Source organism: Roseovarius sp. MMSF_3281, from assembly GCF_030733685.1.
In the GTDB taxonomy this organism is placed as follows: Bacteria; Pseudomonadota; Alphaproteobacteria; order Rhodobacterales; family Rhodobacteraceae; genus Roseovarius.
The window spans coordinates 1-55947 of sequence record NZ_JASHIM010000024.1 but is presented as its reverse complement, the minus strand read 5'-3'; the positions used below and the strand labels follow the sequence as shown (position 1 = coordinate 55947).

Here is a 55947-nt window from a genome sequence, read left to right as displayed (position 1 = left end):
CCAGAAACCCATGGTCGCGCCGATGGGTGGGCCGGGCAGGCGGCCAGAGACCATATCCTGCATGAACTCCAGCCCCGAGCGGGACAAAAGATCAGCCATATCCGGCAATTGATCGAGTGTTTCGGCGATATTCATGCGTGCCCCCGGTGGTTATATCCGGAGGCAACGCTAGGCCAGCGTGACCGCGAGGGGAAGCCCTAGGCGACGTCGCGCAGTGCAACCTTCGGTGTTACGCCCAGCGCGTGGCAGACATCGCGCGTCAATTCGGGGCGGTTGAGCGTGTAGAAATGCAGGTCTTCGACCCCACCCTCGATCAACTCGCTGCACAGTTCGGTGGCCAGCGCGGTGGCCAGCAGGTCTTCGCGCCCGTCGCGCTTGGCCTTGGCAAAGGTATCGTCCAGCCACGCCGGGATCTGCGTGCCGCAGGCGGTTGCGAATTTGCGCACCCCGGTCCAGTTCTCGATCGGCAGGATACCGGGGATGATCGGCGCGTCGATTCCCGCCTTTTCGCAGGCATCGCGGAAGCGGAAGAAGGTTTCAGGTTCAAAGAAGAACTGGGTGATCGCCTCATCAGCACCGGCATCAATCTTGCGCTTGAGCCACTCGACATCGGCCTTTTGATCGGCGGCGTCGGGGTGTTTCTCGGGGTAGGCGCCGACGCGGATGGTGAATTTGCCGGTTTCGGCCAGCGCTTCAATCAGCTCGCAGGAACTGGCAAAGCCCTCGGGGTGCGGGGTAAAGCGGCCCGCGCCCTTGGGGGGATCGCCGCGCAGGGCGACGATTTCATTGACGCCTGCGGCGGCAAAGCTGTCTGCGATCTCAAGGGTTTCGGTGCGGGTCGCCTCGACGCAGGTCAGATGCGCGGCGACATTGAGGCCCGAGGAATTGTGCAGCGTGCCCACCGCCTCGCGCGTCAGTTCGCGGGTGGTGCCGCCCGCGCCATAGGTGACCGAGACGAACCGCGGGTCAAGCGGGGCCAGCGTTTGCACCGTGTCCCAAAGGCGAAAGGACGCCTCAAGCGATTTGGGGGGGAAGAACTCGAACGAAATGCGGGGCGTGGTCATCGTTTCAATCCTGCAAGAATCTTGTGTTGCTCCTCTTGTTGCAGATGCAGCATTGTGAGACAACTTCATAATATTCATGGTTTGAATGAGGTTCGTTCAAGAAATGCACATCGAGTTTCGCCATTTGCGCACCATCCGGGCGATCCATCAGGCGGGCGGATTGGCCCGCGCGGCAGAGCTTTTGCACATCACGCAATCGGCCTTGAGCCATCAGATCAAGGGCTTGGAGGATCAGGCCGGGATGGAGCTTTTCATCCGTCGCTCCAAGCCTCTGCGCCTGTCGGCGGCGGGGCTGCGTTTGTTGCGCGTGGCCGAGAAGGTGCTACCGGAAATCGAGGCGCTTGAGGCGGAGTTCGGCGGGTTGCGCGAGGGCAGCGCGGGGCGGATGCATATCGCCATCGAATGCCATGCCTGTTTCGAATGGCTGTTCCCGGTGTTGGAGCAGTTCCGCAAGAACTGGGGCGAGGTGGATGTGGATATCCGGCCCGGTCTGGCCTTCGATGCCTTGCCCGCGCTGCAAAAGGAAGAGGTCGATCTGGTGGTGTCGTCCGATCCCGAGACCCTTCCGGGGGTGATTTTCAAGCCGCTGTTCGATTACGAGCCGGTGTTCGTGGCCTCAAGTCAGCATCCCTTGGCGCAGAAATCCTATGTCGAGGCGGAGGATTTTCGCGGCGAAACCTTGATTACCTACCCGGTGGATCGCTCGCGCCTCGATGTTTTTACTGAACTTTTGACCCCTGCCAAAGTCGAGCCGCGCGCCATTCGACAGGTGGAGCTGACCGCCGTGACCCTGCTTTTGGTGGCCTCGAACCGAGGGGTTGCCGTGCTGCCGGACTGGGTGGTGCGCGAGGCGCGAACCAGCCGCGATTACGTCACCCGCCCGATCACGGAAACCGGCCTGACCAAGCGGCTTTATGCGGCGATTCGCGAGGATGACGCCGACAAGCCCTATGTCGCGCACCTTATTCGCTTGGCGCGGGAAATTCCCGTGCGATTGCAGCGGGGATTGGAGCCGGCCTAGCCTGAAACAGTCACCTCGGTGCCCCATCCGGCGCAGCGGTCCGACAGGGGTTGCGGCAAAGGCTGATCGGTAAAGAACCGGTCGATATCCTGAAGCGATCCGATGCGCACCGGCGCGTTGCGCTGGAATTTCGAGTGGTCCGCCACAAGGAACACGCCGCGCGAGCGTTTCAGAAGGGTTTGGCCAACCAGCACCTCCTGAATGTCGAAATCCAGAAGGTCGCCGTCTTCGTCCATGGCCGAACAGCCAAGGATCGCATAGTCGAATTTGAAATTCTCGATGGTGCGGGCGGTGATATTGCCGACCAGCCCGTTATCGGCCCGGCGCAGGGTGCCGCCCGCGACGACGATCTCGCAATCGGGGTTGGCCAGCAGGATGTTGGCCACGTTCATGTTGTTGGTCACGACCATAAGGTTGCTGTGATCAAGAAGGGCCTGTGCCACGGCCTCGGTCGTGGTGCCGATATCAAGAAAGACCGAGGCGCTGTCAGGGATTGCCGCGGCGCAGGCGCGGGCGATGGATTGCTTGGCATCGTCATTCAGGCGGCGGCGTTCTTCGTAGACGATGTTGGAAACGCCCGAAGGCAGGATCGCGCCGCCGTGGACGCGCTCAAGCTTCCCGGCATTGGCAAGTTCCGTCAGGTCGCGGCGTATGGTCTGGACCGTGACATCGAAGCGGTCGGCCAGATCTTCGACCATGACCTTGCCCTCGGTTCGGGCGATTTCCAGAATATCGGGCTGTCGGAATGTCTGTGACATGGGCCTCTCGTTACCGAGTTTTTTCGATTATGTTCGTTTTTGTGGGTAAATCAAGCCAAGTGATGGGCCTTGGCCTCATTCAGGCGATTCGTGGGCGGATTGGCGGGTCTTTTGTGATGCCGAAGCGACGCCATATGCATATTACGAAAGAAAATCGTAGTAAAAACAGGTTAGAAAGGCAAAAACGAAAATAAACGAACATTAAAGATTGACGGTTGTCGCGCGTTTGTGGTTCTTTTTGTCGCATACCCGAAGTGTGGGAGGAGCGCGCGTGGGCCACAAGGGCACATCAAGTGACACGGTTGACCTGTTCGTTATCGGCGGTGGGATCAATGGCTGTGGCATTGCGCGGGATGCCGCGGGGCGGGGCCTGACTGTTGCCTTGGCCGAAATGAACGACCTTGCTTCGGCCACTTCCTCGGCCTCGACCAAGCTGTTTCATGGCGGGTTGCGCTATCTTGAGTATTTCGAGGTGCGCCTTGTGCGCGAGGCGCTGATCGAGCGTGAAACCCTGCTGCGCGCCATGCCGCATATCAGTTGGCCGATGCGTTTCGTGCTGCCCTATCACAAGGACATGCGGTTCGAGGGCGAAACGCCGACATCGAAACTGCTCAATCTGGTGATGCCCTGGATGAAAGGCCGGCGGCCCGCGTGGCTGATTCGGCTGGGCTTGTTCCTGTATGATCACTTGGGCGGGCGGAAAATCCTGCCCGGAACCAAGACCCTGAACCTGACCCGGGCGCCCGAGGGCGCGCCGCTCAAGGATAAATTCCAGCGGGCGTTTGAATATTCCGACTGCTGGATCGAGGATAGCCGCCTTGTGGTGCTGAATGCCCGCGACGCCGAGGCGCGCGGCGCGCGCATCATGACCCGGACCAAGGTCATGACGGCCCAGCGCGAGGGCGACCTGTGGCTGGTCGAGGTGGAAAACACCGAGACCGGGCGGCGCAAGACCATTCGCGCCCGCGCCTTGGTCAATGCCGGTGGGCCTTGGGTCAAGGACGTGATCACCGGCGCCTTGCGCCAGAATGCAAGCGAAGGCGTGCGCCTTGTGCGCGGCAGCCATATCGTCACCCGCCGCCTTTTTGAGCACGACAAGTGTTATTTCTTTCAAGGTGCAGACGGGCGGATCATTTTCGCCATTCCCTATGAAGGTGATTTCACCCTGATCGGTACCACCGACGTGGAACACGAAGACCCCTCGGCCAAGCCTGAATGCACCGAGGCCGAGGCGCAATATCTGTGCGATTTCGCCTCGGAATATTTCAAAAAGCCGGTGACGCGCGACGATATCGTCTGGACCTATTCAGGTGTGCGGCCCTTGTATGACGACGGGGCAAAATCGGCCACGGCGGCGACACGGGATTACGTGTTGAAGCTGGATACCGAAGGTGGCGCGCCTGTGTTGAACGTCTTTGGCGGCAAGATCACCACGTATCGCAAACTGGCCGAGGCCGCGCTGGCCAGGATCACGCCGTTTTTCGATCAGGCCAAGGGCGATTGGACAGCGGGCGTTGCCCTGCCGGGGGGCGATTTCGCGGTGGACGGCGTGCAGCGTCTGGTTGATGATCTTAAGGGCGCCTACCCGTTTCTGGATAGCTATTGGGCCGGGCGTTTGGTGCGTGCCTATGGCACCGAGGCGGCGCAGGTTCTGGGCGATGCCGCGCGCATGGAAGATCTGGGCCCGCATTTCGGGGCCACGCTGACCGGGCGCGAGGTGGCATGGATGATGCGCCATGAATACGCCCGCCGGGCCGAAGATATCGTATGGCGCCGCACCCGTCTGGGCCTGCGGATGACCAAGGCGCAGATCAAGGCGCTTGATGACTGGATGACGTCAGGCGAGGCCATGGCCGCCGAATAAGGCAGGTCTGGCCGTGAAGGAGGAACGACGCGGATGACGCTGACACTGGAGAGTGTGACAAAGGTTGTGAACGGGCAGGTGCATATCCACCCCACCGACCTGACGTTGGAAAAGGGCACGATGAACGTGCTTCTGGGGCCGACCCTGTCGGGGAAAACCTCGCTTATGCGGCTGATGGCCGGGCTGGACGTGCCGAACGAGGGGCGCATCCTGTGGGACGGCAAGGATGTGACCGGCATGCGCGTGCAGGATCGTCAGGTGGCGATGGTCTATCAACAATTCATCAATTACCCGTCGATGAGCGTTTATGACAACATCGCCTCGCCCCTGCGCCTGATGGGCAAGAAGCCCGCCGAGATCGACACGGCGGTGAAGAAAACCGCCGACCTGATGAAGCTTACCCCGATGCTGGACCGCAAGCCGCTGGAACTGTCGGGCGGGCAGCAACAACGCTGTGCCTTGGCGCGGGCCTTGGTGAAAGACGCGGGGCTGGTCCTGTTGGATGAGCCTTTGGCGAACCTTGACTATAAACTGCGCGAGGAATTGCGCATCGAGATTCCCAAGATTTTCGAGGAATCCGGCGCGATCTTCGTTTACGCCACGACCGAACCGGAAGAGGCGCTGTTGCTGGGTGGCAATACCGCGACCCTGTGGGAAGGCCGTGTCACGCAATTCGGCCGCACGCCCGATGTCTATCGCCGCCCCGTCGATGCCACCACCGCGCGGGTCTTCAGCGATCCGCCGATGAACTTCCTGCAGGTGTCGAAAACCGGCTCCAAGCTGATGTTCGGCGATGGCCAAAGCGCGCCCGCGGTGGGAAAATTGGCCGAGTTGGCCGATGGTCGTTACACCGCCGGGTTCCGTCCCAATCACCTTGAGATCGGCAAACACACCGCCGATGCGATGCAGTTCACCGCGCAACTAAGCGTGACGGAACTCACCGGCTCGGAAACCTTCGTGCACCTTGACCACCACGGCGAACGCTGGGTGGGCCTCGTGCATGGTGTGCATGATCTGGAACTGGGGGCCGATCTGGATGTCTATCTCGACCCCAGTCATGTTTATGTCTTCGGCGAGGATGGCGCGCTTGTCGCACCCGCCGCCTATGCGCTTGCGGCTTGAGGGGGACGCGGAATGGCAAAGATCACATTGGATAACCTCGCACATTCCTACCTGCCCAATCCGAAGGGCGAGGATGACTTCGCATTGAAGGAGTTGAACCACGATTGGGACGATGGCGCGGCCTATGCGCTGTTGGGCTCGTCGGGTTGTGGCAAATCCACGCTCCTCAATATCATTTCCGGGCTTTTGCACCCAAGTCAGGGCCGTATCCTGTTCGACGGTCAGGATGTGACCAATGCCCCCACCGCACAGCGCAATATCGCGCAGGTGTTCCAGTTCCCCGTCGTTTACGACACCATGACCGTGCGCGATAACCTTGCCTTCCCGCTGCGCAACCGGGGCCGGGACGAGGCCTATGTCGCCGAACGGGTGCAGGACGTCGCCCGCATGATCGGCATGGAAGAAGACCTGTCGCGCAAGGCGCGGGGCCTCACGGCCGATGCCAAGCAGAAAATCAGCCTTGGCCGTGGCATGGTGCGCAAGGACGTGAACGCCCTGTTGTTCGATGAACCGCTCACGGTGATCGACCCGCATATGAAATGGGAACTGCGCACGCAGTTGAAGAAACTGCACCGCGATTTCGGCCACACGATGATCTACGTCACCCATGACCAGACCGAGGCCCTGACTTTCGCCGACAAGGTGGTGGTGATGTACGATGGCCGCGTTGTGCAGATCGGCACACCCGAGGAACTGTTCGAACGCCCCGAGCATACCTTCGTGGGCTATTTCATCGGCTCGCCGGGGATGAATGTTATCCCGGCCAAGGTCGAAGGCAAACAGGCTTATATCAACGGGTCTGCCCTTGATCTGGGCGCGGGTTATGGCGCGCTCGAGGGCAAGGTGGAAATCGGCGTGCGGCCCGAGTTTGCGCGGCTTTCCGACAGCGACGGTTTGCCCGTCAAGGTGCGCCGGGTCGAAGATGTGGGCCGCCACAAGATCGTCCGCGCCGAGTTCTTCGGCAACGATATCAACATCATCGCGGGCGAGGGCGAGGAGATCGGCGCCGACAAGACGCGCGTCACCTTCGATCCTGCGCATGTCAACGTCTACGCCAACGACTGGCGGGTCGCGCCGGAAGGCGCGCCTAAGGGACCAGTGGGGGAGGCCGCGTAATGCAGGAGAAAACGGTTAACCAAAAGGCATGGTTCCTTGTCTTGCCGGTTCTTGTGCTGGTGGCCTTTTCGGCCATCATCCCGCTTATGACCGTGGTCAATTACTCGGTGCAGGACACCTTCGGCGGCAATCAGTTCTTCTGGGCCGGGTTGGAGTGGTTCGACGATTTGCTGCATTCCGAACGGATGTGGAATGCACTGGGCCGCCAGATGGCCTTTTCGGCGATCATTCTGGCCATCGAAGTGCCGCTTGGCATCTTCGTGGCGCTTAACATGCCCAAAAGCGGCTTCTGGGCCAGCTTTTGCCTGGTGGTGATGTCGCTGCCGCTTTTGGTCCCTTGGAACGTGGTCGGCACCATCTGGCAGATATTTGGCCGGGTCGATATCGGCCTTCTGGGCTATACCCTTGATAAACTGGGCATTTCCTACAATTACACGCAGGATTTCTTTGCCGCTTGGGCCACCGTCATCGTGATGGATGTCTGGCACTGGACATCGCTTGTCGCGCTGCTGGCCTATGCCGGGCTGCAATCCATTCCCGACGCTTATTACCAAGCTGCCAAGATCGACCAGGCCAGCCGTTGGAAGGTGTTCCGCTATATCGAACTGCCGAAAATGGCTGGTGTTCTGATGATCGCCATTCTGCTGCGCTTCATGGACAGCTTCATGATCTATACCGAGCCTTTCGTTGTCACCGGCGGCGGGCCGGGCAATGCCACCACCTTCCTGTCGATCGACCTTGTGAAGATGGCGCTGGGGCAGTTTGACCTTGGACCGGCGGCGGCCTTCTCGATCATGTATTTCCTCGTGATCCTGTTGATCTCATGGGTGTTCTACACGGTGATGACCAACCTCGACAAAGCGGAGGGCAAGTAAATGGCCGATATGACCGCGAACCAAAGCGTCCGCCGTGGGATGGCCCTGCCGCGCATCAACAGCAGCGCGGTGGTGATGACCCTTTACCTCGTGTTCCTGATGCTGCCGATTTATTGGCTGGTGAACATGAGTCTGAAAACCAATGCCGAGATATTGGGGGAGTTTTCGCTCTGGCCGCGTGACCTGACCCTGCAGAACTATGTCACGATCCTGACCGACCCAAGCTGGTACATGGGCTATGTCAATTCGCTGATCTACGTGGTGATGAATACCGTGATCTCGGTCGCGGTGGCGCTTCCGGCGGCCTATGCCTTTAGCCGCTATCACTTCATGGGCGACAAGCACCTGTTCTTCTGGCTGCTGACCAACCGGATGGCCCCGCCCGCAGTTTTCGCGCTGCCGTTTTTCCAGCTTTATTCGTCGGTCGGCCTGTTTGACACGCATATCGCCGTGGCGCTGGCGCATTGTTTGTTCAACGTGCCGCTGGCGGTTTGGATCCTGGAAGGGTTCATGCGCGGCGTGCCCAAGGAAATCGACGAAACCGCCTATATCGACGGGTATAGTTTTGGCCGCTTTTTCGTGAAAATCTTCATGCCGCTGATTGCCTCGGGCATCGGCGTGGCGGCCTTTTTCTGCTTCATGTTCTCATGGGTTGAATTGCTGTTGTCGCGCACCCTGACCAGTGTAGATGCCAAGCCCATCGCCGCCACGATGACCCGCACGGTAGGGGCCTCGGGGATCGACTGGGGCGTGCTGGCCGCGGCCGGGGTGCTGACCCTCGTGCCCGGGGCCTTGGTGATCTACTTCGTGCGCAACTACATCGCCAAGGGCTTTGCCCTGGGGAGGGTGTGATGCGGCTGCGCGCTTTGATACTGGGCCTTGCGCTGGTGCCGATGGCCACATCGGCGCCCGCCTATTTCGCTGATTTCCATGAATGGGAAATGACCTGCGAGGCTGACAGCTATAGCCTGTCGTCGGTGCATCCAGTCTTGCGGCTTATTGAGAACGGGGCAGGAAGCCGGCTATCCAAAGGCCGGGAAACCTTGACGCTGGATCACGATTGCACCGCGCGCCATTCGGTTCTTGGGCAGGGAAAGTGGTGCTGGGCCAACGGTGGCTTTTTTGCCCGCTTCGAAGATCAATCCATCAATTTTGGAAGCCATCAGGAGTTGCTGTGCCCCGAGGGGGAAGACACTGGCTTCCTTGGCTGCAGATGCTAGGGAGATACTGAAATGGACTGGATGGCATGGACCCTGCCGACCGCCGCATTCTTTGGCGTCATCGCCGCGCTGCTGATCATCTTTTCAGTGCTGGCAATCAAGTTCCCCGAAACCCCGCGTACCGGGATTTTGCGGATCGAAACCACGCGCGGTGACCGTTTGTTCATCACGCTTCTCGGCTCGGCCTTTATCAATCTGGCTTGGCTGGGCCTTGTCGGCGCGCATCAACCCTACGCGCTGATCCTTTGCCTGATCTATGCCGCGGCGGTGTTTCGCTGGGTGTAGGGCGCACATGCGCCCGGGACCGGAGGAGACCGGGCGCAAACCATCAAGTTCCTCAACGACAAGATTGGTTCTAACTGGGAGGAAAGCCATGAACCTTAACCTCAAATCCACAACCGCGCTGGGCCTTGCCCTGTCGCTTCTGACCGGACCGGCCTTTGCCGGGATGGAGGAAGCACAGGAATTCCTCGATGCGGAAATCGGCGATATGTCGGCGCTGGATCGCGCCGCGCAAGAGGCCGAAATGCAATGGTTCATCGACGCGGCACAGCCCTTTGCGGGCATGGATATCCGCGTCGTGTCGGAAACCATCACCACCCATGAATACGAGGCCAAGGTTCTGGCCCCGGCGTTTTCGGCGATCACCGGGATCAATCTCACCCATGACCTGATCGGCGAGGGCGATGTTGTCGAAAAGCTGCAAACGCAGATGCAGTCGGGCCAGAACATTTACGATGCCTATGTCAACGATTCTGACCTGATCGGCACGCATTGGCGTTATCAGCAGGTGCGCAACCTCACCGACTGGATGGAAGGCGAAGGTGCGGATGTGACCAACCCGGGCCTCGATCTGGACGATTTCATCGGCACGCAGTTCACCACGGCACCCGATGGCAAGCTCTACCAGCTGCCCGACCAGCAATTCGCGAACCTCTACTGGTTCCGTTACGATTGGTTCAACGACGAAAAGAACAAGGCCGATTTCAAGGCGGAATACGGCTATGACCTGGGCGTACCGGTCAACTGGTCGGCCTATGAGGATATTGCCGAGTTCTTTACCGGTCGCGACCTGAGCCATATGGGCATCGACGACGAAATCTTTGGCAACATGGATTACGGCAAGAAAGACCCCAGCCTTGGCTGGCGTTATACCGATGCCTGGATGTCCATGGCCGGGATGGGCGACAAGGGCGAACCCAATGGCCTGCCGGTCGATGAATGGGGCATTCGCGTCAATGACGACAGTCAGCCGGTCGGCGCCTGCATGGCGCGCGGCGGTGCGGCCAACAGCCCGGCAGCGGTTTACGCGGTGGAAAAAGCCGTTGACTGGCTGCAGAATTACTCGCCGCCCTCGGCGATGGGGATGACCTTCTCCGAGGCCGGGCCGGTCCCGGGGCAGGGGAATATCGCGCAGCAGATGTTCCTTTACACGACCTTCGTTGCGCCGCTTGTCGACAGCCCCGCGGTGATGAACGAGGATGGCACCCCGAAATGGCGTCTCGCTCCCAGCCCCCACGGCGCCTATTGGGAAGACGGCATGAAGGTCGGCTACCAGGATGTGGGCAGCTGGACGCTGATGAAATCCACACCCACCGATCGCGCCAAGGCGGCGTGGCTCTATGCGCAGTTCGTGACGTCGAAAATCGTGGATGTGAAAAAGGCACATACCGGCCTGACCTTCATCCGCGAGTCGACGATCAACCACGACAGCTTTTCCGAGCGTGCACCGAAACTGGGCGGTCTGGTCGAATTCTACCGCAGCCCCGCCCGCACCCAGTGGTCGCCGACCGGCACCAACGTGCCCGACTACCCCAAGCTGGCACAGTTGTGGTGGCAGAACATCGGCGATGCCATGTCCGGCGCGAAAACTGCGCAAGAGTCCCTTGATAGCCTCTGCGGTGACATGGAAAGCGTGATGGAACGTCTGGAACGCGCCGGTATCCAGGGCGATATCGGGCCGGCCATGAACGACGAGCAGGGCGCCGAGCACTGGTTGTCACAGCCCGGATCGCCGAAGCCGAAACTGGACAACGAGGACGAAGAGCCGATCACCGTCAGCTATGACGAACTGGTCGCCAGCTGGCAGTAAGTCCTTTCGCCGGGGCCGCGTGACCTGCGCGGCCCCGGCCTTCCTCTCCCTGACGGGCCGATGGGTATCTCTTGCATGATCCCGCCGTCCGATTACCCTGCGTCCGCTGGGGCCACTGGCGGCCGCTTTTTCATGACCAACACGACGCGCGGGGGATACGAACATGACCCATATTCTGGCCATCGACCAAGGCACCACCTCAAGCCGGGCCATATTGTTCGACCAGAACATGAAACTGGTCGCCACCGCGCAAGAAGAATTCACACAGCATTACCCCGATTCCGGTTGGGTCGAACATGACCCCGGCGATTTGTGGTCAACCACCGCAGGCACCTGTCGCGCGGTGATCGAACGTGCGGGCCTGCGCGTGAAAGATGTCACCGCGATCGGCATAACCAACCAACGCGAAACCACCCTTGTCTGGGACAAACAGACAGGGGAACCGGTCTATAACGCCATCGTCTGGCAGGACCGACGCACCGCCGATCTGTGCCGCGGCCTTCGGGATGCAGGGCACGAGGCGATGGTCACGGACCGCACCGGCCTTTTGCTCGATCCGTATTTTTCCGGCACCAAGCTGAAGTGGATCCTGGATAACGTGGAAGGCGTCCGCGACCGGGCCGAGGCGGGCGAGTTGCTGTTCGGCACGGTCGATACCTTCCTGATCTGGAAGCTGACGGGCGGGGCGGTGCATGCCACCGATGCCACCAATGCCGCGCGCACCCTGCTGTATGACATCCGCAAGGGGCGGTGGAGTTCCACCATCTGCGAGTTGCTGGATATTCCGCAAAACATGCTGCCCGACGTGCGCGACAGCGCCGATGACTACGGCATGGTTCGCGATGACCTGTTCGGCCGCGAAATCCCCATTCGCGGTGTGGCGGGCGACCAACAGGCCGCCACCGTGGGGCAGGCCTGTTTCAGCCCCGGAATGCTCAAATCCACCTATGGCACGGGCTGTTTTGCCCTGCTGAACACCGGTGATACGCCCGTTGTGTCGCAAAACCGGCTGCTTACCACCATAGCCTATCAACTGGATGGCAAGCCCACCTATGCGCTGGAAGGGTCGATCTTTATCGCGGGCGCTGTGGTGCAATGGCTGCGCGATGGTCTCAAGATCATTCGCGAGGCCTCGGAAACCCAACCCCTGGCCGAAGGGGCCGACCCGGCGCAGAACGTGGTGCTGGTGCCGGCCTTTACCGGGCTTGGCGCGCCTTATTGGAATGCCGAATGCCGCGGCGCGGTCTTTGGCCTGACGCGCAATTCCCGGCCACAGGAATTTGCCCGCGCCGCTTTGGAAAGCGTGGGCTACCAAACCCGCGATCTGCTTGAGGCCATGCGCAGCGATTGGGCCAGCCATGGCGGCGCGGCCCTGCGCGACGGCGGGGCCGAAACCCTGCGCGTTGATGGCGGGATGAGCGCCAGCGATTGGGCCATGCAATTCCTGTCGGATATCATCGACGCGCCGGTGGACCGGCCCGAGGTACTGGAAACCACGGCGCTAGGTGCGGCGTGGTTGGCCGGTATGCAGGTAGGCCTTTACCCGGGGCTTGAGGATTTCGCCCAGACATGGGCGCTTGACCGTAAATTCACGCCCGACATGGATGAAGACACCCGCGCCCGCAAATACGACGCGTGGAAACGCGCGGTGAACGCGACGCTGAGTTTTTGAAGGCACCGCTGTGAGCCGCGACAGCGACGGGCCGCGGCGCGGCGACATGACTTCGGGCTATCGCGCTTTATCCCTGAAACTGGCGCGTGACGAGTACGCGATGCTCTAAAGCCAACCCAATCGCCGGGCCGTGGGGGCGGCCCGTCGATGGCGCGGCGGCCTCCGGCCTTGATTCCGCGCCTCTACGACGCCCCGCGCGGCATCGGCGTCTGGCCCTTGTTATAAGGCTTCCAATCGGCCACCTCGGGGTAATACATCTTGCGCCATCTGCGCACGCGCGGGTTCATCACCCGCCGCCAGATGGGCGGCACCATCGCCGCCATGGTCATGATCGGATAGCCATAAGGAAGCTGCGGCGCCTCGGCCTCGGTATAGTTCTGCAAAAGCGGGAACCGCCGGTCGGGCTTGTAATGGTGGTCTGAATGGCGTTGCAGGTTGATCAAAAGCCAGTTCGACGCCTTATGCGCCGCGTTCCAGCTATGACGCGGTTTGACATGTTCGTACTTGCCATCGCCCAGATGCTTGCGGGTCAACCCATAATGCTCGACGTAGTTGGTCAGCTCCAACTGCCAGATCGACACGAAGGCCTGCCAGAGAAACAGCAAAAGGCCAACCCAGCCGCCCAGCAGCACCGCCAGAACGATCATGTAAAGATCTAGCGCCCAGTATTTCCAGAAGGGGTTCGTGTGGTGCCACCACGGCAACCCCTTGCGCGCCAGCATCGCCTTTTCCGCCCGGAAGGCCGAAGTGTATGTCTCGCCCAGTACCCGGGCGAAATAGCGGTGGAAGCCTTCGTTATAGCGCGCGGTCACCGCGTCGCGCGGGGTGCCGACATATCGGTGATGGACCTGCAAATGTTCGGTATGGAAATGCGAATATAGCACCATTGCCAGCAACCCGTCGGCCAGCCAACGCTCGCCCTTATCCTTCTGGTGCATCAACTCGTGCGAATAGACGATCCCGACCGTCCCGGTGATTACCCCCACCCCGAAAAACAGCACGATCTTTTCCAATGCCGAAAGGTGCTCGGCCCCCGGTACATACCAGACCATCCAGAACAGAAGGCAAAACTGGATCGGGGCCCAAAGCAGGGTGATCGCCTTGTACCACTTTAACTGGTCCTCGCCGGTCTCAAGATCGGCGTTTTCAAGGTTGAGGCCCAGAAAGGCGTCGAGGATCGAAAACAGGTACCATGTCATCACCGGCAAAAGCACCACGGTCCAGCCGCCCTTGAGCGCGCCAAGGATGGCCACGGGGACCAGCAGAAGCGACATCCAGAACGGCACGGCATTGCGGAACTTGGCGACTTGGGCTGCGGCGATCATCGGGTTTTCTCCGGCGGGGATACTGGAAACTGGGCTTAACCTGCATCACCTTTTGCCAGCGCGCCTTGCGCAAGGTCAAATACCTTGCGCATGACGGTGGGTAAATCCGAGGGGCGGAAGGCGGATTTGGGCAGGAATTCACCGCGTGCGGGATGCGCCGCTTGCGGAACATGCGCCACCTGAACGCGCAGGCGCAGGTGAAAATGCGTGAAGGTGTGGCGGGCTTCCTCGCCTATATCCTGCCAATCGGCCTCAAGCGGCGGGGCCGGGTTCGGGGCCTCGTTCCACTCGCTTCCGGGCCAGCCCAGCATGCCGCCCAAAAGCCCCTTGTCGGGGCGGGTTTCCAAAAGAAGGGCGCCATCGGCGCGCTGTGCCACATAGGTGATGCCAAGCCGGGTAGGCTTGGGCTTTTTCGGGGTTTTATAGGGCAGTTCCGCTTGTACCCCGGCGGCACGGGCGGCGCAGGCCCCGATCCACGGGCAAATCCCACAGGCCGGGTTTTTCGGGGTGCAGACCGTCGCGCCCAGATCCATCACCGCCTGCGCGTAATCCCCGGCGCGCGCCGCTGGCGTCAAAGCCGCCGCTGCCTCGGTCAGTTCCGGCTTGGCGGCGGGCAGGGGGGTGCGAATGTCATGCAGCCGCGCCATCACGCGCTCAACATTCCCATCCACCACCACCTCGGGCGCGTCATAGGCGATGGCCGAGATCGCGGCGGCGGTATAAGGCCCGATGCCCGGCAGGGCCACAAGCCCCTCGCGCGTTGTCGGGAAAACCCCGCCGTGATCTTCGGCCACCACCCGCGCGCATTTCAACAGGTTGCGCGCCCGGGCGTAATATCCCAGCCCCGCCCATTCGCCCATGACCTGCGCATCGGGGGCGGCGGCCAAATCGCCAACGGTGGGCCAAAGCGTGGTGAAACGCTCGAAATAGCTTTTGACGGCGGCCACGGTGGTTTGCTGCAACATCACCTCGGACAGCCACACGCGGTAAGGGTCGGGCATAACCCCCGCTGCCCGGTCACCGGGCGACACCCGCCAAGGCAGGTCGCGGGCGTGCGCATCGTACCACGCCAGCAGATCGGCGGCTTTCGGCATGTCCAAGGCGGTGTCACGCATGTGTTATCCCTCATCGCACCTTATGGGCTGGCATGGACCGTCACATGCCCTAAGATAGTGTCCAAGTACAGGAGTCCACCATGCCCGCCCGCGATTCCACCACCCGTGGTTTCAAACGTACCGCGAATCTCTTGCAGGACCGCATCCGCCGGGCCTCGGAAACCCGTGGCTTCGCGCAATCGCGGCTTTTGACCCATTGGCCGGAAATTGTGGGGGAAGAGGTGGCCGCCATCGCCCGGCCCGTGGATGTGAAATACGGGCGCCAAGGGTTCGGTGCAACGCTGACCCTGTTGACCACCGGCGCGCAGGCGCCGATGCTGGAAATGCAAAAGGAACAACTGCGCGAGAAGGTGAACGGGGTTTACGGCTATAACGCCATCTCGCGCATCCGCATCACCCAAACCGCGCCCACCGGCTTTGCCGAAGGGCAGGCCAGTTTCGATCACCGCCCCAAAAAGCAAACCCCGGCCAAGCCTGACCCCACCGTGACCAAGGCCGCCAGTGAACTGGCCGCCCCCGTGGGCGATACCGGCCTGCGCGATGCGCTTGAAGCCTTGGGGCGGAACGTACTATCCAAGACCAAACGCTGACACAAAGGGAAGCACATGCAACGCAAACTCCTTACCGGGGCCGCGGCCCTCGCCATCGTCGCAGGCGCCGCCTATTGGCTGGCCAGCACACCCGCCAGCACACCGGGCGTCTCGCTTGGCGCGGCCAATGCGCAAGAAAGCGATGAGGCGATCGACACCTCGGGCATCGTCGAGATGACCATGGGCGCCGAGGACGCACCCGTGACATTGATCGAATACGCCTCTTTCACCTGCCCGCATTGCGCCAGCTTTCACACCGGCCCGGGCAAGAAACTGAAGGCCGAATATATCGAAAGCGGCGACGTGCAACTGGTTTACCGTGACGTGTACTTTGACCGCATCGGTCTCTGGGCGTCGATGGTCGCCCGCTGCGGCGGGCAAGAGCGGTTCTTTGGTATCACCGATATGCTTTATCAGCAGCAAAGGGACTGGATCGGTGACGGCGATCCTGTCGAGATTTCCAATAACCTGCGCAAGATCGGCAAGACCGCTGGCCTGAACGACGATCAGATCGAGGCCTGCCTGCAAGACAACGACAAGGCCAAGGCCCTTGTCGCATGGTTCCAGGAAAACGCCGAAGAACACGAGGTGAATTCCACCCCCACCCTGATCATCAACGGTGAAAAACATTCCAACATGTCTTATCCCGACCTTAAAGAGATCATCGAGACGGAGCTTGCCAAGGAATGACGACTCCGCTTGCCGGTCTGAAAGTCATTGAATTGGCGCGTATCCTGGCCGGCCCTTGGGCCGGTCAAACGCTGTCCGACCTCGGGGCCGAGGTGATCAAGGTCGAAAGCCCGGCAGGTGACGATACCCGCAACTGGGGCCCGCCCTTCATCGAGCGTGAGGGCGACCGCACGGCGGCCTATTTCCATTCCTGCAACCGGGGCAAATCCAGTGTCACGGTGGATTTCCGCACCCCCGAGGGGCAGGAACAGGTGCGCGAGATGGTGCGCGAGGCCGACGTCGTGATCGAGAATTTCAAGGTCGGTGGACTTGCGAAATACGGGCTGGACTACGACAGCCTGAAACAGGTCAACCCCGGCCTAATCTATTGTTCGATCACCGGCTTTGGCCAGGACGGGCCATATGCCCACCGGGCCGGGTATGACTATATCATTCAGGGCATGTCGGGCCTGATGTCGATCACCGGCGACCCGCAAGGCCAGCCCACCAAGGTGGGCGTGGCCGTGACCGATGTCTTCACCGGGGTCTATGCCTCTACTGCCATTCTGGCCGCCCTGCATCAACGCCATGCCACTGGCGAGGGGCAGCATATCGACATGGCGCTTTTGGATGTGGCGGTTTCCGTTACCGCCAATCAGGCGATGAATTACCTCTCCACCGGCACGCCACCGGGGCGTCTGGGAAATTTTCACCCCAACCTGTCGCCTTATCAGGTGTTCGATTGTGCCGATGGGCATATCATCATCGCGGTGGGCAATGATGGGCAGTTTGCCCGGCTGTGTGAACTTTTGGGCTGTGCCGAACTGGCGGGGCAGGCGGATTACGCCACAAATCCCGCCCGCGTCGCCAATCGCAAGGCGCTTGATAAGCTGCTGACAGAACGGACCCGGACATTCACCAAATCCGACCTTCTGGCCGCCTGCGAGGCGCAGGGCGTGCCCGCCGGGCCGATCAATGACATGGCCGAGGTCTTTGACGACCCGCAGGTAACAGCGCGCGGGATGCGCGTGGACCCCGAGGGTGTGCCGGGTATCCGGTCCCCGTTCAAATTTTCAGGGGCAGAGTTGAACCTGTCGCGGCCATCGCCCAAACTGGGGCAGAACAACGAGGGCTAGGTCATGGATATCCGCGCGCGTCTGCACAAGGAAATCGCCGCGCGGCGCGACGATCTGATCGCGCTGACCCAAGACCTGATCCGCATTCCCACGCTAAACCCACCCGGGGCCAATTACCGCGAGATTTGCGACTACCTTGATCGCCGGTTGCTGCGCGCTGGGTTTCATACCGAGCTTATCCGCGCCGAAGGGGCCATCGGCGACAGCGACAAGCACCCGCGCTGGAACATCGTCGCGCGGCGCGAGGGGAAAGCCCCCGGTCAATGCGTGCATTTCAACAGCCATATCGACGTGGTCGAGGTTGGCCACGGCTGGACCACCGACCCCTTCGGCGGCGAGGTGAAGGATGGCCGGATTTACGGTCGCGGGGCCTGCGACATGAAGGGTGGATTGGCCGCCTCGATCATCGCCGCCGAGGCCTTCATCGCCACCTGTCCCGACTATGCAGGCGCAATTGAAATTAGCGGCACGGCGGACGAGGAATCGGGGGGCTTTGGCGGTGTCGCCTATCTGGCCGAGAAGGGATATTATGCGCGCGTAGATCACGTGATCATCCCCGAACCCCTGAACAAGGATCGTATCTGCCTTGGGCATCGCGGCGTGTGGTGGGCCGAGGTGGAAACCAAGGGCGAGATCGCCCATGGCTCCATGCCCTTTCTGGGGGATTGCGCGGTGCGGCACATGGGGGCAGTGGTGGCGGAAATGGAAGACAGCCTGTTTCCGGCCTTGGCCCGGAAACGCACCGAGATGCCCGTTGTGCCGGAAGGCGCGCGGCAATCGACGCTCAACATCAACTCCATCCACGGCGGCGAGCCCGAGCAGGAGGAGGATTATACCGGCATGCCCTCGGCCTGCGTGCCCGACCGCTGCCGCATGGTGATCGACCGGCGGTTTTTGATCGAGGAAAACATCGACGAGGTGCAGGCCGAAATCCGCGACGTGCTGGAACGCGTGCGCGACGGGCGGCCGGGGTTCGACTATGAAATCAAGGAATTGTTCCGCGTTCTGCCGACGATGACAAAGCGCGACGCGCCGGTGGTGGGGGCAGTGTCAAAAGCGGTGGAGCAGGTCATGGGGCGCGAGGCCGATTACGTGGTCAGCCCCGGCACCTATGACCAGAAACATATCGACCGGATCGGGCGGCTGAAGAACTGTATCGCCTATGGGCCGGGGGTTCTGGACCTGGCCCACAAGCCCGACGAATGGGTGGGCATCGAGGACATGATGCAATCGGCCGAGGTCATGGCCCTCGCGCTGCACGATCTTTTCGGCGGCTAAGGGTTTGGGGGCGTTGCCCCCGCCGCCCTGCGGGCGACTCCCCCAGGGTATTTGGACCAAGAAAAAAACCTGCAGGATCGTGGCGAAATGCTTATTGAGCTGCGTGTGACCTTTCGGCGAAGGCCGACTCCAGGGCGATTTCCACCATATCCCCGAAGCTGCTTTCGCGGGCCTGGCTGTCGAGGGCCTCGCCGGTTTGCAAGTGATCGCTGACGGTCAGGACGGCCAAGGCCCGCGCGCCGTGGCGGGCGGCGAGGGTATAAAGCTCTGCCGCTTCCATCTCGACGGCCAGCGTGCCATGGCGGGTCATCTGCTCGGTTAGGTCGGGGCGTTCGTCATAGAAGGTGTCCGAGGAATAGATGCCGCCCACATGCGGCGAGATCCCGCGCGCCTTGGCCGCTGCGACGGCACCGTGCAGCAGGCCCCAATCGGCGCAGGGGGCGAAATTCACCTCGCGCAGGATCGTGCTTGAAGGGGTTGAGATGCTGCTGGCGCTCATGGCGATCACCACGTCGTGCAGGCCGACATGCGCCTGCATCGCGCCGCAACTGCCGATGCGAACGAGGGTCTTGACCCCGTAATCGCGGATCAACTCGTTGGCGTAGATCGACAGGCTGGGCATCCCCATGCCGCTGCCGTGGATCGTCACGCGGTGGCCCTGCCATGTGCCGGTAAATCCCAGCATTCCCCGCACATCATTGACCAATTCCGGCGCGTCCAGGAAACTCCGCGCCGCCCATTCGGCGCGCTTGGGATCGCCCGGCAGAAGGACCGTCTCGGCGATCCGGTTCGGTTCGGCGGCAATGTGAACTGTCATCGGGTATATCTTTCAAGGCAAGCGGCTTCGGATGATGGGCAAAGGGTAATCCGTTACATCCTGGTTTGCCAGTGGCCCAACGCGCCCCGGGGCCACCCTGACGTGGCGGACAAGCTCCGCATCCCCAGAACATCGGCATAACGCCCTTGGGGCACCGGCCCGCCGCGCGATGTTCACGACGCGCGTGCCGGCGTTTTTTCGCTGAGGTGGTTGCATCTGCCCGCAGGCTTGCCCACCTGTTGCAAGAGCAGCGGGGCACGCGCCCCGAAACACACCGCTGAACGGGAGATCGTATTGACCTTCAAAACCCCATTGATGGGCGCCGTAAGCGCCATTGCCCTTGTCTTGACCGCCCCCGCCTTTGCGCAGGACGCCGAGGCGGACACCCAGGCCAAAACGCAAGCTGAAACAGCCGCCCCCGAAACACCGCAGATCGCAGCCGAAGACGTGACCGATGCGCAGGTCGAGGGTTTCGTTGCCGCGCTGATCGCGGTTGAGGCGGTGCAGGCCGAGTACATGCCCAGAATCCAGGAGCAGGAAACCCAGGAAGGCGCCGAGGAGCTGGTGCAGGAAGCCAATGAGGCCGCCAAAACCGCGGTGTCCGACGTGACCGATATGACCCCGGAAACCTTCCGCGCCATCAGTGCCGCTGCGCAGCAGGATCAAGACCTGAACCAGCGCATTGTCGCCCGGATCAAGGAAGTGCGCACGCAATAACCACCCTATCCCTCCAGAACAGGTGAAAAGGCCCACGGCGCGCGTTCCGTGGGCCTTTTCGTTTCTGATATTCGCAAGGGCCGGGTTACTCGGCGGCGACGGCCTTGGGATCGACCAGCGTGACGATATCCTTCATGATGGTGTTCAGCTCGAAATCCTTCGGGGTATAGACCCGCGCAACACCCATGTCGCGCAGGCGCTTGGCATCCTCTTCGGGGATGATACCGCCGACGATCACCGGCACATCGCCCAGCCCCGCCTCGCGCATCCGCTTTATCAGGTCTTCGACCAACGGGATGTGGCTACCTGACAGGATCGACAGGCCGACGACATGCGCCTCGTCCTCAAGCGCCGCCTTGACCAGTTCCTCGGGCGTCAGGCGGATACCTTCATAGGAAATATCCATCCCGCAATCGCGCGCGCGGAAGGCGACTTGTTCGGCCCCGTTGGAATGGCCATCCAGCCCCGGTTTGCCGACAAGGAATTTCAACCGGCGGCCCAGTTTGTCGGAAACCGCATCCACCGCATCGCGGATATCATCCAGACCTTCGGTCTTGTTCGAAGGGCTGCCCGATACGCCGGTCGGCCCGCGGTATTCGCCATGCACGCTGCGCATCTGCGCGGCCCATTCGCCGGTGGTGACCCCGGCCTTGGCCGCCTTGATCGAGGCGGGCATGACATTGCGGCCCTCGGCGGCGGCGGTGCGCAATTCGGCCAGCGCCTCTTTTACCGCCGCATCGTCACGCTCGGCCCGCCACGCGTTCAGGCGGTCGATCTGTTCGGCCTCCACGGTTGGATCGACAACCATGATTCCGCCATCCTCGCCCATCAGGGGCGAAGGCTCCCCTTCGGTCCATTTGTTGACGCCGACCACGACGGTCTCATTGCGTTCGATCTTGTTCAGACGCTCGGCGTTGGAATCCACCAGCCGCGATTTCATGTATTCAATCGCGTCCACCGCACCGCCCATGCTGTCGATATTGGCAAGCTCATGGCGCGCGCCTTCCTTGAGGTGTTCAACCTTGGCATCCACGGCCGGGTTTTCGTCAAACAGATCGTCAAATTCCAGAAGGTCGGTCTCATAGGCCAAAATCTGCTGCATCCGCATCGACCATTGCTGATCCCAGGGGCGCGGCAGGCCAAGCGCCTCGTTCCATGCGGGCAATTGCACCGCCCGGGCACGGGCCTTTTTCGACAGGGTCACCGCCAGCATCTCGATCAGGATACGGTAGACGTTGTTTTCCGGCTGCTGTTCGGTCAGGCCAAGCGAGTTCACCTGCACGCCATAGCGAAAGCGGCGATACTTGGGGTCTTCCACGCCATAACGCTTGGCGCAAATCTCGTCCCACAGGTCCACGAAGGCGCGCATCTTGCACATCTCGGTGACAAAGCGGATGCCCGCATTCACGAAAAACGAAATCCGCCCCACTAGGCGCGGGAAATCCTCGGCCGGGACGCGGGGTTTCAACTCGTCCAAAACGGCAGTGGCGGTGGCCAGCGCAAAGGCCAGTTCCTGTTCCGGCGTCGCGCCCGCCTCTTGCAGGTGGTAGGAACAGACGTTCATCGGGTTCCACTTGGGAATATTGGTATAGCAATATTCGGCCACGTCCCCGATCAGTTTCAGCGAGGGTTTCGGCGGGCAGATATAGGTGCCACGGCTGAGATATTCCTTGATCAGGTCGTTCTGCACCGTGCCTTGCAGTTTGCTGGTATCCACGCCCTGTTCCTCGGCCACGGCGATGTAAAGCGACAAGAGCCAGGGCGCGGTCGCGTTGATCGTCATCGAGGTGTTCATCTGCTCAAGCGGGATGTCGTCGAACAACGTTCGCATATCGCCCAGATGGCAGACCGGCACGCCCACCTTGCCCACTTCGCCACGGCTTAGCACATGGTCACTGTCGTACCCTGTCTGCGTGGGCAGATCGAAAGCCACCGACAGGCCGGTTTGACCCCGCGCAAGATTGGAACGGTATAGTGCGTTCGAGGCCTTGGCGGTCGAATGTCCCGCGTAGGTCCGGATCAGCCAGGGGCGATCTTTCGGGGTCTCATTCTGCGTCTGCGACATGTGCGGGCCTCGTGAATCAGGTTGCGCAATTTTGTTACGTTCAGACATATGTATCTGGAACATTATGGCGCTGTCAATTCGCTGCATCGCGGCATGGGGCCATTTACCGCGCCGTCAAACCCTGTATTGCTGTCTTCATGGGCAGAATTGTGGAAATGCCGCTTTGGGCACTGATTCTTCTGGTGGCGTTCGCGGCAGTCACCTTCGCATCGCATTTCCTGTTCCCCTCCGTGCGATGGTTCTTTCGTCGCCGGATGGAGCGGGCGGTGGCCAAGCTCAACACCAAGTTGGAACGCCCGATTGAGCCGTTCAAGCTGGCCCGCCGCTATGACATGATCCAGCGCCTGATCTATGACCCCGAGGTCAGTCAGGCCGTGGCCGAACACGCCAAGGCCGAAGGCATCCCCGAAAACGTGGCTTTTGAGCAGGCCAAGCGATACGCGCGCGAGATCGTGCCGGGGTTTTCGGCCACCGCCTATTTCGGTTTTGCCATCAGGGCGGCGAAATGGCTCTCGCGCAGCCTTTATCGCGTGCGGCTTGGCCATTTCGATGAGGCCAGCCTGTCGAAGGTCGATCCCGACGCCACGGTGATCTTCGTGATGAACCATCGCTCGAACATGGATTACGTGCTGGTGACATGGCTGGCCGCCGAACGCTCGGCCCTGTCTTATGCCGTGGGGGAATGGGCGCGGGTCTGGCCCCTGTCGCGGCTGATCCGCTCCATGGGGGCCTATTTCATCCGCCGCAAATCCCGCAATGACCTTTATCGCCGTGTTTTGGCGCGCTACGTGGGCATGGCAACCGATGGCGGGGTGACGCAGGCGCTTTTCCCCGAGGGCGGGCTTAGCCTTGATGGCGGGTTGGCCCCGCCCAAGCTGGGGCTGTTGAAATACATCGTCGAAGAACGCGCCAACCCCGACCGTGACGTTGTCTTTGTTCCCGTCGCCCTGAACTATGACCGGGTGTTCGAGGACCGTATTCTCGTGGCGGCGGGCAAGGCGGGGGAACGGCGCTTTCGCGCGCGTATCTCGGTGGTGGCGCGCTTTTTGTTCAAACAGGTCTGGCTTCGGATCACCGGGCGGTATCACCGGCACGGCTATGCCGCGGCCAGTTTCGGCGCGCCGGTTTCGCTCAACGATTTCGAAAGCCGATACCCCGGCAACCCGGTCAAAGGGCTTGCCCGCCTTCTCATGCAAAGGATCGGCGAAGAGGTCCCGGTTCTGCCCGTTCCCTTGGTCGCCCGCGCGCTTTTGCAGGCCGAAGGGCCGCTTGCCCGGGCCGATCTGGACAGGCAGGTCGGCCGGATGGTCGAGGCGCTGTCACAGGCACATGTCCACCTGCCGCGCGGCGATTTGCACTACGCGGTCGAAGTGGGGCTGCGCAATCTGCGCAACCGGCAATTGGTTTCGGAAGAGGGCGGCCAGATCGCCATAAACCCCGAAGAACGCGAAATCCTGGCCTATTATGCACAGTCTATCGCCCATTTATTTCGCAATCGCAGCGCGTAACGCCAGAATTTTCTGCATCTGCGCGGTTATAAAATTACAAAAAACTACCCCTTGGCATTGCATTGTTGCGTGATGGATTATATCTCGGGGTCACCGCCGCGATTCTGCATCGCGGCAACCGGATGATTTTAGGAGGCTGAACATGGCTCTGGATACCGACACGGGCATCGCGCCCTACGACGCGCCCGAAAAAGATCTCTACGAGATCGGTGAAATGCCGCCCCTGGGCCATGTGCCCAAACAGATGTACGCATGGGCGATCCGCCGCGAACGTCACGGCGAACCCGACAAAAGCTTCGAGGTCGAAGTTGTCGACACCTGGGAAATCGACAGCAACGAGGTGCTGGTTCTGGTGATGGCCGCAGGCGTCAACTACAACGGTGTCTGGGCCGGTCTGGGCGAGCCGATTAGCCCCTTTGACGGCCACGGCGCCCCCTATCATATCGCAGGCTCAGACGCCGCTGGCATCGTTTGGAAAGTTGGCTCTGCCGTGAAAAACTGGAAAGTCGGCGACGAGGTCGTGATCCACTGCAACCAGGACGACGGCAACGACGAGGAATGCAACGGCGGCGATCCGATGATGTCCCCGACCCAGCGGATTTGGGGCTATGAAACCCCCGATGGATCGTTCTCGCAATTCACCAAGGTGCAGGCCCAGCAACTCATGCCGCGCCCAAAGCACCTGACATGGGAAGAGTCCGCTTGCTACACCCTGACGCTGGCCACTGCCTACCGCATGCTTTTCGGCCACCCGCCGCATGAATTGAAGCCGGGGCAGAACGTGCTGGTCTGGGGCGCCTCGGGCGGCCTTGGCTCCTACGCGATCCAGCTGGCCAATACCGCGGGCGCCAACGCGATCGGCGTGATCTCGGACGAATCCAAGCGCCAGTTCGTGATGGACCAAGGCGCCAAGGGCGTCATCAACCGCAAGGAATTCAACTGCTGGGGCCAATTGCCCAAGGTGAACACGCCGGAATATAACGAATGGCTGAAAGAGGCCCGTAAGTTCGGCAAGGCGATTTGGGAGATCACCGGCAAGGGCGTGAACGTCGACATGGTCTTCGAACACCCCGGCGAGGCGACCTTCCCGGTTTCGACCCTCGTGGTGAAAAAGGGCGGCATGGTCGTGATCTGCGCCGGGACCAGCGGGTTCAACTGTACCTTCGACGTGCGCTACATGTGGATGCATCAAAAGCGCCTGCAAGGCTCGCACTTTGCGCACCTCAAACAGGCCGCTTCGGCCAACCGCCTGATGATCGAGCGCCGCCTCGATCCCTGCATGTCGGATGTCTTCCCCTGGGATGAGATTCCAGCGGCCCACATGCAAATGCTGCGCAACGAGCACAAGCCCGGCAACATGGCCGTACTGGTGCAAGCGCCGAAACCCGGGTTGCGCACCGTCGAGGATGTGCTGGAAGCTGGCAAAGCCTAAGCTTTACGCCTGACCAACGCACCGCCCGCCCGGGGTTTCCCGTGGCGGGCGGTTTGCGTTCGAGCACACTTGCGCGGAATCAAGGCGCGCAGCGCCGCCGCGCATCGACGGGCCGCCCCTTCGGCCCGGCGATTGGGCTGACCAAGTTTCTTTGCCTAGTCGTCGCGCGCCAGTGGCTTGGATAAAGTACTATAGCTCAAAAACTGGATCGCCGCGCCGCGGCCCGTCGCTGCGCGGCTCCCAACTTTGACAGGCCTGATAAGCGCGCTTGCCTCTGGCACCTTCCCACAACGCCTTGTAGGGTCCACGCCATGTCGAACACCCTGCCCACATACTCCCACGATCAGGCCGAGGCCCACGACCGCATCGCCGAAGGCCTGCGGGGGGCGGGGATCGATCTTGAAAACGGCACCCTCACACCGCCGCAAGAGGGGCGGCAGCGCACCATGGCCGTTGTCGGCAAGGCCGGATCGGGCAAGACCCTGCTACTGGCCGAACTCACCCGTGCCATGACCGAGGCCGGGGTCGAGATTGTCTCGGGCGATTACGAAGGCCGCCGCCGCAAGGATCGGCGCACGCTGGCCATCCTTGCCCCCACCAACAAGGCCGCCAGTGTCTTGCGGATGCGCGGGGTGCCGGCCACCACCATCCACCGCATTCTTTATACGCCGGTCTATGACCCGGAATATGAAAAGATCGCCGAATGGCTGGCCGGGAATGGTGAGCGACCCGAGATCGAGGGCCTGACCGACGAGGCGCTGGACCGCGCCCATGCCTTTTACCAAACCCATAAATCCGTGCCGGGGGCCTTGGCCGCCGCCGGCCTGCGGGGCAGCGATTTCATCACCGGCTGGAAGCGCCGGGAAGAGCCGCTGGACGTGGGGTTTGTCGATGAGGCCTCGATGCTGGATGACCGGCAGTTCGAGGATTTGCAGGAGATTTTCCCGAACCTCCTGCTGTTCGGTGACCCGGCACAGTTGGCCCCGGTCAATCAATCCGGCTCCATGGTCTTTGATAAGCTGGCCGAGCCTGCCATCCTGACCCTGCACCGCATCCACCGGCAAGACGCCGATAACCCCATTCTGGACCTCGCCCATGCGCTTTCGGACCCCGATGTGGGGTTCGAGGATTTTGAACGCATGGTCGAGGAGAAAGCCCGCCAAGACGACCGCGTGCAATGGGCGCAGCGGGTCGAGGTGGACCTGATGGCGCGCTCGCCCGTGCTGGTCTGGCGCAATGCCACGCGCATCCGTCTGATCAATGCTTTCCGGTCGGTCCATGGCGCGCCGGAAGACGCGCTTTTGGAAGGCGAGCCACTGATTTGCGACGGCATCGAACTGCCGCTCAAGCACCGCAAGAAACGGCTGGACCTTGAGGCGCGGGGGCTGATCAAGGGCGCACAGGTGATCTATCTGGGGCCGGGGCGCAAACCGGGGTTTTCGCGGTTGCACGTGATCGGAGCCGAAGACCCGCAGGTCTCGGCGGCGTCCATCGTGAAAATCGAGAAACCGGATGAGGAAGAACCCTTCATCCCCTTCGCCGCGCGTATGGGCGCAACTTTTTTGCACGGCGCTGCGGTGACCATCCACAAGGCGCAGGGCAGCCAATGGCGCGATGTGCAGGTCTTTGCGCCCGACCTTTACGCCGCCGCCCGCATGGGGCGCACGGAAGCCGGGCAGCCGCTGTGGAAGCGGCTGGCCTACGTGGCGATCACCCGGGCCGAGGAACGCCTGCACTGGGTGGTGCGCGCGCGCCTGTCGAAGCCGACCGGGCCGCTGCGCACCGATGACCTGCAGGTGGCCCCCGCGCCACTGGAACTGGAGGCCGAGGCATGAAAACCATCCTGATCACCGGGGCCAGCTCGGGCATTGGCCGGGCGACGGCGGAACTCTTTTTGTCGGAAGGCTGGACTGTAGGGCTTGTAGCCCGCCGTGCCGAACGCCTGCGCGAGATCGCGGCGGGGCAGGGCAATGCCATCCCGCTGCCCGCCGATGTCAGCGACCCTGAGGCTATGCAGGCCGCGTTCGACCAGTTCATCGGCGAGGTCGGGCACTTGGACGTGCTGTTCAATAACGCGGGCATCTTCGGCCCCGCAGCCAGCCCCGATGCGGTGACAGTCGAAGAATTCGACCAGGTGATGGCCGTTAACCTGCGCGGCATGTTCATCGCCGCGCGACTGGCCTTCGCCCGGATGCGCGCGCAAAGCCCGCAGGGCGGGCGGATCATCAACAACGGCTCGATCTCGGCGCATGTGCCGCGCGAGAACTCGATTTGTTATACCACCTCGAAACACGCAATTACGGGGATGACGCGAAGCCTGTCCCTGGATGGGCGGGCCTTTGATATCGCCTGCGGACAAATCGATATCGGCAATGCCGAAAGCGAGCTGGTCGCCGACCTGAAGGCGCGCCAGCCGGACATGCAGACCATGGACGTGGCCGACGCGGCCGCGTCGGTGCTGCATATGGCGGGCTTGCCGCTGTCGGCCAATGTGCAGTTCATGACGGTGATGGCCACCAAGATGCCCTATATCGGCCGCGGCTAGGCGGCCGTTCCCGAAAGGGCGCGCCTTGCGGCGCGGCAGGATAAGCACGCCTTTGGCGTGCGGATAAGGGGCTTTGCCCCTCGGCCTGCGGCCTCACCCCAAGGTATTTTTGCCAAGAAAAAGCCGGGATCAGTTTTGGCGCAGGACGCGGAAGGCGGCGGAGGCCCCCCAGCCTGCCGCGATGGCGATGGCCAGTGACATCAGCCCGTAAAGCATCGGCTGTTGCCGCGAGAGGGTGAAGAGCCAGCGTTCCAGCCCCACCTTGCGCACGTCGATGACGGTCTCGAAGTCCGACACCACGCGCCCCTGACGCGTCAACAGGATGCGCGTGCGGTAATCGCCTTCGGTGAGGTTGGCGGGCAGTTCAATCGCGGTGCGAAAAAGTGTTTGTTCGTCCAGCGCCACCGCGCCTTCCAGCATTTGGTAGGCGTTGTTGGCCTTGCGGATGCGGATGAGGGCATCGGTGAAGTTCTGGGCGTCCTCGACATTGCCCGGCGCCCCGACCGAGCGGATGGCGCGGGGGATCGAGATCCTGTGCCGCAGGTCCTCGACATTGGTCAGCACCTCGTCGAGCGGGCCGGTGGTGGCCACGGCGTAAAAGCTGGGCGCGCGATCGACCTCGACCGCGTCGGTATTGACCCAGATGCCCAGCTTGCGCTCCTTGCGGCGCACCGTGAGGGGTTTCGAGGGCCCCGAGATGGCAACGATCACGTCAAGCGGCTCTTGCGGGATCGGCGCTTGCCGCTTCACCGCGCCGAAGACAAGGAGGTCGGAGCCTTCAAAGGTGGCGGTGATGCGCACCTTGTCACTGGACAGGCCCAGCACGACTTCTTCGGCCTTGAGAGGCAGGGCGAGACAGATAAGGACGAGGGTCAATCGCAACATGATCAATGCCCCCCCGCTGCACCGATGGAATACAGTTCGGAGGGTTGGATAAGCAGGTCGAGCGCCAGCTTGAAACAAACCGCCAGCACCATGAGGGCCAGAAGAATGCGCAATTGCTCGGCCTTCATCCGGGTGCCGATCTGCGTGCCGATCTGGGCGCCGATGACACCCCCGACCAGCAGCAGAACCGCCAAGGCCACGTCCACGGTAAAGTTCGTGGTGGCATGCAGCATGGTGGTGAAGGCGGTGACGAAAATGATCTGAAACAGCGAGGTGCCGACAACCACCTTGGTCGGCATGCCCAGCAGGTAGATCATCGCCGGGACCATGATGAACCCGCCGCCGACCCCCATGATCGCGGCAAGGATACCCACCGCCACCCCGACCAGCAGCGGGGGAATGACGCTGATATAAAGGCCCGAGGTGCGAAAGCGCATCTTGAAGGGCAAGCCATGCACCCAGTTGTGTTTCTTGCGCTTGGGTGCCTTGCCCGAACGCGTGTTGCGAATGGCGCGCAGGCTTTCGAAGAACATCATCCCGCCGATGATGCCAAGGAAGACAACATAGCAAAGCTTGACCAGAAGATCGACCTGACCCAGCGATTTGAGGTAGTTGAAAACCACAACGCCAAGCGCCGCGCCGACAAGTCCGCCGACAAGCAGCACCGTTCCCATCCTCAGGTCGACGGTTTTGCGCCTGAGATGCGCCAAGACACCGGAGAAAGACGAGGCAACGATCTGGTTGGCCTCGGTCGCGACGGCCACGGCGGGCGGAATGCCGATGAAGAACAACAGCGGGGTCATCAGAAACCCGCCGCCGACCCCGAACATCCCCGAAAGGATGCCCACCAGCCCGCCCAGCCCCAGAAGAAGGAAGGCGTTGACCGAAACCTCGGCTATGGGCAGGTAGATTTGCATGGGTGTCAGTAACCGCAGCCCCGCACATTTTGCAAGCGCAGAGCCGGGCCAAGTCACCGCAGGCCTGATCAATTCTTGTTAACTGGACTTATGTTTCGTGAATTCCGAAAGTCCAGTTGTCGTGTCAGGTTATTTCGCCTTACACTTGCGGTACGCGCCTGAGGCGACATACAGACGCCGCCTAGCGCCCCGAAGTGGCAAGCTTGAACGCGGCAAACAGGAAGAACCCGCCCAAGAGCGCCTCGATCCCGCGCCGCACCCGTGCATAGGCGGCGCGCACCGGCCGGGCCGACAGGGCCAGCCCCCATGCCGCATGACAGCCAAGCGAAATTGCAAAGGCCCCGGCGACGAACAGGAAGGTCACGCCAAGGCCCGCGCCCTTGACGGCCCCGACCGAGGCGATGGCCAGCCAAAAGGCCACGGCCTTGGGGTTCGTCACCTGCAACAGGTAGCCATGGGTGAAGTGCCGCCATGCGGCCCGCGGGGCCATATCCTCCGGGGTCAGCTTTGGCGGATTGAAGGCTTTGCGCAGCGCCCCGTAGGCCAGATAAACAAGATAGGCCGCGCCGATAACCCGAAGCGCGCTGATCGCCCATGCCGCTTGGCTCAGCAGCAGGCCGACCCCCAGAAGTGTCAGGATGTTCAGGGTCATGCTTCCCACGGCAATGCCAAGTGACGCCACCATCGCCGGGCCGCGCCCCTGGTTGGTGGCAATCCCCACCAGCATCGCCACCGCTGGCCCGGGCGAGGAGGCGCCGACCAGAAGGATGGCATAGGCGGCGATGAAGCCGGGCAGATAGGGTATAATTTCGGGCATTATGGTTTCCTTTCAGGTCTAGGAAACCATCGGCGCAGGGTGCGGCGCTGTCCAGTGAAATCAAACCGATAAAAGGCCGAACTATCCGGCGGTCTTGCGCAAAACAAGCGCATCCGCCGGATCCGCACCTTGGCGCGGGTAATAGGCTTTGCGCCGGGCGGCCTCGGTATACCCTGCGGTTCTGTAGAGGGCCTGTGCCGCAATATTGTCCTCGGCGACCTCAAGGAAGCATTCCTCGGCCCCCCGCGCCTTTGCCTCGGCTTCGAAATCGGCCAAGGCGGCCCGGCCATACCCCTTGCCCTGATGCGCCGGATCACAGGCCAGGGTCAGCAATTCCGCCTCGCCCGCCACGACCCGGCCCATGGCAAAGCAATGCGCGTCGCCCACGGCGAAGACATGCGGCGAGGCCAGCAAATCGGTGATCTCCCGCGCGGTCCAGACCTGCCCGCGCCCGGTAAAGGCGCGTGCATGGGTGGTGGCCATCGCCTCAGGCGTCATCGAGGATTCTGGGCGGCGTATCGCGGGCCGGGGCGGCATCGGCGGGTTTGAGGTAGAGCGGGGCGGGCGGCGGCGTGTCCCTTGGCGCGGTTCGGGCGATGCGGGCGATGGCCATGGCAAAGGCATCGGGCGCAGGCGCATGGGCCAAGGGGCCAAGCGCCTCGGCCTCGGTGCGGGGCAAAAGGCGCGGGGCCCTGCCCGCGGGTTTGACGTAAAGGTGGTCACGCGGCGCGGGCAGGGCCGGGATCTGCCCCTCGGGCGCGGTCAGGGCAATCGCCTCGAAACCGCTGACGCCCACCGCCGGAATGTCCAGCGACAGGGCCAGACCGCGCGCGGCAGAGACCGCAATCCGAATGCCGGTGAAATTGCCGGGGCCGACGCCCACGCCGAGGCGCGCAAGATCGGCCCATGCGGCGCGGCCTTCGGCCAAAACCGCCTCCAACAGGGGAATCAACCGCTCGGCCTGTCCGCGGGTCATTTCTTCGTGGCGGGCCACCACGACCCGATCACCCGACAGCAAAGCGGCCGCGCAATGCGCGGCCGATGTGTCAAAGCCGAGGGTGAGAGGGTCAGACCCCAACGGGGCGCACCTCGGTCACTTCGGGGATGTAATGGCGCAGCAGGTTCTCGATCCCCATCTTCAGGGTGATGGTGGACGAGGGGCACCCGGCGCAAGCGCCCTGCATATGCAGGTAGACGACGCCACGCTCGAACCCGTGGAAGGTGATGTCACCACCGTCCTGCGCCACGGCGGGGCGCACGCGGGTGTCCAGCAACTCCTTGATCTGGCCGACGATCTCGGAATCCTCGCCGTCGTGGTCGGCATGGCCCGATGGTGCCTCGGCCTCGCCGCTCATCACCGGGGCACCGCTTTGATAGTGCTCCATGATCGCGCCAAGGATGGCGGGTTTCATATGGTCCCATTCGGTGTCGTCACCCTTGGTAACGGTCACGAAATCATTGCCAAAGAACACGCCGGTCACGCCCTGCACCTTGAAGATACGCTCGGCCAGTGGCGATTTGCCCGCCGCATCGGCGCTTGGGAAATCGGCTGTGCCCGCGTCCAGAACGGTCTGTCCCGGCAGGAACTTCAGTGTCGCGGGGTTGGGTGTGGATTCGGTTTGAATGAACATGGATCGCGCCCTTTCTCGATTACGTCAGATATGCGCGCGCGGGGACGGGGTGTCAAGGTTTGGAATGATTCTAAACTTCACCGGATGCGCTCAGGCGTTCCACAAAACCGCGCCGCAAGCGGCGATATCATAGCCGCCGTAGCTTTCGGCGCGCGCCTTGAAAGCCGCGCCTTGGCAAAACGCCATGAGGGCCTGCATCTGCGGCTCGAACCACGCCTTGCGATCCACCAGCAGGGCGAATTCTTCCTCCACCACCGGCGCGAACTCCAAGCCATAGTTCCGCGCCACGGCTTCCAGCCCGAAGGCCACGTCACCCTCGCCGCGCCCTACGGCCTCAACCGCGTCATCCTCGGTACGGGCGACCTCTGTCCGCTCCAACTTGGACAGGTCCAGCCCGGCCTTGTCGGCCAACCCCCGCAACAGGGTATCGGTCCCCGACCCGGCCTGCCGCGGCACCAAACGCAGGGCCGCCAAATCGCCCAACCCCTTGGGCGCGGTGCCCCCGGCACGAAACACCAAGCCGCGCCGCCGGGTGGCAAAACCCACCAGCACCGCGTTCAGGCCCCCGGCCATCTCGCGCACCGCCGGAATGTTCCAGTGATCGCTCACCGTGTCATGGATATGCAGGCCCGCCGCCATGCCTTCACGCCGGGCAAACCGCTCCAACCCGTCGCGCGACCCGTCATAGAAACTGGCCAAACCGCATTGCGATTGCCGCACCGCCCAATCCAAAAGCGGATCGTGACTGCCCAACAGGATCGGCGGGCGCGGTGCTGTGGGCGCCGTCGCCTCGACCCCGCCCGATGTCGCCCCTTCAAGCCACGCCCGGATCTCCCCCGCCGGGAACAACAGCTTGCCGGTGGCGCGCGAACAGGGCACCTCGCCCCGTGCCGCAAGATCGTAAATCTTGCGCTCCTTCAGGCGCAGCAACGCGGCCAATTCCTTGACCGTCAGGTAATCGTGTTCGGGAAAGGCAGGCTCACTCATTCGGGCATCCCAGAAAAGCACAAGGGCGGCCCAAGACAGGCCGCCCCATATCCTAGAAGCTTTCGCGAAAAACGGAAACCCGGAAGGGCCGGTTCCTTATTCCGGCGCGTTCGGGAAGAACAACTGCTGATCGGCCACCTTGTAGGCCCCGATCGCGGCTTGCCCGTCGTCCGATACCAACCAATCGGCAAAGGCCTGCGCCGCCTCCAGGTTCACACTGGGGCATTTTTCCGGGTTCACCGGGATCACGCCATATTGGTTGAACATGTCTTCGTCGCCTTGCACCTGGATGGCGTAGTCCTGCTTGTTGTCAAAGCTGATCCATGTGGCGCGGTCGGTCATCACATAGGCCCCCATGCCGATCCCGGCATTGAGTGTCGCACCCATGCCCGAGCCTGTCTCGCGATACCAATCGCCACTGGCCGCCGTCGGATCGACCCCGGTATCGCCCCACAGCGCCATTTCCTTCTTGTGCGTGCCGCTGTCATCCCCGCGCGAGGCGAAAAGCGCCCCCGCCTCGGCGATCTTGGCCATGGCGCCCTGTACGTCCTCCATGCCGCCAACATCCGCCGGGTCGCCCGCCGGGCCGACGATGACAAAGTCGTTATACATCAGGTCGGTGCGCGACGTGCCGAATCCGGCCTCGACGAATTTCTCTTCCGACGGCTTGGCATGCACCAGCAACACGTCGCCATCGCAGTTTTCCGCGTTCTTGATGGCCTGCCCGGTGCCCACGGCCACCACGTTTACCTGAATGCCGCTGTCTTCCTCGAAGATCGGCAAAAGATAGTCATAAAGCCCCGAATTGGCAGTCGAGGTTGTGGATTGCACGATGATAGATTGGTCTTGGGCCACGGCGCCACCGGCCATGGTCAGGGCAAGCGCGCTTGCGCCAATTGTGCGTTTCAGCATTGGATCACTCCCTTGGGGTTGGTTTTCGATCAGACGACAATTCTGCCGTTCAGGTAATCCCGTGCCGCCTGGCTCTGCGGTTCCGGGAAAAAACGTTCGGCGGGGCTGTGTTCGATCACCCGCCCGCCATGCAGGAACACCACGTCATCGGCCATGCGTCGCGCTTGGCCCATGTCATGGGTCACAAAGATGATCCGCACGCCCCGCGCCTTGGCCTCTTTCACGATTGCTTCGATCGCCAGAACCGAGGCCGGATCAAGGCTTGCCGTGGGTTCATCCAGGAACAGAACCTCGGGGTCGCTGGCCAAGGCGCGGGCCAGTGCCAGGCGCTGCGCCTCGCCGCCCGACAAAAGGCGCGCGGGTTGCTTGGCCTTATGCAACAGGCCCACATGGTCCAAAAGCGTGTTCCGCTCGGCCTGGTCCTTGCCGCGTGTCTTCAAAACGAAATCCACGTTCGCCGCCACCGAGCGGCGCAACAACACGGGTTTCTGAAAGACCAGTGCCTGCTGCTTGGTGGCCTGCGCCGCAGGGGTGCCCGCCCAATCAATCGTGCCCGACGTGGGGGGCATCAATCCATGCAATAGTTTTAACAACAGGCTCTTGCCTGCCCCGTTCGGCCCCATGATCATCGTGCATCCCGCAGGAGGGAGTGCCAGATCAAGGGCGTTCAGCACCTTCGCGCCGCCCAATTCCAACCGCAGCCCCTTCACCGTCAAGGGCATCAGCGACGAGCCGGGCAAGGCCTGTGTCTCGGGGATGACGGGAGATTCAAACATAGGCCTGCCTCGTCGCGGTCATCCGCACTGATTGCACCGCCGCGTTGACGCCAAGCGCGATCACCAGAAGAATAACCCCAAGCGCCAAGGCCAGCGCCAGATCCCCCTTCGAGGTTTCAAGCGCAATCGCCGTTGTCATCACCCGTGTCAGGTGGTCGATATTGCCACCCACGATGATTACCGCGCCCACCTCGGCCACCGCCCGGCCAAAGCCCGCAAGCCCGACGGTCAACAGCGAATACCGCGCATCCCACAACAGCGCCTGCACCGTTTGCAGGCGCGTCAGGCAAAGCGACCGGAATTGCTCGGCATATTCGGCGTGCAGGTCTTCCAGAACCTGCCGCGACAGCGCCGCGACGATGGGCGCGATCAGGATGGTTTGGGCAATGATCATCGCCGTGGGGGTGTAAAGCAGCCCCAGGAACCCCAAGGGGCCAGACCGCGACAAATGCAGATAAACCAACAGGCCCACCACCACCGGCGGCAACCCCATCAGCGCGTTCATCACGATCAACACCGCGCCACGCCCGCGAAACCGCCCTATTGCCACCAGTGCACCCACCGGCAGGCCGATCAAACAAGCAACCGCCGTCGCGGTCAGGCTGACCTGCAAAGACAGGGCGACGATCTCGAACAGGTCCGGATCGCCGGACAAGACCAGCGACAAGGCCAAACCAAGAGCATCTCCGAGACTTTGCAAAATTTACGACCTGCTGTTTAATTTCTGGCGTCAAAAACAGAGTTGCAGGGCGAAAAATAAAGATCAAGAACAATTATTATTGGCTATATTGCCCTGTTTGGTGCCAACCTCGATCTCGGCGGGTGCGTATAAATATGCATATTGATGCAAAATTTACAGAAGTGATGTTTGCAGTATCCTGTTGGGTCGAAAAGTCCACTTTGTGACCGCTTGCAGCGGTCGCTTTGGGCATCAAATGCGCGTTTGCACCGGCGGATCAAAACTGTTGGGCAGACAGGAAAACCGGCGACGGTCCTGACAGACCGGCCCGCGATCGCCGTGCGTTTCGTACGACTCGTACGACCCCGAAACCAAACCCCCCGAGTTTCGTACGAAACTCGGGGGGTAAACGTACGACTCATACGAAATTCCGGCTCAGATTCTCAGGAAGGGTTGTGCCAATCGTGGGATAAGCCCCTTGAACTTCAAGGGCGCGTCCGTGGCCGCCAGACAAATGCAATCTTCGCCGATATCCGCCACTGGCGTATGGTTCAAATCCTCGTTGGCAACCTCGATGTCACCGGGGCCGAAATGATCCACTTCGTCGGCAAAAGATCCTTTTAAAACAAGGGTTAATTCCGTTCCTCGGTGGCCGTGGTCGGGCACGGCGGCCCCCGCCGGAATGAACAGAAGTCGTGCCGTTGCATCGCGCGAGGTTGGCAAAATCGCCTGTTTGACCCCCATGCCGATGGACTTCCAACGCACAGCATCCAGGTCGCCGCCGATGTAATCCCGTAATGGCGCAGGCACTATCCCATTGGAATAAATGGGTTTTTCCGCTGGCCTTTCGGGTGCCTTCAGCCGCTCCATCACGGCCTCAAGGCTACCTGCTGACATCTCGACGCTCTCGCTCCCTTCAACAAGGGCGCCGCCCAAACTGTCGAACGCCCCCAAACGCGCGCGGCATTCGTCGCACATCGACACATGCGCCGCGATGGTCAGGTTGAACGCCTCGGGCAGGCTTCCGGCCGAATAGGCCATCAGCAAAGAGTCTGTCAGATGATGTTTGATTTGCTCTGTCATGGTCGTCTTCACTTCATTGCGTGGCGCAGGCGGTCCAGCGCCAGCCGGATACGGGATTTGATCGTGCCAAGTGGCAGGCCCGTTTCCTCGGCGATCTCAGAATGACTCAGATCGCGGAAATAAGCCTTTTCAATCAATACCTTCTGTTTTTCGGGCAAGTTTTTTATCGCTTTGCCCAGTTGGGTTGTCTCTTGTTGCAGAGCCAAAACATCGGCCTGATCGGGTTCCTCGTCCGGGCCCCAAGGCAGGTCTTCGGGCTCGGGGCGTTTCTGTTTTCGTAGCGCGTCAATCTTGCGGTTCCGCGCGATCGTGAAAATCCACGTCGCCGCGCTGGCGCGGCTTGGATCGAACAGGTGCGCTTTCTGCCATAAGGTGGCCATTACATCCTGCGTACATTCCTCGGCCATCGCCTCATCAGCGCCAGACTTCATCAAGAAGCCTTTCACCCTTGGGGCGAAATGGCCGAACAGGCGCTCAAACGCCTGCCTGTCTTCGTTTTCGCGGATCCGCTGGATACAGGTGACCCAATCATCGTTTTCCGCTGCATCTTTCTTCGTCACGTTCTTTGGCCTCGGGCCTTGTCGCTGCATTGCCGAATACCTAGCACGGCCCGCCATCAACGGCGAGGGGATGCTATGACTTTCGCTCTCGGCTTCACGCAACATATCCATCCTACGCATCAACTCGCAGGCCGGATCACTTCGGCACAAAAACAATTCATAGTCATCCGATCCCATCGCTGTGCCGTAGTGCTTTGGGAAGGCCAAATAAAAGATGGAAACCAAGTTAAATGCCATTCGAAGCAGGCCCCGTCGGGCGCAAGAAGGTTGCCGTAATCGGTGCCGGAATTTCGGGAATGGGGGCCGCACAGGCACTCGCTTCAACCCATGATGTCACGCTTATCGAAGCAGAACCGCGACTGGGGGGGCATGCCCGCACCATCCTTGCGGGCCGGCATGGCGATCGGCCTGTCGACACAGGGTTTATCGTGTTCAATTACGCCAACTACCCGAACCTCGTGCGGATGTTTGAGCGGTTGGACGTTCCGGTCGTCAAAAGCAACATGAGCTTTGGTGCTTCGGTGCGCGGAGGTCGTGTGGAATACGGCCTAGATGGCGCCAAGGCCTTCTTTGCGCAGAAACGGAATGCTTTGAACCCGTGGTTCGTGGGTATGCTGCGCGACATCTTCCGCTTCAATGCCCGCGCTTTGAAAGAAGCCCGGCAAAACAAGGGCATGACGATTGGTCAGTTCTTGGATCACCTGCAGATGGGCAAGTGGTTTCGCGAATATTACTTGCTGCCATTCTCTGGTGCGATCTGGTCGACCCCCAAGGAACAGATCATGGATTTCCCGGCTTATGCCATGGTCCAGTTTTTCGAAAATCATGCGCTTCTGGGCTATGAGGGACAGCATCAGTGGTACACCGTTAAGGGCGGTTCGACCCAATATGTGTCGCGGCTTGAACGCGAAATGCGCGCCCAGGGTGTGACCATACGCTTGGGGTGCCCGGTGCAGGCCGTTCGCCGCATTGGCGAAGGCGTGGACATCAAGGTTGTGGGCAATGATTGGCAAAACTTTGACGAGGTTGTGTTCGCCACGCACTCCGATGTCACCCTGTCCTTGCTTAGCGACCCCGGCGAGGACGAGCGCCGCATGTTGGGGGCGATCTCATATCAGCCGAACGATGTGATCCTGCATGCCGATACAAGCGTCATGCCAAAGCGCCGCGCGGTTTGGTCCTCGTGGAACTATGCTGAAGGCTCGGCACAGCGCGACGGCCAGATCGACATCACCTACTGGATGAACCGCTTGCAACCGATTCCGCAGGACGATCCGCATTTCGTGACGCTCAATTCCCGGCGACCAATTCGCGAGGACTTGATTTATGACCAGGTCACATTGCACCACCCGGTTTACGACTTGGCCGCGTTAAAGGCGCAAGAGCACCTGCGCCGGATCAATGGTTCAAGACAAACATGGTTCTGCGGGGCATGGATGCGCCACGGTTTCCACGAGGACGGTTTGGCCAGCGGACTGGACGTGGCGGAAGCCATGATCGCGCGCGATTCCCTGTCGGTGGCTGCAGAGTGAGTAGAGTGGACCATATCGTCGGCCACACGTGGCATGGGCGAAAAGGCGAGATTGAGAATGCCTTTCGCTATGGCATCGACTATGTCCTGCTGGATGCCGAAGGTCCGGCCCATGCTCCGCGCCTTTTTGGGCGAAACCGGGCGGGGATGGCCTCGGTTTGGGATATGGATCACGGCGGAAAACCGGGCCATGGGCGCGGCCCTGCTTGGGTGCGCGAGGTGATACAGGCGTATGACCTGCCCAAGCCCGCCAAGATCGAGCTTTTGGCGCAACCGCGCATTTTCGGGCATGTATTCAACCCGGTGTCTTTCTGGATTTGTCGCGATGCACAGGGCGCGGTGCCATTGGTGATCGCCGAGGTCACAAACACCTACGGCGACAGGCATTCCTACCTGTGCCACCGGGCAGACAATAAGCCGATTGGCCCCACGGATCGCTTGAAAGCGAAGAAAATATTCCATGTCTCTCCGTTTCAGCGGATTGATGGGCATTATGAATTCCGGTTTGATTTGCGGCCTGATCGCATCGGCATCTGGATTGATTTCACAGGCGGCAACGGCGGTGTGATCGCGACGCTTGTAGGCGCGCGCGAGCCACTGACAGCCTGGGGCCTTGTGAAAGCCTGTCTTCGGCGGCCTTTCGGGTCTCGCCGTGTGCTTGTCTTGATCCACTGGCAGGCGCTGAAGCTGTGGTGGAAGGGGGCCACGTTTCGCACCCGTCCCGAGCCGCCTGCCGAAGATGTGAGCCGTTGATGCGCCCGCATTTGCCCGCATATTCGCTGTTCGCGGCGTTCTTGGCCTCGGCCGGTTTGCCGCTCTATATCCATGCGCCAAAGTTCTACGTAGATGAATATGGCGTGTCGCTGGCGGCTTTGGGGGGTACGCTTTTCGTGCTGCGCCTCCTGGACGTGGTGCAAGACCCGATCCTTGGGCGCCTTGCAGAGCGTTTGCGCGCCCGGCGCGGGGTGTCCGTGGCGATTGCAGGCGTGATGATGGCACTGGCCATGTTGGGTTTGTTCGCGGTTGAGCCTCTGATCGATCCGATGTGGTGGTTCGCGGTGATGTTGACCGTCGTGTTTTCGGCCTTCAGCTATCTGACGATCTGTTTTTATGCGCAGGGTGTCGCCACGGCGGCTAACCTGTCTGGGCAAGGCCATCTGCGTTTGGCCCGTTGGCGAGAAACCGGGGCGCTTATCGGTATCTGTGCCGCTGCGGCGGCGCCTGTTGCCTTAGGCGGGTATGCGGGTTTTGCCGTGGCTTTCTCGATGCTCGCGTGCGCTGCTTTGCTGGCTATGAAACGCGAATGGGGTGGTGCCTCAATCGCAAGCGCCGGATTTGGCCCGGTGGTGCAAGACGCCGTCGCACGCCGATTGTTGTTGATAGCCTTGGTCAACGCGGCCCCGGTTGCCGTCAGTTCCACGCTTTTCCTGTTTTTTGTTGAAAGCCGCTTGCAGGCACCGGGGTGGGAGGGGCCTTATCTGCTGTTGTTTTTCCTGTCGGCCGCACTGGCCGCACCGGTCTGGGGGCATTTGGCGGAACAGGTTGGAGCCAAGGCGGTGCTGCTGGGGGCAATGGTTTTGTCGATCATTGCATTTGCTTCGGCGATCCTCCTCAAGGCGGGGGATCTTTGGGAATTCGCTATCGTATGCGTTTTCTCGGGTGCGGCTATCGGTGCGGATATGACCCTTTTGCCTGCACTTTTCTCAAGGCGGATGGAGGAAATCTCCCCCGGTGCAAGCGAGGGATTCGGACTTTGGTCTTTCGTTTCCAAGTTCACCCTGGCTTTCGCGGCGGTGGCCCTGCTTCCGTTGCTTGAAATGGGCGGGTTTGAATCCGGGCAGAATAATTCAGACGATGCCCTGCAATTGCTCAGTTACCTTTATGCCGGGGTTCCCTGCGCCCTGAAACTGATTGCGATTGCATTGCTGACATCAACGGAAGTTCAACAGGCGCCAGCCAATCAGGCCGGTCGCGTTGAAAGGAGATCGAGCCAATGACCTCTGGGCTTTACATCGTTCTTGGCGTGCTTGTCATGCTTGGCTTTTGCATCCTGCGGGAACGCTTTGCCGGTTTCATGGCACAGCAACCCAAGGACTATGCAAAGAGCGAACCGCATTTCGATTTGCGAGAACACCTAAATGGAAAGATCAAATGCGAAGGTGTTATTTATGGTCCCCTGGGGCGCGTTGTCTCGCGGTTCTCCGGCGATTTTGAAGCGGCTTGGCAAGGCAACAAAGGCATTATGCGCGAACATTTTGAATACGACAGCGGGAACTCCCAGGATCGGGAATGGCGGTTGGACTTGGGCAACGATGGGTCCATCCGCGCCGAAGCGGACGACCTGGTCGGGCTTGGGCATGGTCGGCAATCGGGCGCGACAGTTTGCCTGAGCTATCGTATTCGCCTGCCTGACGAGGCGGGTGGGTATGTCCTGCGGGTTACGGATTGGATGTATCTTTCCCCGAATGGAGTCGTGGTGAACCGCAGTCAGTTTCGCAAGTTTGGGCTAAAAGTGGCCGAATTGGTCGCCACGATGCGGAAAGTGGAGGCTGCATGACAGATTGGAGCGGAAAACGGTACTGGCTTGTCGGAGCAAGCGAAGGGTTGGGGCTTGCCCTTGCACGGAAATTGAATGCGGCCGGAGCGGAGGTTGTTCTTTCTGCGCGAAATGAAACGCGTCTTGCCGAGGTCGTGGCAGAGATGCCTGGCCGCGCGCAGGCGTTGCCGATGGATGTTGCCAGTGATGAGAGCGTTGCCCAAGCGGCAAAGGCTGTCGGTCAGTTGGACGGGATTGTTTTCCTTGCCGGTGTGTATTGGCCCATGTCGGCGCAGGAATGGAATGCCGAACAGGTCACGGCCATGGCCGATGTGAACTTCACGGGTGCGGTGCGCGTGTTGGGACAGGTCGTGCCGGACATGGTGGCGCGCGGCGCAGGGCATATCGTTCTGACCGGTTCATTGGCCGGTTTTCGTGGGCTACCCGGCGCGATTGGCTATGGTGCATCCAAGGCTGCCGTGATGTCGCTTGCGCAATCCCTGCGCGCGGATTTGTGGCGCAGTGGAATTCATGTACAATTGGCTAATCCCGGGTTCATCAAGACGCGTCTGACAGACAAGAACCCCTTTCATATGCCTTTCCTGATGAGCCCGGAAGACGCAGCGCAAGACATGTTCGAACTGATGTGCGACAATAGCGCCTTCGACCGTAGTTTCCCTTGGCTTTTCAGCTTGGTGTTTCGTTTTTCGCGGTTTTTGCCAAATTGGGTTTACTATCGGCTTTTTGCGTAAGATCAAAGACGCATGGCCTGTTGGGCGCCAAGCTGTTCGATAGTCATGCGAACAGGAGGACCCAATGTTAGAAATCAGCACCTACAAGATTGCGCAGGTGATCCTGATGGCGCGCGAACTTGAGCGCGCCGAGGGTGAATTACGCGCATTTATCGACCGTCTGACCGAAGAGGAACAGGCCAGTCTTGTGGCGGTCATGTGGATTGGGCGCGATAGTTTTACTGCCGACGATCTGGAGGAGGCCAAGCGGACCGCCATGAATGAGGCGACAACGCCGACGGCGGATTACCTTCTGGGCACCCCACATTTGTCAGACCACCTTGAGAACGGTTTGGATGAATTGGGTATTTCGGTGGTCGACGATGAGGACGACCTCGTGAGAGGCGGATAAAGGCAATCGAGCCGCGTACCGCGAGTTTTCTGCGAGACGCAAAAGCGTTTCGTACAGATTATTGAGTGCGCCCAGAACCGACAACTACGTCGTGGCGCGCTCCACTCCCTCGGCAATGGCTTGCCTTAGCTTTGTTTCAAGTGCCTTTTGTTTGGCCTGGGAATAAAACTTCAGGCCGAACATGTCCTTGACGTAAAATGTATCGACGACCTGTTCACCATATGTCGCGATGACGGCGGAATTGATGTAGATGTTATTGTTTGCCAGCGTTCGCGTGAGATCGTACAAAAGGCCGGGCCGGTCGCGTGTGTCGACCTCGATGATTGTGTAAATCTCGGAGCCTTCGTTATCGAAGGTGACATGCGTGGGCACCTTGAACGCGCGTTCGCGCTTCTTGATCTTATCGCGCGATTGGATTGCCTCGGTGGCCACCACTTCACCCTTGAGCGTTTTATGGATCATTTGACGCAAGCGCGGCAGGCGTTCAGACTCGTAAGGATGGCCATCGGCATCCTGAATCCAGAAGGCCGCCGTGGCAAAGCCATCCTTCGTGGTATAGGTCCGCGCATCAACGACATTTGCGCCGACCAAGGCCAAGGCCCCCGCAAGACGCGAGAAAATGCCGGGGTGATCGGCAAGCGCAAAGCAGGCGCGGGTCGCATCACGATCTTCGTCGATGGCCAGATCAATGGCGATATCATCAGCGCCCAGATCACGTAGGAGTCGGGCAAAAACAACATGCGCCGTCACGTGAAGCCCTTGCCAATAAGGCGGGTAATGCCGTGCCTTTTCACGTTTAAGGTCTTTGGCCGGCCAGTCAGACAATTCTTGCGCCAGGTTGCGTTTGGCGTCCGAGCCGCGCTGTTCGCGGTTAAGATCTTCCAAGCCGCCTTCCATGGCCCGACGCGTTTGCCTGTAAAGCGCCCGCAGTAGCGAGGCTTTCCAGTTATTCCATGTGTTCGGGCCAACGCCGCGGATATCGCAGACCGTGAGAACACAAAGCAGATCAAGCCTTTCTTTTGTCTGCACCGCCTTGGCAAAATCGCGTACGGTACGCGGGTCTGCGATATCGCGTTTCTGTGCCATGTCCGACATGAGAAGGTGATACCGCACCAGCCATTCCACGGTATCCACCTCTTTGGCCTTGAGGCCTAAACGTGGCGCGACCTTGCGTGCGATGCGGGCCCCGACGATTGAATGGTCTTCGTCCCGGCCTTTTCCGATATCATGCAAAAGAAGGGCAACATAGAGCACCTTCCGATTAACCCCTTCGGCCAAAATCGAAGAGGACAGCGGCAGATCCTCTTCCAGCTCGCCGCGTTCGATCTGCGCAAGATGCGAGATGCACTGAATGGTATGCTCATCCACCGTGTAACTATGGTACATGTTGAACTGCATTAGCGCGACGATGGGCTCGAACTCGGGGATGAAGGCGGACAGCACACCAAGCTCGTTCATACGCCGTAGCGCACGTTCGGGGTTGCCGTGTTTCAGTAGCAAATCAAGGAACAGTTTTTGTGCGCGGCGGTCATTGCGCATACTGTCGTCGATGAGGTCAAGGTTGGCCGTCACCAAGCGCATTGCGTCTGGATGAATCAGAAGGCCGGTGCGCAACCCTTCTTCGAAAATGCGCAACAGGTTAAGCGGTTCCGACAGAAAAGCGGTTTCATCCGCGATGGCCAGCCGCCCGCGTACTTCCTCGTACCCGTCTTTCAGCTTTCGTTTGCGGCGGAAGATACGTTGCAAAATGGGCTCGGATTTCGCGTGGGCGGCTTCAAGCTTCGTCAGGAAGATACGCGTGAGATCCCCCACTTGTGTCGCATGCCGAAAATAGTCCTGCATGAAATGCTCAACGGCACGACGTCCAGCGGTGTCGCGATATCCCATGCGTTCTGCCACTTCGACCTGCAGGTCAAAGGTGAGTTGATCTGTCGGACGCTTCGTCACGAGGTGAATGTGACAGCGCACAGCCCACAGAAAGCTTTCGGCGCGCGCAAAGGTATCGAATTCGTCTTCTGTAAACACCCCAAGGGCGATCAGTTCCTTCACGTTGTCGACGCGGTGCAGGTACTTGGCGATCCAAAACAGGGATTGCAGGTCGCGCAAGCCGCCCTTGCCCTCTTTCACGTTGGGCTCAACCATGTATCTCTGGTTGCCCTGTTTTTCGTGGCGGTTGTCGCGCTCTTCCAGTTTTGCCTCGATGAACTCGCGTTCCGAGCCTTCAAAAAGTTCGTGCCAGAGGCGCTTTTTGAAATGATCTGCCAACTGTCGATCACCGGCGAGGAAACGGTTTTCCAACAGCGCCGTGCGGATCGTGAAATCCTCGCCCCCCAATCGCAGGCAATCGCGTATCGTGCGACTGGCGTGACCGACCTTTAGCTTTAGATCCCAAAGGATATAGAGCATGGTTTCTATCACGCTCTCGGCCCAGGGGGTGATCTTGTAGGGTGTCAAGAACAGAAGGTCGACATCAGACTGAGGCGCCATTTCACCCCGCCCGTAGCCGCCCACGGCGAAGACACTCAAACGTTCCGAGTCCGTCGGATTGGACAGTGGGTGGATGTTCTCGGTGGTCATGTTGAGTGCGCTCAATATGACGCAATCGGTGAGCCAGCTATAGGCCCGCACAGTGGCGCGAGCGGAAAACGGATCTTGTGAAAAGCTTTGGGCGATGACATCGCGCCCGTGTTTAAGAGCATCTGACAGGATGTCGGTCGTCAGGTGGCGCAGGGCAATTGCGTCGCCCTGTGCGTTTTCCGTGGCCTTTTGCAGTGCTGCGTTTATCTGTGGCGCATCGAAGATTTCGAGCGCCGGACAAATCAAGTCTTCGGGTAAAGTGAAGGCATCTTTCATTTTGTAACAGGCTGAAGGACGGGCTTAAAAGCCCGTTCCCCCAAAGCCCTGTGGCGCTGGATCAATGACAACGACCTTTTGATCACGGATCGTCGCAACCGCCAGCCCGCGTTCGTTGGTGCCATCAGGACGGAAGCGGAAAACACCGCTGACGCCTTGGAAACCTGCCGATTGGGTCAGCCGTGTGCGGCTGAGGGCATCACGACCACCGGATTTTGCAAGTGCTCCAATGGCGGCGATACCATCATAGGCCAGCCCGCTGATGACGTGCGGCGCATTGCCATTGGCTGCTTGGAAACGCGATTTGTAGGCTGCGCTGCGCTGAGGGTCCGGAATGGCGAACCATCCGCCTTGAACGCCGGGAAGGGCCGTTGTTTGCGCGGGGACATCCCACCGGGCAAGTCCGATGTATTGGGTGTTGGCGGGGCTTAAACCGGCCTCGGGCAGCATCTGTGAAAACAGCGGCAACGCGCCCGCGGTGTTGGACGTCATGAAAATCGCGTCTGCATTGGATTGTGCCGCTTTGGCCCGGATTCGAGGAACAGCAGATGCAACGCCTTGCTGTGAGAACTCGTATCCAACCGATCCCGCGAATTGTGCCCCGCTTGCGTTGACGCCCTGTTCAATCGCATCGCGGCCAAGCTGTCCGGCCAGATTGTCGGAATATACCGCAAGAATGCGCTTTTTACCTTGGCGCGCCGCGAAGCGTGCCAAGCGGTTGGCCGTCGTGTTGAAGGTTTGACCAAGGATGAACAGGTTGCCGCCCGAAATGGTTGCATTGTTCGAAAAGGCCAGAACATTCACGCCTTGGCTGGCGACGGCCACTGCAGCGGCATTCGCGGATTCGGCGTGCAAGGGCCCGAGGATGATGCGCGCACCATCGGAAACGGCATTGAGCGCGGCGGTTCGCGCTTGGGCCGGGCTGCCTGCAGTACCGTAAACGCGCAGGTCGATTTGCACACCCTGCAGGTCGGCGGCGGCCAAACGCGCCGCGGCTTCCAGATCACGGGCCAGTTGTTGTTCTTGCGGGCTGGCCGCGCCATGCGGCACAAGAAGGGCGACCGGCACCGGTTTCGTAGAACCCACGGAAGCGCCACCACCGGCAGGCCCCGAAAGGGAAGCGGGCTGACAGGCGGCCAGCCATACGAGTGAGAACAGGACCATCAGGCGGCTGAGTGCCTTGCGGGCAGGTGACAAAACGGCGAACATGGAAACTCCTCAACTCCGGTGTTGCTACAGGGCATAAGCCCGAGGCGACGTTGAGGCCGATAATAAACGTCATGCGGGGCTGGTCCAGTGGTGAATCAGATAGCGGCAAAACCAAGCCCGGGGCTTTACCTCGTTGCAACTCCGATCGGGACAGCGCGAGACATCACGCTGCGCACCCTCGATTTGCTGCGCTCGGCCGATGTCATAGCTGCTGAAGACACGCGAAGCCTGCGGAAACTTCTTGATATTCATGGTGTCCCCTTGGATGGACGCCCCCTTGTGGCCTACCATGATCATAGCAAAGCAGCGGTGCGAGAACGCATTTTACAGGACATAGCGGGGGAAAAATCCGTGGTCTATGCCTCTGAGGCGGGCACGCCAATGGTGTCTGACCCGGGATACGATCTGGCCCGTGATGTGATAGCCGAGGGTTTGCCATTGATCTCTGCACCCGGGCCTTCCGCGGTGATCACGGCGCTGACCCTATCGGGATTGCCAACCGACCGCTTTTTCTTTGCGGGGTTCTTGCCCAATGCATCTGGCAAGCGAAAAACCGCCCTGCGAGAGATGGCGCCGGTGCCCGGCACCTTGGTGTTTTACGAATCGCCCAAGCGTGTCGCCGCGATGTTACGCGACGCGGCCGAGGTTCTGGGGCCGTCGCGCCGGGCTGTTGTGTGCCGTGAACTGACCAAGAAATTCGAAGAGGTCTTGCGCGGAAGCTTGCAGGAGCTGGCCGGGATTTGCGGCGAAAGATCTTTGAAAGGCGAGATCGTGGTCTTGGTGGACCGCGGTGGTTTACCAAATGTTGACGCTGCTGACCTAGATTTCAATCTGAAAGAAGCCTTGCGCGCGAAATCCGTCCGGGATGCAGCGGATGAAGTGGCTGCCAATCTTGGTCTGAAGCGACGCAAAGTATATCAGCGTGCTTTGCAGCTGGTGCAGGAGGTTGACAATTGAAGACTGAAGGTGCGGCCGATTCGACGTCGAAACGTACGCGGAAATTGCGCGGACAAGCGGCCTATTTGTCAGGGGTGGCCGCCGAGAAGAATGTCGCACGCGCCTATGAGCGCCTTGGCGCACGGATCCTTGACGAACGGTGGCGCGGGCAGGGCGGTGAAATCGACATGATCCTGCAAGATGGGCCGGAAATCGTGTTCTGCGAAGTCAAGAAAGCGAAATGTTTCGATGAGGCCATTGCGCGGCTGAGACCCAACCAGATCCAACGTATACGCAACTCTGCGGCGGAATACCTTGGGCGGCTGTCATCCGGGCAACTGACCGAGGTTCGGTTCGATCTGGCAGTTGTTGATGGCAATGGGCAAGCGCAGATCATAAAAAACGCGTTTGGCCATTTCTGATTTGCGCTTGCACAGCGCATGGCCCATGTAGGTCTGGAACCAGAGACCTTGGGGGCTGCCGATGAAAATCGCCTTTCAGATGGACCCGATCGGGCCAATCGACATCAACGCCGACAGCACGTTTCGCATTGCCGAAGAGGCGCAAGCACGCGGGCACGAGCTTTTCTATTATACGCCGGATCGCCTTTCCTACGTGGAAGGTCGTGTCATGGCGCGCGGTTGGCCTTTGCAAGTACAACGTGTTGAGGGGAACCATTTTGAATTGGGCGACGAAGAAACCGTTGACCTTTCGCAGGTCGATGTTGTCTGGCTTCGGCAGGATCCGCCCTTTGACATGTTCTACATCACCACAACCCATTTGTTGCAGCGGCTGACACCCGGTACACTTGTGGTGAACGATCCGTTCTGGGTGCGCAATTACCCTGAAAAACTGTTGATCTTGGATTTTCCGGATCTGATGCCCCCTACCGCCATCGCACGCGACCTTGAAACGATCCGCGCCTTCAAGGCGGCGCATGGCGATGTTATCCTCAAGCCGCTTTACGGTAACGGTGGCGCGGGCGTGTTCCATTTGCCCGAGGCGGACCGTAACCTTAGCGCCCTGCACGAACTGTTCACCGGGTTCAGCCGCGAGCCCCTTATCGTGCAAAAGTACCTTCCCGAGATCAAAAAGGGCGACAAGCGGGTGATCTTGGTCGATGGCGAGCCAGTGGGCGCCATCAACCGAATCCCGGGGCAAGGTGAAACCCGATCAAACATGCACGTCGGAGGCCGACCGGAAAAGGTTGACCTGACGCCTCGGGACCGCGAGATTTGCGAGGCTATCGGCCCGCTTTTACGTGAAAAAGGGCAGATTTTCGTGGGGATCGACGTTATCGGCGACTACCTGACCGAAATCAACGTGACCTCGCCCACAGGCATTCAGGAGCTTGAACGGTTTGACGGCATAAACGTTGCTGCCAAGATTTGGGAGGCCATCGAGGACCGGCGATCATGAGCCTGATGCGCCCGGTGCTAAACACGTTCCTGCGGTTTTTCGAACGGCCACATCTGGCCCGTGCGAAAACACCTGAGATCCTGCGCCGGAGTTTCGAGAGGAAGGCGCGTTTCTGGTTCCGCGCACCACGCGAAACCCAGTTCGTCAACGACACGATCGACGGTGTTCCGGTCATTTGGGTGGAAGGCCCTTGGGCGCGTAAAGATAGCCCCGTGATCCTTTACTTTCATGGCGGAGGTTATGTTTTCGGGTCGGCGCGAACCCATCAGGCGATGCTGGCGCATCTGTCGCACTTCAGCGGTCTTTCGGCTTGCCTTGTTGACTACAGGCTGGCGCCGGACCATGCTTTCCCTGCGGCACTTGAAGATGCATTGAGCGTTTACCTAGAAGTATCCCAGCGGCCCGGCGGCGTGGTGATCGGCGGCGACAGCGCGGGCGGTGGCTTGGCCTTGTCGTTATTGGCGGAAACCTTGAAGCATGGATTGAAAAAGCCGTTGGGCTGCTTTGCCTTCTCGCCCCTTACGGATATCGAATTCACCGGCCAAAGCGTCGAGAGTAATCGTAAAACCGATGTCGTTTTGCCCGCAGAGCGTATTGATGAGATGGCCGAGATGTATTTGCAGGGGGCAAGCCCGCGCGATCCGCGTGCATCGCCGTTGCATGCGCGGTTTTCTGATGCCCCTCCGGTGTGGATCGGGGCAGGAACAACGGAGATCCTTTTGGATGACACGCGCCGGATGGCGACGCATCTGCGCGAGGCTGGCGTTGAGGTGACGGAAGTTATCGAAGATGACCTGCCGCATGTCTGGCCGATTTTTCACAATCTTCTGCCCGAAGCGCGCGCAACTTTAAAACAAGTGGCGCATTGGGTCACGTCTCGGTCGGGACGGTAAGGCGATAGCTGACCGCTTCGGCCACATGCGGGCGCCGGACGGTTTCGGCCCCGTCCAAATCCGCGATCGTGCGCGCCACACGCAGGACGCGATGATACCCACGCGCGGTTAGGCCAAAGCGCTCGGCCATCTTATTGATCAACTCGCGGCCCTCGGTATCCGGGGTTGCGATGTCTTCAAGGGCTTCGCCTTCGGCATCGGAGTTCAAATACATGCCCGCCCTTTCCGCAAAGCGGGTATTCTGGAGTGTTCGCGCTTTCGCGACCCTCGCGGCCACCTCGGCGCTACTGTCTCCCGAGGGGGGAAGGTCAAGATCGGTGAACGCGACGGGCGGCACTTCGATGCGCAGGTCAAAACGGTCCATGAGCGGCCCAGAGATACGCCCCATATAGTCGCTGCCGCATTGCGGGACGCGCGAACAGGCGCGCGCCGGGTCAGACAGGTAACCGCATTTGCAAGGATTCGCGGCAGCCACCAGCATGAAGCGGCAGGGGTATTTCACATGCGCATTGGCCCGCGCAACGATCACTTCGCCGGTTTCAATCGGCTGGCGCAGGGTTTCCAGAACGGTGCGCGGAAACTCGGGGAACTCGTCCATGAAAAGTACGCCGTTATGTGCCAGGCTGATCTCACCGGGTGAAGCACGTCGCCCGCCGCCCACGATGGCCGCCATTGACGCTGTATGATGTGGCTCGCGAAACGGGCGGGTGCGGTTGATGCCACCTTCGTCCAAAAGCCCGGCCAGCGAGTGGATCATGGAGGTTTCCAAAGCTTCGGGGGCGGTCAAGGGGGGAAGGATACCCGGCAAACGCGCGGCCAGCATGGATTTGCCCGACCCCGGAGTGCCGACCATCATCAGGTGGTGACGGCCTGCGGCGGCAATTTCAAGCGCGCGTTTTGCACGCTCTTGCCCTTTGACATCCAGCAGGTCACGGCCTGACGTGTCGGCGTTGACTTCGCCCGGCTCGGCCGGAGCCAGGGGGGATTGCCCGGTATAGTGCCGCACGACATCGGCCAGGCTCGCCGCTCCGATAACCTGTGCCGCGCCGACCCAAGCCGCTTCCGCGCCCGAGGCCTTGGGGCAAAGAAGGGTCCGGTCTTCCTCGGCGGCAGCCATGGCGGCGGGCAACGCCCCGATAACCGGCACCAACGATCCGTCAAGCGAGAGTTCCCCCAAGCTACAGGTGCCTTCGACCGCGTCGGCGGGGATGATATCAAGCGCGGCCAATAGGGCCAAGGCAATGGGCAGGTCGAAATGGCTGCCCTCCTTGGGTAAGTCCGCAGGGCTAAGGTTTATGGTGATGCGCTTCGAAGGCAACGCGATCGCCATGGAACTGAGCGCGGTGCGGACACGGTCGCGGGCTTCACTGACGGCCTTGTCGGGCAAGCCAACGAGGGAAAAGGCAGGTATCCCGGGGGTAACCGCGCATTGCACCTCGACTTGTCGGGCATCGACCCCTTCGAAGGCGACGGTGTAGGCGCGCGCGACCATTTTGGGAGTCCTTTGATTAAACTTGGTTAATCATGGGTAGCGCCAGGATGGTTTCAGAAGTGTTAACGCAGGGCCGCCCGGTAGGTTTGAAAATGCGGGTCTCCGGGCGCACAAATGCTAGGGCATGTGATTGATGGACAGCGCCTGCCAGTTGTTTTCCCGTCTATGCAATTCGGTGACCGACAAATTATCGATGCGATGACCGAAAGCCTCGTAGGCGGTGACGCGCAGTGCTTGTTGAACTTGGGTCAGAATGGCACCGAAGTGGGCGACCGCGATGATATCACGATCCGGATGATGGCTTAGCACGCGATGAATGGCCGCGTTCACGCGGGCCGTGACCTCGTGCCAGCTTTCGCCGCCCGGGGGGCGTATGTCGCCGGGGGTGTCCCAAAATGCGCGTAGGTGCTCTTGATCCGGGATTTTATCGAATGCCTGAAGTTCCCACTCGCCAAAATGTATTTCGCGCAGGTCCTTGTCATGAGGCAGGCGCAGGCGTTGCCCCGCGATTGCATCAGCCGTTGCCGAGGCGCGGAGAAGATCGGATGAGACCACGACCGCGTCTTGTGGCAAATGCGCCTTAAGCCGTTCGAGGCGCGCGGTATCGCCAAGATCGGCCGGCAGATCAGACCAGCCAACCATGGATTTGGCGTGTGTCGGGCCGTGGCGAACCCAGAAAACACGCGTCATGGAAGATCACCCTTGAGAACCAGCGGCAAACCCGCGATCACGTTGACCACAAGCCCGGCCTTGGATGCGAGTACTTGGTTCAACTCGCCCTGTGCTTGACGAAACCGCCTTGCAAGGGCGTTTTCAGGCACCACCGATTGGCCGGTTTCGTTTGAAACGACAATGACCGACGCGGGGCATTCGGCAAGGCCCGAGACCAGGGCGCCTTGAACTTCGGCAAGCGGGGTTTCCGCCAAAAGGTGATTGCTTAGCCACATGGTGGCGCAGTCCAAAAGAACGGTCTCATGCGCTTCGACCTTGGCCAATGCGCGCCCCACGTCGAAAGGCTCTTCGATGGTTCGCCATCCTGCACCACGTTCCGCCCTGTGGCGTGCGACCTTATCTTGCATCTCGTCATCGAACACCTGGGCCGTTGCCAGATACGTCAGTGGCCCACCCGTGCGTTTGGCAAGAGATTCCGCGAACGCGGATTTGCCGGACGCAGCGCCGCCAAGCACCAAAGTCAATCTTGGAAGCATGTTTTTCTTGGCCCTGTTGTGATCCGAAAGCGCAGTGCCTGCGTACCACTTGCAGATTGACGACAAAAGGACGCAAATCAAGGAGCGTTGGACCGGGGGGTCAACAATGGCACTAGACGCACCGCAATCAAATTCGATGTCCCGCACCGCCATGAAGGCAGAATTGCTGGATGCGGAGACGGAACTCAGGCTTGCCTATGCATGGCGCGACCAGCGTGACGAAGAAGCATTGCACCGGCTGATCACCGCCTACATGCGTCTTGCCATTTCCATGGCATCCAAGTTCAAACGCTACGGTGCGCCGATGAACGACCTTATTCAAGAGGCCGGTCTTGGGCTTATGAAAGCGGCCGATAAATTCGACCCCGATCGCGGAGTGCGATTTTCCACCTATGCCGTCTGGTGGATCAAGGCATCGATCCAAGACTATGTGATGCGCAATTGGTCGATGGTGCGCACAGGGTCGACAAGCAGCCAGAAATCCCTGTTTTTCAACATGCGCCGCGTACAGGCACGGATTGAGCGTGAGGCCATGGCGCAAGGGGAAGAGCTTGATGGCTACCAACTGCGCGAAATGATTGCGCATGAGGTTGGGGTGCCGCTTCGGGATGTTGAAATGATGGAAGGTCGGTTGTCCGGATCGGATTTTTCCCTGAATGCAACCCAGTCGGTCGAAGATGAGGGCCGCGAGTGGATTGATACGATTGAAGACGAGGGGCCGCGCGGTGATGAACTGGTTGAGCAAGACCACGATCACCAAGCTTTGCGACATTGGTTGAGCGATGCGATGACGCGGCTCAATGATCGTGAACGGTTTATCGTGCGAGAGCGGAAGTTGCGGGATGCGCCGCGTACGCTTGAAAGTCTCGGAGAGGAACTGAGCCTTAGCAAGGAGCGCGTGCGGCAGCTTGAAGCCGGAGCGTTCGAGAAAATGCGCAAGCATCTTGAACGGCATGGTGTAGAGGTGCAGAATCTCTTGGCATGATCCGGTTGCTTGCCTTTGCCTTTGCTGTCCTGCCCTGCGCGCCAGCCTTTGCGCAGGATGTGCTCGTGATTGGCGAGGTTCACGATAATCCGCGGCACCATGAGGTTCAGGCCGAACTGATTGCAGAGTTCAAACCTGCCGCCTTGGTTTTTGAAATGGTGACAGCAGAACAGGCCGCGCGTGTTACGCCTGACCTCCGTGCCAACAAGAGCGATTTGGGTGACGCTCTTGATTGGTCGGGGTCTGGCTGGCCCGATTTTTCGATGTATTACCCGATTTTCGCGGCAGCGCCGCAAGCGCGCGTTTACGGGGCGCAGATCCCGCAGGGGGTGGCGCGTGCGGCTTTCGATTCAGGAATTGTAGAGGGTTTCAACGGTGATGCCGAGCGGTTCGGTTTGACGAAGCCATTGCCGGAAGCGCAGCAAGAAGAGCGTGAAGCGATGCAGATGGCCGCGCATTGCGATGCTTTACCTCAGTACCTTTTGCCAACGATGGTCGATATCCAAAGGCTACGCGATGCCGAACTTGCGCGTGTCGCCGTGCGGGCCATGAACGAGACCGGCGGCCCCGTGGCGGTCATTACGGGCAATGGGCATGCACGGCGGGATTGGGGCATGCCCGTTTACTTGCAGCGCGCCGCGCCCGACCTTTCGGTTCACGTGGTTGGGCAGGCCGAGGAAGGGGGCGTACTTCATGGTGTCTTCGACGAGGTCATTTCGGCCCAGCCCGTCAATCGCCCGGACCCTTGCGCGGCCTTCCAATAGCCATGCCCTTGCCCCTTCACCTGCCAGGGCCTAGTGTCGCCGAGGGTTTAAAGGGGGCGCGCCCATGCTGGCATCGAAACGCATACTTCTGATCATTGGCGGTGGCATCGCGGCTTTCAAATCGCTTGATCTGATCCGGCGTCTACGTGAACGGGGGGCGGAAGTTACGCCTGTGTTGACACGGGCCGGCGAAGAATTCGTGACGCCGCTGTCGGTATCGGCCCTGGCCGGAAAAAGGGTCTTTCGTGATCTGTTCGATCTGACGGATGAGGCCGAGATGGGCCATATCGAGTTAAGTCGTAGCGCCGATCTGGTTGTTGTTGCGCCGGCCACGGCGGACTTGATGGCCAAGATGGCGCAGGGACATGCCGACGATCTGGCCTCTACGCTTCTGTTGGCCACGGATACCCCTGTTATGGTTGCCCCGGCCATGAACGTGCGCATGTGGGAGCATCCGGCGACACAGCGCAATATCGCAACGCTCAAAGCGGACGGCATTGCGTTTGCTGGCCCAAACGAGGGCGATATGGCCTGTGGCGAGCATGGCCCCGGGCGAATGGCCGAGCCCTTGGAAATTGTCACCGCCGTTGACGCGGCTTTGGCAAGCGGCCCATTGGCAGGAAAGCGTATCTTGGTTACCTCCGGCCCGACGCATGAACCGATAGACCCCGTCCGGTATATCGCCAACCGTTCTTCGGGTTCTCAGGGCACCGCGATTGCGCGCGCGCTGAATTCGCTTGGCGCCGAGGTGGTGTTTGTCACGGGCCCTGCGGATGTTCCCCCACCTCAAGGGGTCGAGACCGTCCCGGTGGAGACTGCACAACAGATGCTTGAGGCGGTGCAGGCGGCGCTTCCTGTCGATGCCGCGATATTTGCCGCGGCGGTTGCCGATTGGCGGGTGGCCAGTGCCAGCACGAGCAAGATGAAAAAGACAAAGGGTGGACTTCCGTCTTTGGAGTTTGCCGAGAACCCGGACATCCTTGCCACGGTCAGCCAGCTTGACCATGGGCGCCCGGGCCTTGTGGTTGGGTTCGCCGCTGAGACCGATGACGTTGTCGAGAACGCAACCGCCAAACGAAAGCGCAAAGGCTGTGACTGGATTGTTGCCAACGATGTCAGCCACGGGACCGGAATCATGGGTGGAAAGGAAAACGATATTACCTTGATTACGGAAAACGGGGCCGAGGATTGGCCGCGTATGTCAAAAGATGACGTCGCAAACCGCCTTGCAGAACGTATCGCGCAATCGCTGATCTGAAGGGCTGGACGTTTGGAAAGGGGCGAGGGGTATAAATGGTCCTGATTTCAATGATTTGGGATGAGGGGGCAGACCGGAGCCTTGGTTTGCCGTCCTATGAAACTGCGGGCGCTGCGGGGGCTGATTTGCGGGCAAATTTTCCCGGTGACGCGCGCGAGGGTATCGTGATCGAACCCGGGGCAAGGGCCCTTGTTCCAACCGGCCTGAGGCTTGCCATCCCAACGGGGTACGAAGTGCAAATCCGGCCGAGGTCCGGCCTTGCACTGAAGCATGGGATCACCTTGCCAAACAGTCCCGGCACCATCGACAGCGATTATCGCGGGCCTTTGGGGGTGATTGTTATGAACGCGGGCCAAGAGGCCTTCCATGTCACGCACGGAATGCGGGTGGCGCAGATGGTGGTGGCGCCGGTGGTGCAAGCGCGGTTTGCCTTGGTTGATGATCTGGACGACACCGACCGGGGCGGGGGGGG

57 protein-coding genes (1 of these 57 only partly in view) are annotated in these 55947 nt (G+C 60.7%); 33 read left to right on the top strand and 24 right to left on the bottom strand.

Translation table 11 applies throughout. The features are described from left to right. Together RBB32_RS18345 and metF are read right to left on the bottom strand one after the other, a co-directional pair. Positions 1 to 135: the start of a PaaI family thioesterase gene (locus tag RBB32_RS18345; protein WP_306154854.1), read on the bottom strand. The gene continues 351 nt to the left of window position 1, outside the view; 135 of the gene's 486 nt are visible here — the first part of the coding sequence; the start codon lies at positions 133 to 135; its stop codon lies off the left edge, out of view. Positions 136 to 197: 62 nt separating this feature from the next. Next, the gene (metF, locus tag RBB32_RS18340) at positions 198 to 1064 is read right to left on the bottom strand and encodes a methylenetetrahydrofolate reductase [NAD(P)H] (protein WP_306154853.1); all 867 of its coding nucleotides are present in this window, start codon (positions 1062 to 1064) and stop codon (positions 198 to 200) included. Positions 1065 to 1167: 103 nt separating this feature from the next. On the opposite strand from metF, the gene RBB32_RS18335 reads away from it, so the two are divergent. Then, on the top strand, positions 1168 to 2085 hold the full coding sequence (locus tag RBB32_RS18335) for a LysR family transcriptional regulator (protein WP_306154858.1): 918 nt from the start codon (positions 1168 to 1170) through the stop codon (positions 2083 to 2085). On the opposite strand, the gene RBB32_RS18330 is transcribed toward RBB32_RS18335, so the two are convergent. Beyond that, positions 2082 to 2843 carry a DeoR/GlpR family DNA-binding transcription regulator gene (locus tag RBB32_RS18330; protein ID WP_306154851.1) on the bottom strand — a complete coding sequence of 254 codons (762 nt, stop codon included), beginning with the start codon at positions 2841 to 2843 and terminating at the stop codon, positions 2082 to 2084. The two genes, RBB32_RS18335 and RBB32_RS18330, sit on opposite strands and share 4 nt — an antisense overlap. A gap of 271 nt (positions 2844 to 3114) precedes the next feature. Between RBB32_RS18330 and glpD the strand changes: the two genes are divergently transcribed. From glpD to glpK, 9 genes are all read left to right on the top strand, one after another. Next, a complete protein-coding gene (gene glpD, locus RBB32_RS18325; protein WP_306154849.1) occupies positions 3115 to 4707 on the top strand; it encodes a glycerol-3-phosphate dehydrogenase in 1593 nt (530 codons plus the stop codon). A gap of 33 nt (positions 4708 to 4740) precedes the next feature. Beyond that, a complete protein-coding gene (locus RBB32_RS18320; protein ID WP_306154847.1) occupies positions 4741 to 5829 on the top strand; it encodes an ABC transporter ATP-binding protein in 1089 nt (362 codons plus the stop codon). Positions 5830 to 5841: 12 nt separating this feature from the next. Continuing rightward, positions 5842 to 6945 carry an ABC transporter ATP-binding protein gene (locus tag RBB32_RS18315; RefSeq protein ID WP_306154845.1) on the top strand — a complete coding sequence of 368 codons (1104 nt, stop codon included), beginning with the start codon at positions 5842 to 5844 and terminating at the stop codon, positions 6943 to 6945. Next, the gene (locus tag RBB32_RS18310) at positions 6945 to 7820 is read left to right on the top strand and encodes a carbohydrate ABC transporter permease (protein ID WP_306154842.1); all 876 of its coding nucleotides are present in this window, start codon (positions 6945 to 6947) and stop codon (positions 7818 to 7820) included. Before RBB32_RS18315 ends, RBB32_RS18310 begins: the two co-directional genes overlap by 1 nt. After that, a complete protein-coding gene (locus tag RBB32_RS18305; protein WP_306154841.1) occupies positions 7821 to 8672 on the top strand; it encodes a carbohydrate ABC transporter permease in 852 nt (283 codons plus the stop codon). Beyond that, entirely contained in the window at positions 8672 to 9040 is a 369-nt protein-coding gene (locus RBB32_RS18300; RefSeq protein ID WP_306154839.1) for a hypothetical protein, read from the top strand. The genes RBB32_RS18305 and RBB32_RS18300 overlap by 1 nt, the downstream gene beginning before the upstream one ends. A 12-nt stretch (positions 9041 to 9052) precedes the next feature. Then, entirely contained in the window at positions 9053 to 9325 is a 273-nt protein-coding gene (locus RBB32_RS18295) for a DUF2160 domain-containing protein (protein ID WP_306154837.1), read from the top strand. Positions 9326 to 9413: 88 nt separating this feature from the next. Beyond that, positions 9414 to 11132 (top strand): ABC transporter substrate-binding protein, encoded by a 1719-nt coding sequence (locus RBB32_RS18290; RefSeq protein WP_306154835.1) that lies wholly within the window; start codon positions 9414 to 9416, stop codon positions 11130 to 11132. A gap of 163 nt (positions 11133 to 11295) precedes the next feature. After that, positions 11296 to 12804 carry a glycerol kinase GlpK gene (glpK, locus tag RBB32_RS18285; protein WP_306154834.1) on the top strand — a complete coding sequence of 503 codons (1509 nt, stop codon included), beginning with the start codon at positions 11296 to 11298 and terminating at the stop codon, positions 12802 to 12804. A gap of 182 nt (positions 12805 to 12986) precedes the next feature. On the opposite strand, the gene RBB32_RS18280 is transcribed toward glpK, so the two are convergent. Both RBB32_RS18280 and mutY read right to left on the bottom strand, forming a co-directional pair. After that, entirely contained in the window at positions 12987 to 14129 is a 1143-nt protein-coding gene (locus tag RBB32_RS18280) for an alkane 1-monooxygenase (RefSeq protein ID WP_306154832.1), read from the bottom strand. Positions 14130 to 14164: 35 nt separating this feature from the next. Further along, positions 14165 to 15244 carry an A/G-specific adenine glycosylase gene (mutY, locus tag RBB32_RS18275; protein ID WP_306154830.1) on the bottom strand — a complete coding sequence of 360 codons (1080 nt, stop codon included), beginning with the start codon at positions 15242 to 15244 and terminating at the stop codon, positions 14165 to 14167. An 80-nt stretch (positions 15245 to 15324) separates the two neighbouring features. On the opposite strand from mutY, the gene RBB32_RS18270 reads away from it, so the two are divergent. Genes RBB32_RS18270 through RBB32_RS18255 form a run of 4 tightly spaced genes read left to right on the top strand, consistent with a single transcriptional unit; the run spans position 15325 to position 18917 of the window. Continuing rightward, on the top strand, positions 15325 to 15834 hold the full coding sequence (locus RBB32_RS18270) for a DUF721 domain-containing protein (protein ID WP_306154828.1): 510 nt from the start codon (positions 15325 to 15327) through the stop codon (positions 15832 to 15834). 15 nt (positions 15835 to 15849) lie between these two features. Next, positions 15850 to 16524 carry a DsbA family protein gene (locus RBB32_RS18265; protein WP_306154826.1) on the top strand — a complete coding sequence of 225 codons (675 nt, stop codon included), beginning with the start codon at positions 15850 to 15852 and terminating at the stop codon, positions 16522 to 16524. After that, entirely contained in the window at positions 16521 to 17639 is a 1119-nt protein-coding gene (locus RBB32_RS18260) for a CaiB/BaiF CoA-transferase family protein (protein ID WP_306154824.1), read from the top strand. The genes RBB32_RS18265 and RBB32_RS18260 overlap by 4 nt, the downstream gene beginning before the upstream one ends. Positions 17640 to 17642: 3 nt before the next feature. Continuing rightward, the gene (locus tag RBB32_RS18255) at positions 17643 to 18917 is read left to right on the top strand and encodes an acetylornithine deacetylase/succinyl-diaminopimelate desuccinylase family protein (RefSeq protein ID WP_306154822.1); all 1275 of its coding nucleotides are present in this window, start codon (positions 17643 to 17645) and stop codon (positions 18915 to 18917) included. Between the two features lie 91 nt (positions 18918 to 19008). Here RBB32_RS18255 and deoD read toward each other — a convergent pair whose 3' ends face one another. Further along, a complete protein-coding gene (deoD, locus tag RBB32_RS18250; protein ID WP_306154820.1) occupies positions 19009 to 19734 on the bottom strand; it encodes a purine-nucleoside phosphorylase in 726 nt (241 codons plus the stop codon). A gap of 294 nt (positions 19735 to 20028) precedes the next feature. Here deoD and RBB32_RS18245 point away from each other — a divergent pair, with 294 nt between their 5' ends. After that, entirely contained in the window at positions 20029 to 20451 is a 423-nt protein-coding gene (locus RBB32_RS18245; protein ID WP_306154818.1) for a DUF4168 domain-containing protein, read from the top strand. Positions 20452 to 20536: 85 nt separating this feature from the next. On the opposite strand, the gene RBB32_RS18240 is transcribed toward RBB32_RS18245, so the two are convergent. Then, a complete protein-coding gene (locus tag RBB32_RS18240) occupies positions 20537 to 22516 on the bottom strand; it encodes a protein meaA (protein ID WP_306154816.1) in 1980 nt (659 codons plus the stop codon). A 137-nt stretch (positions 22517 to 22653) separates the two neighbouring features. On the opposite strand from RBB32_RS18240, the gene RBB32_RS18235 reads away from it, so the two are divergent. The 4 genes from RBB32_RS18235 to RBB32_RS18220 all read left to right on the top strand — a co-directional run bounded on the left by RBB32_RS18235 (position 22654) and on the right by RBB32_RS18220 (position 28001). Beyond that, positions 22654 to 24024: a 1-acyl-sn-glycerol-3-phosphate acyltransferase gene (locus RBB32_RS18235; RefSeq protein WP_306154813.1), complete on the top strand. Its 1371-nt coding sequence runs from the start codon at positions 22654 to 22656 to the stop codon at positions 24022 to 24024. A gap of 142 nt (positions 24025 to 24166) precedes the next feature. After that, positions 24167 to 25456 (top strand): crotonyl-CoA carboxylase/reductase, encoded by a 1290-nt coding sequence (ccrA, locus tag RBB32_RS18230; protein WP_306154811.1) that lies wholly within the window; start codon positions 24167 to 24169, stop codon positions 25454 to 25456. A gap of 311 nt (positions 25457 to 25767) precedes the next feature. Next, on the top strand, positions 25768 to 27291 hold the full coding sequence (locus RBB32_RS18225; RefSeq protein WP_306154810.1) for an ATP-dependent RecD-like DNA helicase: 1524 nt from the start codon (positions 25768 to 25770) through the stop codon (positions 27289 to 27291). Beyond that, on the top strand, positions 27288 to 28001 hold the full coding sequence (locus tag RBB32_RS18220) for an SDR family oxidoreductase (protein WP_306154808.1): 714 nt from the start codon (positions 27288 to 27290) through the stop codon (positions 27999 to 28001). Before RBB32_RS18225 ends, RBB32_RS18220 begins: the two co-directional genes overlap by 4 nt. A 129-nt stretch (positions 28002 to 28130) precedes the next feature. Here RBB32_RS18220 and RBB32_RS18215 read toward each other — a convergent pair whose 3' ends face one another. The 12 genes from RBB32_RS18215 to RBB32_RS18160 form a co-directional block, all read right to left on the bottom strand. Then, positions 28131 to 28886 carry a TIGR02186 family protein gene (locus tag RBB32_RS18215; protein WP_306154807.1) on the bottom strand — a complete coding sequence of 252 codons (756 nt, stop codon included), beginning with the start codon at positions 28884 to 28886 and terminating at the stop codon, positions 28131 to 28133. 2 nt (positions 28887 to 28888) lie between these two features. Beyond that, entirely contained in the window at positions 28889 to 29803 is a 915-nt protein-coding gene (locus RBB32_RS18210) for a sulfite exporter TauE/SafE family protein (RefSeq protein ID WP_306154806.1), read from the bottom strand. A gap of 181 nt (positions 29804 to 29984) precedes the next feature. Continuing rightward, a complete protein-coding gene (locus tag RBB32_RS18205; protein WP_306154801.1) occupies positions 29985 to 30620 on the bottom strand; it encodes a LysE family translocator in 636 nt (211 codons plus the stop codon). Positions 30621 to 30701: 81 nt separating this feature from the next. Continuing rightward, on the bottom strand, positions 30702 to 31118 hold the full coding sequence (locus tag RBB32_RS18200) for a GNAT family N-acetyltransferase (RefSeq protein ID WP_306154798.1): 417 nt from the start codon (positions 31116 to 31118) through the stop codon (positions 30702 to 30704). After that, entirely contained in the window at positions 31108 to 31698 is a 591-nt protein-coding gene (gene tsaB, locus RBB32_RS18195) for a tRNA (adenosine(37)-N6)-threonylcarbamoyltransferase complex dimerization subunit type 1 TsaB (RefSeq protein ID WP_306154796.1), read from the bottom strand. Before tsaB ends, RBB32_RS18200 begins: the two co-directional genes overlap by 11 nt. Further along, positions 31688 to 32251 (bottom strand): NifU family protein, encoded by a 564-nt coding sequence (locus tag RBB32_RS18190; RefSeq protein ID WP_306154794.1) that lies wholly within the window; start codon positions 32249 to 32251, stop codon positions 31688 to 31690. Before RBB32_RS18190 ends, tsaB begins: the two co-directional genes overlap by 11 nt. Positions 32252 to 32341: 90 nt before the next feature. After that, complete coding sequence (locus RBB32_RS18185; RefSeq protein WP_306154792.1) at positions 32342 to 33238, bottom strand: helix-turn-helix transcriptional regulator; 897 nt, start codon at positions 33236 to 33238, stop codon at positions 32342 to 32344. Between the two features lie 96 nt (positions 33239 to 33334). After that, a complete protein-coding gene (locus RBB32_RS18180; protein WP_306154790.1) occupies positions 33335 to 34150 on the bottom strand; it encodes a substrate-binding domain-containing protein in 816 nt (271 codons plus the stop codon). Positions 34151 to 34179: 29 nt separating this feature from the next. After that, positions 34180 to 34926 (bottom strand): ATP-binding cassette domain-containing protein, encoded by a 747-nt coding sequence (locus RBB32_RS18175; protein WP_306154788.1) that lies wholly within the window; start codon positions 34924 to 34926, stop codon positions 34180 to 34182. After that, positions 34919 to 35626 (bottom strand): ABC transporter permease, encoded by a 708-nt coding sequence (locus tag RBB32_RS18170; RefSeq protein ID WP_306154786.1) that lies wholly within the window; start codon positions 35624 to 35626, stop codon positions 34919 to 34921. The genes RBB32_RS18175 and RBB32_RS18170 overlap by 8 nt, the downstream gene beginning before the upstream one ends. Positions 35627 to 36040: 414 nt before the next feature. Further along, positions 36041 to 36688 (bottom strand): ChrR family anti-sigma-E factor, encoded by a 648-nt coding sequence (locus tag RBB32_RS18165; protein ID WP_306154784.1) that lies wholly within the window; start codon positions 36686 to 36688, stop codon positions 36041 to 36043. Between the two features lie 8 nt (positions 36689 to 36696). Continuing rightward, on the bottom strand, positions 36697 to 37278 hold the full coding sequence (locus tag RBB32_RS18160; RefSeq protein ID WP_306154856.1) for a sigma-70 family RNA polymerase sigma factor: 582 nt from the start codon (positions 37276 to 37278) through the stop codon (positions 36697 to 36699). Between the two features lie 200 nt (positions 37279 to 37478). On the opposite strand from RBB32_RS18160, the gene RBB32_RS18155 reads away from it, so the two are divergent. The 6 genes from RBB32_RS18155 (at position 37479) to RBB32_RS18130 (ending at position 42458) form a co-directional block, all read left to right on the top strand. Then, entirely contained in the window at positions 37479 to 38780 is a 1302-nt protein-coding gene (locus RBB32_RS18155) for an NAD(P)/FAD-dependent oxidoreductase (protein WP_306154783.1), read from the top strand. Further along, positions 38777 to 39532 (top strand): DUF1365 domain-containing protein, encoded by a 756-nt coding sequence (locus tag RBB32_RS18150; protein WP_306154781.1) that lies wholly within the window; start codon positions 38777 to 38779, stop codon positions 39530 to 39532. The genes RBB32_RS18155 and RBB32_RS18150 overlap by 4 nt, the downstream gene beginning before the upstream one ends. Further along, the gene (locus RBB32_RS18145; protein ID WP_306154779.1) at positions 39532 to 40776 is read left to right on the top strand and encodes an MFS transporter; all 1245 of its coding nucleotides are present in this window, start codon (positions 39532 to 39534) and stop codon (positions 40774 to 40776) included. The genes RBB32_RS18150 and RBB32_RS18145 overlap by 1 nt, the downstream gene beginning before the upstream one ends. Continuing rightward, entirely contained in the window at positions 40773 to 41336 is a 564-nt protein-coding gene (locus RBB32_RS18140) for a DUF3833 family protein (RefSeq protein ID WP_306154778.1), read from the top strand. Before RBB32_RS18145 ends, RBB32_RS18140 begins: the two co-directional genes overlap by 4 nt. Next, on the top strand, positions 41333 to 42067 hold the full coding sequence (locus RBB32_RS18135) for an SDR family oxidoreductase (protein ID WP_306154775.1): 735 nt from the start codon (positions 41333 to 41335) through the stop codon (positions 42065 to 42067). The genes RBB32_RS18140 and RBB32_RS18135 overlap by 4 nt, the downstream gene beginning before the upstream one ends. Positions 42068 to 42131: 64 nt before the next feature. Beyond that, positions 42132 to 42458 (top strand): DUF3775 domain-containing protein, encoded by a 327-nt coding sequence (locus tag RBB32_RS18130; RefSeq protein WP_306154774.1) that lies wholly within the window; start codon positions 42132 to 42134, stop codon positions 42456 to 42458. Between the two features lie 84 nt (positions 42459 to 42542). Here RBB32_RS18130 and RBB32_RS18125 read toward each other — a convergent pair whose 3' ends face one another. Further along, entirely contained in the window at positions 42543 to 45311 is a 2769-nt protein-coding gene (locus RBB32_RS18125; protein WP_306154772.1) for a [protein-PII] uridylyltransferase, read from the bottom strand. Between the two features lie 24 nt (positions 45312 to 45335). Continuing rightward, entirely contained in the window at positions 45336 to 46520 is a 1185-nt protein-coding gene (locus RBB32_RS18120) for a penicillin-binding protein activator (RefSeq protein ID WP_306154770.1), read from the bottom strand. 87 nt (positions 46521 to 46607) lie between these two features. Here RBB32_RS18120 and rsmI point away from each other — a divergent pair, with 87 nt between their 5' ends. The 4 genes from rsmI to RBB32_RS18100 all read left to right on the top strand — a co-directional run bounded on the left by rsmI (position 46608) and on the right by RBB32_RS18100 (position 49768). After that, positions 46608 to 47477 (top strand): 16S rRNA (cytidine(1402)-2'-O)-methyltransferase, encoded by an 870-nt coding sequence (rsmI, locus tag RBB32_RS18115; protein WP_306154768.1) that lies wholly within the window; start codon positions 46608 to 46610, stop codon positions 47475 to 47477. Then, on the top strand, positions 47474 to 47878 hold the full coding sequence (locus RBB32_RS18110; RefSeq protein ID WP_306154766.1) for a YraN family protein: 405 nt from the start codon (positions 47474 to 47476) through the stop codon (positions 47876 to 47878). The genes rsmI and RBB32_RS18110 overlap by 4 nt, the downstream gene beginning before the upstream one ends. 61 nt (positions 47879 to 47939) lie before the next feature. After that, positions 47940 to 48875, top strand: a complete 936-nt coding sequence (gshB, locus tag RBB32_RS18105) for a glutathione synthase (RefSeq protein ID WP_306154763.1) — start codon at positions 47940 to 47942, stop codon at positions 48873 to 48875. Next, positions 48872 to 49768 (top strand): alpha/beta hydrolase, encoded by an 897-nt coding sequence (locus tag RBB32_RS18100; protein WP_306154761.1) that lies wholly within the window; start codon positions 48872 to 48874, stop codon positions 49766 to 49768. Before gshB ends, RBB32_RS18100 begins: the two co-directional genes overlap by 4 nt. Here RBB32_RS18100 and RBB32_RS18095 read toward each other — a convergent pair. The 3 genes from RBB32_RS18095 to cobU all read right to left on the bottom strand — a co-directional run bounded on the left by RBB32_RS18095 (position 49746) and on the right by cobU (position 52468). Further along, entirely contained in the window at positions 49746 to 51260 is a 1515-nt protein-coding gene (locus RBB32_RS18095; protein ID WP_306154759.1) for a YifB family Mg chelatase-like AAA ATPase, read from the bottom strand. The two genes, RBB32_RS18100 and RBB32_RS18095, sit on opposite strands and share 23 nt — an antisense overlap. Before the next feature lie 117 nt (positions 51261 to 51377). Next, complete coding sequence (locus RBB32_RS18090) at positions 51378 to 51950, bottom strand: histidine phosphatase family protein (protein ID WP_306154755.1); 573 nt, start codon at positions 51948 to 51950, stop codon at positions 51378 to 51380. Beyond that, complete coding sequence (cobU, locus tag RBB32_RS18085) at positions 51947 to 52468, bottom strand: bifunctional adenosylcobinamide kinase/adenosylcobinamide-phosphate guanylyltransferase (RefSeq protein ID WP_306154753.1); 522 nt, start codon at positions 52466 to 52468, stop codon at positions 51947 to 51949. Before cobU ends, RBB32_RS18090 begins: the two co-directional genes overlap by 4 nt. A gap of 106 nt (positions 52469 to 52574) precedes the next feature. Here cobU and RBB32_RS18080 point away from each other — a divergent pair, with 106 nt between their 5' ends. The 4 genes from RBB32_RS18080 to dut all read left to right on the top strand — a co-directional run. After that, positions 52575 to 53453, top strand: coding sequence for an RNA polymerase factor sigma-32 (locus RBB32_RS18080; protein ID WP_306154752.1), 879 nt, complete (start codon positions 52575 to 52577; stop codon positions 53451 to 53453). Further along, positions 53450 to 54217 carry a ChaN family lipoprotein gene (locus RBB32_RS18075; RefSeq protein WP_306154750.1) on the top strand — a complete coding sequence of 256 codons (768 nt, stop codon included), beginning with the start codon at positions 53450 to 53452 and terminating at the stop codon, positions 54215 to 54217. The genes RBB32_RS18080 and RBB32_RS18075 overlap by 4 nt, the downstream gene beginning before the upstream one ends. A gap of 64 nt (positions 54218 to 54281) precedes the next feature. Further along, on the top strand, positions 54282 to 55475 hold the full coding sequence (gene coaBC / locus RBB32_RS18070) for a bifunctional phosphopantothenoylcysteine decarboxylase/phosphopantothenate--cysteine ligase CoaBC (protein WP_306154747.1): 1194 nt from the start codon (positions 54282 to 54284) through the stop codon (positions 55473 to 55475). 35 nt (positions 55476 to 55510) lie between these two features. Next, a partial coding sequence (gene dut, locus RBB32_RS18065; RefSeq protein ID WP_306154745.1) for a dUTP diphosphatase occupies positions 55511 to 55947 on the top strand: 437 nt, incomplete at its 3' end.

What these genes read in the sequence shown, in the direction of transcription:
- RBB32_RS18255 (WP_306154822.1), top strand. Translation starts at nt 17,643, where the DNA reads ATGGATATCCGCGCGCGTCTGCACAAGGAAATCGCCGCGCGGCGCGAC.
- RBB32_RS18190 (WP_306154794.1), bottom strand. Translation starts at nt 32,251, where the DNA reads ATGTTCATTCAAACCGAATCCACACCCAACCCCGCGACACTGAAGTTC.
- RBB32_RS18120 (WP_306154770.1), bottom strand. Translation starts at nt 46,520, where the DNA reads ATGTTCGCCGTTTTGTCACCTGCCCGCAAGGCACTCAGCCGCCTGATG.
- RBB32_RS18270 (WP_306154828.1), top strand. Translation starts at nt 15,325, where the DNA reads ATGCCCGCCCGCGATTCCACCACCCGTGGTTTCAAACGTACCGCGAAT.
- RBB32_RS18315 (WP_306154845.1), top strand. Translation starts at nt 5,842, where the DNA reads ATGGCAAAGATCACATTGGATAACCTCGCACATTCCTACCTGCCCAAT.
- RBB32_RS18235 (WP_306154813.1), top strand. Translation starts at nt 22,654, where the DNA reads ATGGGCAGAATTGTGGAAATGCCGCTTTGGGCACTGATTCTTCTGGTG.
- RBB32_RS18260 (WP_306154824.1), top strand. Translation starts at nt 16,521, where the DNA reads ATGACGACTCCGCTTGCCGGTCTGAAAGTCATTGAATTGGCGCGTATC.
- RBB32_RS18295 (WP_306154837.1), top strand. Translation starts at nt 9,053, where the DNA reads ATGGACTGGATGGCATGGACCCTGCCGACCGCCGCATTCTTTGGCGTC.
- RBB32_RS18265 (WP_306154826.1), top strand. Translation starts at nt 15,850, where the DNA reads ATGCAACGCAAACTCCTTACCGGGGCCGCGGCCCTCGCCATCGTCGCA.
- metF (WP_306154853.1), bottom strand. Translation starts at nt 1,064, where the DNA reads ATGACCACGCCCCGCATTTCGTTCGAGTTCTTCCCCCCCAAATCGCTT.
- RBB32_RS18135 (WP_306154775.1), top strand. Translation starts at nt 41,333, where the DNA reads ATGACAGATTGGAGCGGAAAACGGTACTGGCTTGTCGGAGCAAGCGAA.
- RBB32_RS18145 (WP_306154779.1), top strand. Translation starts at nt 39,532, where the DNA reads ATGCGCCCGCATTTGCCCGCATATTCGCTGTTCGCGGCGTTCTTGGCC.
- RBB32_RS18290 (WP_306154835.1), top strand. Translation starts at nt 9,414, where the DNA reads ATGAACCTTAACCTCAAATCCACAACCGCGCTGGGCCTTGCCCTGTCG.
- RBB32_RS18220 (WP_306154808.1), top strand. Translation starts at nt 27,288, where the DNA reads ATGAAAACCATCCTGATCACCGGGGCCAGCTCGGGCATTGGCCGGGCG.
- RBB32_RS18160 (WP_306154856.1), bottom strand. Translation starts at nt 37,278, where the DNA reads ATGCAGCGACAAGGCCCGAGGCCAAAGAACGTGACGAAGAAAGATGCA.
- gshB (WP_306154763.1), top strand. Translation starts at nt 47,940, where the DNA reads ATGAAAATCGCCTTTCAGATGGACCCGATCGGGCCAATCGACATCAAC.
- deoD (WP_306154820.1), bottom strand. Translation starts at nt 19,734, where the DNA reads ATGACAGTTCACATTGCCGCCGAACCGAACCGGATCGCCGAGACGGTC.
- RBB32_RS18320 (WP_306154847.1), top strand. Translation starts at nt 4,741, where the DNA reads ATGACGCTGACACTGGAGAGTGTGACAAAGGTTGTGAACGGGCAGGTG.
- ccrA (WP_306154811.1), top strand. Translation starts at nt 24,167, where the DNA reads ATGGCTCTGGATACCGACACGGGCATCGCGCCCTACGACGCGCCCGAA.
- mutY (WP_306154830.1), bottom strand. Translation starts at nt 15,244, where the DNA reads ATGCGTGACACCGCCTTGGACATGCCGAAAGCCGCCGATCTGCTGGCG.
- RBB32_RS18205 (WP_306154801.1), bottom strand. Translation starts at nt 30,620, where the DNA reads ATGCCCGAAATTATACCCTATCTGCCCGGCTTCATCGCCGCCTATGCC.
- RBB32_RS18140 (WP_306154778.1), top strand. Translation starts at nt 40,773, where the DNA reads ATGACCTCTGGGCTTTACATCGTTCTTGGCGTGCTTGTCATGCTTGGC.
- RBB32_RS18130 (WP_306154774.1), top strand. Translation starts at nt 42,132, where the DNA reads ATGTTAGAAATCAGCACCTACAAGATTGCGCAGGTGATCCTGATGGCG.
- RBB32_RS18335 (WP_306154858.1), top strand. Translation starts at nt 1,168, where the DNA reads ATGCACATCGAGTTTCGCCATTTGCGCACCATCCGGGCGATCCATCAG.
- RBB32_RS18175 (WP_306154788.1), bottom strand. Translation starts at nt 34,926, where the DNA reads ATGTTTGAATCTCCCGTCATCCCCGAGACACAGGCCTTGCCCGGCTCG.
- RBB32_RS18090 (WP_306154755.1), bottom strand. Translation starts at nt 51,950, where the DNA reads ATGACGCGTGTTTTCTGGGTTCGCCACGGCCCGACACACGCCAAATCC.
- RBB32_RS18225 (WP_306154810.1), top strand. Translation starts at nt 25,768, where the DNA reads ATGTCGAACACCCTGCCCACATACTCCCACGATCAGGCCGAGGCCCAC.
- RBB32_RS18330 (WP_306154851.1), bottom strand. Translation starts at nt 2,843, where the DNA reads ATGTCACAGACATTCCGACAGCCCGATATTCTGGAAATCGCCCGAACC.
- RBB32_RS18210 (WP_306154806.1), bottom strand. Translation starts at nt 29,803, where the DNA reads ATGCAAATCTACCTGCCCATAGCCGAGGTTTCGGTCAACGCCTTCCTT.
- cobU (WP_306154753.1), bottom strand. Translation starts at nt 52,468, where the DNA reads ATGCTTCCAAGATTGACTTTGGTGCTTGGCGGCGCTGCGTCCGGCAAA.
- RBB32_RS18165 (WP_306154784.1), bottom strand. Translation starts at nt 36,688, where the DNA reads ATGACAGAGCAAATCAAACATCATCTGACAGACTCTTTGCTGATGGCC.
- RBB32_RS18185 (WP_306154792.1), bottom strand. Translation starts at nt 33,238, where the DNA reads ATGAGTGAGCCTGCCTTTCCCGAACACGATTACCTGACGGTCAAGGAA.
- glpK (WP_306154834.1), top strand. Translation starts at nt 11,296, where the DNA reads ATGACCCATATTCTGGCCATCGACCAAGGCACCACCTCAAGCCGGGCC.
- RBB32_RS18240 (WP_306154816.1), bottom strand. Translation starts at nt 22,516, where the DNA reads ATGTCGCAGACGCAGAATGAGACCCCGAAAGATCGCCCCTGGCTGATC.
- coaBC (WP_306154747.1), top strand. Translation starts at nt 54,282, where the DNA reads ATGCTGGCATCGAAACGCATACTTCTGATCATTGGCGGTGGCATCGCG.
- RBB32_RS18300 (WP_306154839.1), top strand. Translation starts at nt 8,672, where the DNA reads ATGCGGCTGCGCGCTTTGATACTGGGCCTTGCGCTGGTGCCGATGGCC.
- RBB32_RS18200 (WP_306154798.1), bottom strand. Translation starts at nt 31,118, where the DNA reads ATGACGCCTGAGGCGATGGCCACCACCCATGCACGCGCCTTTACCGGG.
- RBB32_RS18125 (WP_306154772.1), bottom strand. Translation starts at nt 45,311, where the DNA reads ATGAAAGATGCCTTCACTTTACCCGAAGACTTGATTTGTCCGGCGCTC.
- RBB32_RS18095 (WP_306154759.1), bottom strand. Translation starts at nt 51,260, where the DNA reads ATGGTCGCGCGCGCCTACACCGTCGCCTTCGAAGGGGTCGATGCCCGA.
- RBB32_RS18280 (WP_306154832.1), bottom strand. Translation starts at nt 14,129, where the DNA reads ATGATCGCCGCAGCCCAAGTCGCCAAGTTCCGCAATGCCGTGCCGTTC.
- RBB32_RS18100 (WP_306154761.1), top strand. Translation starts at nt 48,872, where the DNA reads ATGAGCCTGATGCGCCCGGTGCTAAACACGTTCCTGCGGTTTTTCGAA.
- RBB32_RS18075 (WP_306154750.1), top strand. Translation starts at nt 53,450, where the DNA reads ATGATCCGGTTGCTTGCCTTTGCCTTTGCTGTCCTGCCCTGCGCGCCA.
- RBB32_RS18305 (WP_306154841.1), top strand. Translation starts at nt 7,821, where the DNA reads ATGGCCGATATGACCGCGAACCAAAGCGTCCGCCGTGGGATGGCCCTG.
- RBB32_RS18180 (WP_306154790.1), bottom strand. Translation starts at nt 34,150, where the DNA reads ATGCTGAAACGCACAATTGGCGCAAGCGCGCTTGCCCTGACCATGGCC.
- RBB32_RS18080 (WP_306154752.1), top strand. Translation starts at nt 52,575, where the DNA reads ATGGCACTAGACGCACCGCAATCAAATTCGATGTCCCGCACCGCCATG.
- RBB32_RS18310 (WP_306154842.1), top strand. Translation starts at nt 6,945, where the DNA reads ATGCAGGAGAAAACGGTTAACCAAAAGGCATGGTTCCTTGTCTTGCCG.
- RBB32_RS18215 (WP_306154807.1), bottom strand. Translation starts at nt 28,886, where the DNA reads ATGTTGCGATTGACCCTCGTCCTTATCTGTCTCGCCCTGCCTCTCAAG.
- RBB32_RS18155 (WP_306154783.1), top strand. Translation starts at nt 37,479, where the DNA reads ATGCCATTCGAAGCAGGCCCCGTCGGGCGCAAGAAGGTTGCCGTAATC.